The organism is Nostoc sp. (assembly GCF_036917815.1).
In the GTDB taxonomy this organism is placed as follows: domain Bacteria; phylum Cyanobacteriota; class Cyanobacteriia; order Cyanobacteriales; family Nostocaceae; genus Nostoc.
Window position 1 is genome coordinate 115344 of sequence record NZ_JBALEK010000015.1, and the last position, 57671, is coordinate 173014.

Annotated in this window: 48 protein-coding genes and 2 pseudogenes (2 of these 50 cut by a window edge); 23 read left to right on the top strand and 27 right to left on the bottom strand. The window is 43.1% G+C overall.

Annotated elements, in window-relative coordinates:
- On the bottom strand, positions 1-96 hold the 5' end (the start) of the coding sequence (locus tag V7K97_RS04950) for a hypothetical protein (protein ID WP_334799568.1). It extends 297 nt beyond the left edge of the window; 96 of the gene's 393 nt are visible here — the first part of the coding sequence; it begins with the start codon at positions 94-96; its stop codon lies off the left edge, out of view.
- Between the two features lie 320 nt (positions 97-416).
- Here V7K97_RS04950 and V7K97_RS04955 point away from each other — a divergent pair, with 320 nt between their 5' ends.
- A complete protein-coding gene (locus V7K97_RS04955; RefSeq protein WP_334799569.1) occupies positions 417-878 on the top strand; it encodes a hypothetical protein in 462 nt (153 codons plus the stop codon).
- A 257-nt stretch (positions 879-1135) separates the two neighbouring features.
- Here the strand turns inward: V7K97_RS04955 and thrC are convergent, their stop codons facing one another.
- Positions 1136-2227, bottom strand: a complete 1092-nt coding sequence (gene thrC / locus V7K97_RS04960) for a threonine synthase (protein WP_334799570.1) — start codon at positions 2225-2227, stop codon at positions 1136-1138.
- 454 nt (positions 2228-2681) lie between these two features.
- On the opposite strand from thrC, the gene V7K97_RS04965 reads away from it, so the two are divergent.
- The gene (locus V7K97_RS04965; protein ID WP_334799571.1) at positions 2682-2873 is read left to right on the top strand and encodes a hypothetical protein; all 192 of its coding nucleotides are present in this window, start codon (positions 2682-2684) and stop codon (positions 2871-2873) included.
- Between the two features lie 150 nt (positions 2874-3023).
- Here the strand turns inward: V7K97_RS04965 and V7K97_RS04970 are convergent, their stop codons facing one another.
- The gene (locus tag V7K97_RS04970) at positions 3024-5318 is read right to left on the bottom strand and encodes a hypothetical protein (RefSeq protein ID WP_334799572.1); all 2295 of its coding nucleotides are present in this window, start codon (positions 5316-5318) and stop codon (positions 3024-3026) included.
- A 384-nt stretch (positions 5319-5702) separates the two neighbouring features.
- On the opposite strand from V7K97_RS04970, the gene V7K97_RS04975 reads away from it, so the two are divergent.
- Positions 5703-7406 (top strand): iron uptake porin, encoded by a 1704-nt coding sequence (locus V7K97_RS04975; protein ID WP_334799691.1) that lies wholly within the window; start codon positions 5703-5705, stop codon positions 7404-7406.
- Between the two features lie 272 nt (positions 7407-7678).
- Here V7K97_RS04975 and V7K97_RS04980 read toward each other — a convergent pair whose 3' ends face one another.
- From V7K97_RS04980 to V7K97_RS05000, 5 genes are all read right to left on the bottom strand, one after another.
- Positions 7679-8077 (bottom strand): helix-turn-helix domain-containing protein, encoded by a 399-nt coding sequence (locus V7K97_RS04980; protein ID WP_334799573.1) that lies wholly within the window; start codon positions 8075-8077, stop codon positions 7679-7681.
- Positions 8061-8360 carry a type II toxin-antitoxin system HigB family toxin gene (locus tag V7K97_RS04985; protein WP_334799574.1) on the bottom strand — a complete coding sequence of 100 codons (300 nt, stop codon included), beginning with the start codon at positions 8358-8360 and terminating at the stop codon, positions 8061-8063. The genes V7K97_RS04980 and V7K97_RS04985 overlap by 17 nt, the downstream gene beginning before the upstream one ends.
- Before the next feature lie 107 nt (positions 8361-8467).
- Positions 8468-9376, bottom strand: a complete 909-nt coding sequence (locus V7K97_RS04990) for a HEAT repeat domain-containing protein (protein WP_334799575.1) — start codon at positions 9374-9376, stop codon at positions 8468-8470.
- 148 nt (positions 9377-9524) lie between these two features.
- The gene (locus V7K97_RS04995; protein ID WP_334799576.1) at positions 9525-9764 is read right to left on the bottom strand and encodes a hypothetical protein; all 240 of its coding nucleotides are present in this window, start codon (positions 9762-9764) and stop codon (positions 9525-9527) included.
- A 404-nt stretch (positions 9765-10168) separates the two neighbouring features.
- Positions 10169-10954 (bottom strand): DUF1838 family protein, encoded by a 786-nt coding sequence (locus V7K97_RS05000; protein WP_334799577.1) that lies wholly within the window; start codon positions 10952-10954, stop codon positions 10169-10171.
- 155 nt (positions 10955-11109) lie between these two features.
- Between V7K97_RS05000 and V7K97_RS05005 the strand changes: the two genes are divergently transcribed.
- Positions 11110-12375 carry a HEAT repeat domain-containing protein gene (locus V7K97_RS05005; RefSeq protein WP_334799578.1) on the top strand — a complete coding sequence of 422 codons (1266 nt, stop codon included), beginning with the start codon at positions 11110-11112 and terminating at the stop codon, positions 12373-12375.
- Positions 12376-12521: 146 nt separating this feature from the next.
- Here V7K97_RS05005 and glgA read toward each other — a convergent pair whose 3' ends face one another.
- The gene (glgA, locus tag V7K97_RS05010) at positions 12522-13964 is read right to left on the bottom strand and encodes a glycogen synthase GlgA (protein WP_334799579.1); all 1443 of its coding nucleotides are present in this window, start codon (positions 13962-13964) and stop codon (positions 12522-12524) included.
- 126 nt (positions 13965-14090) lie between these two features.
- Positions 14091-15062: a hydroxymethylbilane synthase gene (hemC, locus tag V7K97_RS05015; RefSeq protein WP_334799580.1), complete on the bottom strand. Its 972-nt coding sequence runs from the start codon at positions 15060-15062 to the stop codon at positions 14091-14093.
- A gap of 1107 nt (positions 15063-16169) precedes the next feature.
- Here hemC and crtR point away from each other — a divergent pair.
- A complete protein-coding gene (gene crtR, locus V7K97_RS05020) occupies positions 16170-17225 on the top strand; it encodes a beta-carotene hydroxylase (RefSeq protein WP_334799582.1) in 1056 nt (351 codons plus the stop codon).
- A gap of 117 nt (positions 17226-17342) precedes the next feature.
- Here the strand turns inward: crtR and V7K97_RS05025 are convergent, their stop codons facing one another.
- Positions 17343-17876 (bottom strand): sterol desaturase family protein, encoded by a 534-nt coding sequence (locus tag V7K97_RS05025; protein WP_334799584.1) that lies wholly within the window; start codon positions 17874-17876, stop codon positions 17343-17345.
- 574 nt (positions 17877-18450) lie between these two features.
- Here V7K97_RS05025 and V7K97_RS05030 point away from each other — a divergent pair.
- Both V7K97_RS05030 and V7K97_RS05035 read left to right on the top strand, forming a co-directional pair.
- Positions 18451-19422 (top strand): YegS/Rv2252/BmrU family lipid kinase, encoded by a 972-nt coding sequence (locus V7K97_RS05030; protein ID WP_334799585.1) that lies wholly within the window; start codon positions 18451-18453, stop codon positions 19420-19422.
- 96 nt (positions 19423-19518) lie between these two features.
- Positions 19519-21069, top strand: coding sequence for a metallophosphoesterase family protein (locus tag V7K97_RS05035; RefSeq protein WP_334799586.1), 1551 nt, complete (start codon positions 19519-19521; stop codon positions 21067-21069).
- A 223-nt stretch (positions 21070-21292) separates the two neighbouring features.
- Here the strand turns inward: V7K97_RS05035 and recA are convergent, their stop codons facing one another.
- Positions 21293-22372 (bottom strand): recombinase RecA, encoded by a 1080-nt coding sequence (gene recA, locus V7K97_RS05040; RefSeq protein WP_334799587.1) that lies wholly within the window; start codon positions 22370-22372, stop codon positions 21293-21295.
- A gap of 451 nt (positions 22373-22823) precedes the next feature.
- On the opposite strand from recA, the gene V7K97_RS05045 reads away from it, so the two are divergent.
- Positions 22824-23024, top strand: coding sequence for a hypothetical protein (locus tag V7K97_RS05045; protein WP_334799588.1), 201 nt, complete (start codon positions 22824-22826; stop codon positions 23022-23024).
- Positions 23025-23403: 379 nt separating this feature from the next.
- Here the strand turns inward: V7K97_RS05045 and V7K97_RS05050 are convergent, their stop codons facing one another.
- From V7K97_RS05050 to V7K97_RS05065, 4 genes are all read right to left on the bottom strand, one after another.
- Positions 23404-24012, bottom strand: coding sequence for a HEAT repeat domain-containing protein (locus tag V7K97_RS05050; RefSeq protein WP_334799590.1), 609 nt, complete (start codon positions 24010-24012; stop codon positions 23404-23406).
- A gap of 167 nt (positions 24013-24179) precedes the next feature.
- A complete protein-coding gene (locus tag V7K97_RS05055; RefSeq protein WP_334799591.1) occupies positions 24180-24674 on the bottom strand; it encodes a bleomycin hydrolase in 495 nt (164 codons plus the stop codon).
- An 85-nt stretch (positions 24675-24759) separates the two neighbouring features.
- Positions 24760-25317: a bleomycin hydrolase gene (locus V7K97_RS05060; protein ID WP_334799592.1), complete on the bottom strand. Its 558-nt coding sequence runs from the start codon at positions 25315-25317 to the stop codon at positions 24760-24762.
- Positions 25318-25939: 622 nt separating this feature from the next.
- Complete coding sequence (locus V7K97_RS05065) at positions 25940-26107, bottom strand: NblA/ycf18 family protein (protein ID WP_334799693.1); 168 nt, start codon at positions 26105-26107, stop codon at positions 25940-25942.
- Between the two features lie 317 nt (positions 26108-26424).
- Between V7K97_RS05065 and V7K97_RS05070 the strand changes: the two genes are divergently transcribed.
- From V7K97_RS05070 to V7K97_RS05080, 3 genes are all read left to right on the top strand, one after another.
- Complete coding sequence (locus V7K97_RS05070) at positions 26425-27042, top strand: phycobiliprotein lyase (protein WP_334799694.1); 618 nt, start codon at positions 26425-26427, stop codon at positions 27040-27042.
- Entirely contained in the window at positions 27039-27584 is a 546-nt protein-coding gene (locus V7K97_RS05075) for a hypothetical protein (RefSeq protein ID WP_334799594.1), read from the top strand. The genes V7K97_RS05070 and V7K97_RS05075 overlap by 4 nt, the downstream gene beginning before the upstream one ends.
- Before the next feature lie 391 nt (positions 27585-27975).
- Entirely contained in the window at positions 27976-28743 is a 768-nt protein-coding gene (locus tag V7K97_RS05080) for a phycobilisome rod-core linker polypeptide (protein WP_334799595.1), read from the top strand.
- Positions 28744-29104: 361 nt separating this feature from the next.
- Here V7K97_RS05080 and V7K97_RS05085 read toward each other — a convergent pair whose 3' ends face one another.
- From V7K97_RS05085 to V7K97_RS05110, 6 genes and pseudogenes are all read right to left on the bottom strand, one after another.
- Positions 29105-30064: an RluA family pseudouridine synthase gene (locus V7K97_RS05085; RefSeq protein ID WP_442936857.1), complete on the bottom strand. Its 960-nt coding sequence runs from the start codon at positions 30062-30064 to the stop codon at positions 29105-29107.
- A 304-nt stretch (positions 30065-30368) separates the two neighbouring features.
- The gene (locus V7K97_RS05090; RefSeq protein ID WP_334799598.1) at positions 30369-31028 is read right to left on the bottom strand and encodes a Uma2 family endonuclease; all 660 of its coding nucleotides are present in this window, start codon (positions 31026-31028) and stop codon (positions 30369-30371) included.
- Between the two features lie 129 nt (positions 31029-31157).
- On the bottom strand, positions 31158-31508 hold the full coding sequence (locus V7K97_RS05095; protein ID WP_334799600.1) for a DUF952 domain-containing protein: 351 nt from the start codon (positions 31506-31508) through the stop codon (positions 31158-31160).
- Positions 31505-31618 (bottom strand): annotated as a pseudogene (locus tag V7K97_RS05100) (KGK domain-containing protein); the annotation flags it as partial. The pseudogene V7K97_RS05100 and the gene V7K97_RS05095, both read right to left, overlap by 4 nt.
- A 92-nt stretch (positions 31619-31710) precedes the next feature.
- Positions 31711-32133, bottom strand: a complete 423-nt coding sequence (locus V7K97_RS05105; RefSeq protein WP_334799602.1) for a KGK domain-containing protein — start codon at positions 32131-32133, stop codon at positions 31711-31713.
- A gap of 285 nt (positions 32134-32418) precedes the next feature.
- On the bottom strand, positions 32419-33933 hold the full coding sequence (locus tag V7K97_RS05110; protein ID WP_334799604.1) for a thioredoxin-like domain-containing protein: 1515 nt from the start codon (positions 33931-33933) through the stop codon (positions 32419-32421).
- A gap of 451 nt (positions 33934-34384) precedes the next feature.
- Between V7K97_RS05110 and V7K97_RS05115 the strand changes: the two genes are divergently transcribed.
- The 3 genes from V7K97_RS05115 (at position 34385) to glsA (ending at position 35865) form a co-directional block, all read left to right on the top strand.
- A complete protein-coding gene (locus V7K97_RS05115) occupies positions 34385-34585 on the top strand; it encodes a hypothetical protein (protein ID WP_334799605.1) in 201 nt (66 codons plus the stop codon).
- Entirely contained in the window at positions 34582-34764 is a 183-nt protein-coding gene (locus V7K97_RS05120) for a hypothetical protein (protein WP_334799606.1), read from the top strand. Before V7K97_RS05115 ends, V7K97_RS05120 begins: the two co-directional genes overlap by 4 nt.
- A gap of 186 nt (positions 34765-34950) precedes the next feature.
- Entirely contained in the window at positions 34951-35865 is a 915-nt protein-coding gene (gene glsA, locus V7K97_RS05125; protein ID WP_334799608.1) for a glutaminase A, read from the top strand.
- On the opposite strand, the gene V7K97_RS05130 is transcribed toward glsA, so the two are convergent.
- Positions 35830-37497, bottom strand: coding sequence for a hypothetical protein (locus tag V7K97_RS05130; RefSeq protein WP_334799696.1), 1668 nt, complete (start codon positions 37495-37497; stop codon positions 35830-35832). The genes glsA and V7K97_RS05130 overlap by 36 nt on opposite strands.
- Positions 37498-38033: 536 nt before the next feature.
- Between V7K97_RS05130 and psaA the strand changes: the two genes are divergently transcribed.
- The 4 genes from psaA (at position 38034) to V7K97_RS05150 (ending at position 44438) form a co-directional block, all read left to right on the top strand.
- On the top strand, positions 38034-40292 hold the full coding sequence (gene psaA, locus V7K97_RS05135; protein ID WP_334799609.1) for a photosystem I core protein PsaA: 2259 nt from the start codon (positions 38034-38036) through the stop codon (positions 40290-40292).
- A 134-nt stretch (positions 40293-40426) separates the two neighbouring features.
- The gene (gene psaB, locus V7K97_RS05140; RefSeq protein WP_334799610.1) at positions 40427-42652 is read left to right on the top strand and encodes a photosystem I core protein PsaB; all 2226 of its coding nucleotides are present in this window, start codon (positions 40427-40429) and stop codon (positions 42650-42652) included.
- A gap of 131 nt (positions 42653-42783) precedes the next feature.
- The gene (locus V7K97_RS05145; protein ID WP_334799611.1) at positions 42784-43116 is read left to right on the top strand and encodes a hypothetical protein; all 333 of its coding nucleotides are present in this window, start codon (positions 42784-42786) and stop codon (positions 43114-43116) included.
- Between the two features lie 227 nt (positions 43117-43343).
- On the top strand, positions 43344-44438 hold the full coding sequence (locus tag V7K97_RS05150) for a TIGR03032 family protein (protein WP_334799613.1): 1095 nt from the start codon (positions 43344-43346) through the stop codon (positions 44436-44438).
- A gap of 631 nt (positions 44439-45069) precedes the next feature.
- Here V7K97_RS05150 and V7K97_RS05155 read toward each other — a convergent pair.
- Entirely contained in the window at positions 45070-46362 is a 1293-nt protein-coding gene (locus V7K97_RS05155; RefSeq protein ID WP_334799615.1) for a dicarboxylate/amino acid:cation symporter, read from the bottom strand.
- Positions 46363-46555: 193 nt separating this feature from the next.
- Here V7K97_RS05155 and V7K97_RS05160 point away from each other — a divergent pair, with 193 nt between their 5' ends.
- Both V7K97_RS05160 and V7K97_RS05165 read left to right on the top strand, forming a co-directional pair.
- The gene (locus V7K97_RS05160; RefSeq protein ID WP_334799616.1) at positions 46556-49186 is read left to right on the top strand and encodes a DNA polymerase III subunit alpha; all 2631 of its coding nucleotides are present in this window, start codon (positions 46556-46558) and stop codon (positions 49184-49186) included.
- A 93-nt stretch (positions 49187-49279) separates the two neighbouring features.
- Positions 49280-49591 (top strand): FMN-binding negative transcriptional regulator, encoded by a 312-nt coding sequence (locus V7K97_RS05165; RefSeq protein ID WP_334799617.1) that lies wholly within the window; start codon positions 49280-49282, stop codon positions 49589-49591.
- 194 nt (positions 49592-49785) lie between these two features.
- Here the strand turns inward: V7K97_RS05165 and V7K97_RS05170 are convergent, their stop codons facing one another.
- From V7K97_RS05170 to V7K97_RS05180, 3 genes are all read right to left on the bottom strand, one after another.
- Positions 49786-51513: an Rqc2 family fibronectin-binding protein gene (locus tag V7K97_RS05170; protein ID WP_334799618.1), complete on the bottom strand. Its 1728-nt coding sequence runs from the start codon at positions 51511-51513 to the stop codon at positions 49786-49788.
- Positions 51514-51683: 170 nt separating this feature from the next.
- Positions 51684-51872 (bottom strand): hypothetical protein, encoded by a 189-nt coding sequence (locus tag V7K97_RS05175; RefSeq protein ID WP_334799619.1) that lies wholly within the window; start codon positions 51870-51872, stop codon positions 51684-51686.
- Between the two features lie 231 nt (positions 51873-52103).
- Complete coding sequence (locus V7K97_RS05180) at positions 52104-53369, bottom strand: glycosyltransferase family 4 protein (RefSeq protein ID WP_334799621.1); 1266 nt, start codon at positions 53367-53369, stop codon at positions 52104-52106.
- 818 nt (positions 53370-54187) lie between these two features.
- Here V7K97_RS05180 and psaK point away from each other — a divergent pair.
- From psaK to V7K97_RS05195, 3 genes and pseudogenes are all read left to right on the top strand, one after another.
- Positions 54188-54448, top strand: coding sequence for a photosystem I reaction center subunit PsaK (gene psaK, locus V7K97_RS05185; protein ID WP_334799623.1), 261 nt, complete (start codon positions 54188-54190; stop codon positions 54446-54448).
- 492 nt (positions 54449-54940) lie between these two features.
- Positions 54941-56679 (top strand): annotated as a pseudogene (locus tag V7K97_RS05190) (PhoX family protein).
- 588 nt (positions 56680-57267) lie between these two features.
- Positions 57268-57671, top strand: the start of a protein-coding gene (locus V7K97_RS05195) for an argininosuccinate synthase (RefSeq protein ID WP_334799625.1). The gene runs 799 nt beyond the window's last position; 404 of the gene's 1203 nt are visible here — the first part of the coding sequence; it begins with the start codon at positions 57268-57270; the stop codon falls past the right edge of the window.

Here is a 57671-nt window from a genome sequence, read left to right on the forward strand (position 1 = left end):
ACTGTTGGTAGTAGCAGTTTGAGCGCCAGCGATTCCAGGTATAAGGGTAATAGAAGCAAAAATGAGTGCAGAATTTATTAAGGTGACAAATTTCATAGGTTTTTCTTAGGTAAAATGCAATCCGTGTCCTTTATTAATAGAGTCCTCTTTATTATTAATCTCAGCTTCCTTCAGTCAGGTCACCTGATCGGTTGATCTATGACTCATCCAAAAGGGTGAGCTAAATGCAAAACGATTTTACGTAATACCAAAATCTTTGTAGAGACTTAGCACTGCTACGTCTCTACAAGGGTTGTGGATAACGCATATTTAAATTTGGTCGAGTTTGTCAAACTTGCTGGAGCTAGATAGAGACATAAAGCAATCTGGGATAGCAGAATAATAACTATTGACTCTTGACTGATGACTATTAATTTATGAATCAAGATTTAACCCAGCAGTGGTTGACAGAAATTCAGACAATCAAAGAGCAGATGGCAGAACTTCAACGCGATCGCGATGCGGCTTGGGAAAGTGCCCAAAAGTGGCGTAAGCTTTATAATACAGAGGCAGAACAACGGCGCACAGATGCCCAACTCTCCCAACAGGCGATCGCATCCCTCAAGGCAGATTTGCACAAACTCCAAGGTATTGAGACAGGGATACTGGCTGCTACACCAGTCGCAGCGATCCAACAAGAAATAGAACAACTAAAATCTATGGAGGACTTGCAAGCTAAACTCATCGCCATGATTAAAGAACGCGATCGCCTTTTGCAAGCTTTGAAAACTGAGCAAGACAACCACGCCCAAACCCGCAATAATCTTACTACCGCCTTGGGTGATGCTATTGATAGCTTGACACGCGAGCGAGCAGAGGCAAAGGAGAAGGGGGAGTAGGGAGTGGGGGAGTGATATCATGTCCGCTTGATTACTTATTAGACCCAAAGAACCCCACCTCGCCAAAGCTACGCTTTGTCTCCCCTCCTCGCTTGCTCTTAGGGGTTGGGGGTGGGGTGCAATGACTGTGGGAATCATAACTATTTATACGGACATGATATGAGGGAGCAGGGAGCAGGGAGCAGGGAGAAGAGTTTTCCCCTCTGCCCCCCGCACCCCGCCCCTCTGCCTCTTTTCAATGCCCCATGCCCCATGCCCTAAAATCCCATCGCCTTGGCGACTGCGCCCAATTCTGCTGCAATACCCTGTTGAAATTGACTGTGATTGTGTTTAATGGCTGTATCTGGGTCTTTGAGACCATTGCCTGTGAGGACGCAAACCACGGTCGCTCCTGTGGGAATTTGGTCTTTCACCTGCAACAACCCAGCTACAGAAGCGGCGCTAGCAGGTTCGCAGAAGATGCCTTCTGATGCTGCCAAAAGTCGATAAGCATCGAGAATTTCGGCATCGGTAACGGCGTGGAAATTTCCCTGACTGGCGGTTTGGGCTGCGATCGCTAATTCCCAACTAGCAGGGTTGCCAATGCGAATTGCTGTGGCGAGGGTTTCGGGATGCGGTACTGGCTGACCATGTACTAAGGGGGCTGCACCTGCGGCTTGAAATCCCATCATTCGGGGTAAGCGATCGCACTTTCTGGCTTGATGATATTGACAAAATCCCATCCAATATGCTGTGATATTCCCCGCATTGCCTACGGGGATACACACCCAGTCTGGCGCATCACCCAGCACATCGACAATTTCAAAGGCTGCTGTTTTCTGCCCTTCTAAACGGTAGGGATTGACTGAATTCACCAAAGTAATCGGATAGCTTTTGGCCATCTCGCGGACAATTTCTAGGGCTTGGTCAAAATTACCTTTAATTGCCAATACTTCTGCCCCATATAGCAACGCTTGAGCTAACTTGCCCAGCGCTACATAGCCGTCGGGAATCAGTACGAAGGCATCCATACCGCCACGTCTGGCATAAGCGGCGGCGGCGGCGGAAGTATTGCCCGTGCTGGCACAAATTACTGCTTTTGCCCCTGCTTCCTTGGCCTTGGAAATTGCCATAGTCATCCCCCGGTCTTTGAAGCTGCCGGTGGGATTCAGACCGTCATATTTTACAAAAACACGTACTTGTCTGCCAATGCGTTCTGCGATCGCTGGCACTGGTATTAGAGGTGTGTTACCCTCCAACAGAGTGACAACCGGCGTTGTTTCGCTGACAGGCAAGTATTGGCGATAGGCTTCTATCAGTCCAGGCCAGGGTTGGCGATGAGATGTAGCAACAGACAGGCTCAAAGTCACGGGATTTAAAATTTTTGAATGTAAGGATTGGATATTTAGAGAGGGTGGGATCAGGAAGCGCAAAATGGGGAAGAGGAAGAAAGTGAATTTTTCGTTGCCAGTTCCCAGTTAAGAGTCCCTTTATTCCATTAAGAATATTATTTTTTGTGGTGCAGGCGTTTCACTTGCGATTTTTTATTTTATTTAGAACGTCAGTTTATCATAACCGCCACCGTGACTTCGGTTCAACAAATTAGCTTAGGGATGCTGCGTCTAGCTTTCTTGAGTGAACGGATATGCACACCTGGAGCGATGTTTTCTTTGGAACACAGACATTATGATCACCGTCTCTTATGATTGAAGCTGAAATCCATTAGAGTAATTGATTGAAAATACACAATAATTTAATAAAGCTTAAAAAAGCATTATTATAATATTTCTAATGGTGTGAGTTAAATTATGGATTTAATTAGCGATGCCTACTTGTTTATCTAGTGTTTCCGATCGCGAGTCCCAGACTAACTGGGTCAGTAAGTTAACCAAGTCTTATTATCAAGACGATCAGCAAGCTAAATTGATGCACTTGCAAGCAGAGGTAGACTCTCTGTTGCAGCAGTTGGAAAACCTGAAGCACCAACGTTTAGCCGAAACCAGCCAAAAAGAATAAGTCAGTTTTGTAGATAGCGATGTCTACGACGGTCACTGAGCGCAGCCGTACCACTTCGTGGAAGCAAGCTACGCGAAGCGTCTCGTAGAGAAGTGCGGGCTACGCCTACGCTTTTGCCCTCTCTAAATCTAAATTTGAGTAAAGGGCGTGCTACTCAAAGCGCTGATTTTTCTCTGACCAGCGCCTCAAACTGTAGTTATGAGCATTTTCTACTAATAAAGCTAAGGATTGCACGCCTGAAAGCTTGGCGATCGCAGACAATCTTTGTCGGTCATTTCCTGTAAAATCACTGTAAATGACTTGATTTCTATCAGACAAAATTATAGTCCGGTCAGGGTGTTGCTCTGTGTTTTCCCCCTGAATTCCAGGTGTAGACTGATTCAAGGATGCTATTGCTGCTAGTGAGATAGTCAGTATTATTTCTGGTTGACCGTTATTTGTTAAATCAATCACTTGAACAGGCCAATCACCCAATTTTTCCTGCATCTGCTCAAAGCTAGGAATACCACCAGATGCAAGTTCACCAGATTGCTGTAAAGATTGCCACACGCTCGATAGTATTACCTTCACCCGTTGAGGATTTTGTTGATACAGTTCTCGTAGAGTAATAGGAGATGGTTGTACCCATTCCAGTGCTGCATTTGTCAAGGCTAAAGGTTTGGGTTGGAGAACATCGTTTTGATTCTCTGGAATTTTTGGGCTAGCAACTAATAGGCGCAAAACTTTACCCCGAACTTGCACTGCTTTGATAGCGGCTATAGTAATTTGTTGTTCTCCATTTGACAACCAGACCACAATCTGAATTTCTGGGTCAGAAGTGATTCCCAAAGTTTTCCAGAAAAATTTGGCTGCATCAGTTTCGGGTGGGTTGAAATTCTCAAAGGGGGAATTTAACCAACGTTTCCCGTCATTAAATGCACTCACCTCCACCTGATACCAAACTTGGTTATCTGTGAGTTTCAAATCTGCGGTAGAATTTGGTTGCAGCCACTCGGTTTTGGTAACTTGAGTGATTGGTTGCACTGTACCAACAATTTGACTAGATATTTGCGACTTTGTATTCTCACCATTGAGTCTTGCTAACAAATCTTGAATATAGGCAAGATTCTCTTTTGTGATTTTTGGTTGCGCCTTTAACCAGGAAGTAGCGTGTCCTTCTCCCCTTTGAACTGCTAAAATCAAAGCGAACCAAGCTTGCACATCTAGTCTATTTGGGTTCACCCGCAAAGCCGCCGCAGTGCGATTCCACAAACGGTTTTTATCAGCCTTGAGTAGGGTAGCAATTTCTTGGGCATTACGTGGCGACGCTTCAAATACCTGTAAAGCCTTACTCCAGCGACCATCAATTAAATCTGCCAGTGCTTCTTGACTAGGACTTGCCCAAGTTTTCTGGGCTTGGGTTTTAGTGAATTGGGAATGCAAGCGAATCAAATCCATTTGCCCTTGCGCCGCCTCTGGTAAAACTCCTTTGCGCTGTTTCTTGATGAATTTCAGCCATTCAAAGGCTGGTGTCCATAGTCCGCTACGGGCAATTGATAGGGCATTTTGGTATGCATAATCCTTGAGGGCTGGTGATTTGAGGGCAATCGCCTCCAATTGAATTGGTTTGAGGAATAACTTCAAAGGCTTGACTTGATAAACCTGTAAGTGCGGTTCTAAACCAACTGTTTGATCAATAACTAACTCTTTGGTACTATCACCAGTTACCTGCTGCCATTTGGGTAATTGTCCATTAGGACTAGCCCAAGACAACATTTGTAGTAAATTTGTGCGTTCTGGATTGTAGTATATGATGTCACCGTAAGCGAACGCACCAGTTCCTTCTTGACGTTGACCCCGTAAATTAAACCAAACTCCTGATGATGGTGTCCCACCTTCAAAGCGTTGCACTTCAGTTAAAGGTAGGGAAATACTGTTTTCCTGGAGTTCTGATGTGCCATCAAGAACGAGAGAAATCACAGAGGATTCATCTGGACCAGTTACAGATAATTGAGTCGCTAAATAGTAGTAATTTTCTGACTGAGATTTAAACTCTAACTCTTCTGAACGCTGGTAAACCCTGAGTTCCACAAGTTCTTGACAATTAGGACGCTGTTGAAAAACTGGCAGTAAAAATGAGTTTTTCGCATCCTGATATAAAGGCAGAGTTTCTCCGACAATTTGGTTTTTTTTAGTCAAATCAAGTTGAATTTGTTTGAGAGTTTGGGGGCGTTCATGCTTGCCAAGGGGGATTTGTGCCCATGCAGGTAAAATTTTATTTAGCCAGCTTACCTGATCTGGATTGAAGATGAAGAGAACGCTAATCCAGGCAAAACCAATAATTAGACTAGCACTACTTAAGAGAATTGCGTAGGCGCAGCCAGTCGTAGACATCGCTAGCATTGACGACAACCAACTTCCCCGTTTTAGCCTTTTTTGGGGTTTTTTAACGACGCGTTTCATCATACCTGCATGAGGTTTATTTAATTTCAGTACCCACTACCTAATACCCTGTTATACTCGCCCTTTCAGAAGTTGCCCAGAAGCATTAACTTATATCTTGCACCAGGCGACTAGAAGTCGCGGCTACACGAGACTTTACCTGCCTCCGCAGGTTGAAAAGCCTTGATTTGCGTTAGTCCGCGTAGGCGGACGAGAGTTTGTATAGCCGTGATTTCTAATCGCTAGGGCTAGGTGCAAGATGTGAGTTAAGTCTAATTTTGGCCAAAATCGGTAAATTTCCCCATGTAAATGCTGGATGATCGCGAATACACTCTTCACTTAAGTATGTGAGCCGAGTGTAAAAAGTTGAAAGGTAGACTTATTAGCCGCAGCCATCACCAAACCTGGATGCTTTCATGGTTACTCATTGCGGGAGTAAACGGAGTTGTACAAAAAGCAATAGCACAAGAGTACACAAACACCATAACTACTCAGGAGTCAGGAGTCAGGAGACAGGAGTCAGGAGTTAAGAGCGATAATATTATTCCCTCATCCCCCTCATCTTCATCTCCCCCCCTCTCCCCAGAAGATCCGATGGCGCAAGTTACATCGGTATCTCAACTTAAGGACGTACAACCCAACGATTGGGCATTCCAAGCATTACAATCTTTGGTAGAACGCTATGGTTGTATAGCCGGTTATCCAGATAGCAACTATCGCGGTAATCGCGCCTTAACTCGATATGAATTTGCCGCCGGTGTGAATGCTTGTTTAGATAGAGTCAACGAATTAATCACTACAGCCACAAGTGATTTAGTCACCCGCGAAGATTTAGCAAAATTGCAAAAATTGCAGTCAGAATTTGCCCCTGAATTAGCAACTTTACGGGGTCGTGTCGATAATTTAGAAGCGAGAACTGCCGAAATCGAAGCCAACCGATTTTCAACAACAACCAAACTCAGTGGACTATTGATAGTTGGCATTCAAGGACGGACTAGCAATCGTGGTGATGTTAATCCTAGAGATGGGCAAAAAGATACAAATGATGCAGGGACAAACACTAATGTTATCTCCCTAGCACAACTATATTTAACTAGTCAAATCACTCCCCGTAGTTACTTGTTTACAGGTCTTGTAGACGGTAGAGGCAAAACTTCGCCTAGATTTACCAATAGTGTTTCTCGGAATGATGTTTTACTTGGCTACGAATTTCCTACAGATAGCTTGAATGTAAGTGACCTGAATTTTCATTGGCTGGTGACAGATAAATTAGCAGTAATGGTGGGAACAGAAGGCGTAAGTATGACAACTGCTTTCCGAGGCCCGAATCGGGTAGAAAGTGCTGCAACAGGTCCGTTGTCTTATTTTGCCCAAAGAAACCCAATTTTAAATATGGGATATGGTCACGGCGGTATAGCTATTGATTGGCAATTTGCTAATCGTGCTAGTTTGCAGGCAATTTATACTAGTTATCAACCAGGAAATCCCAGTAAAGGTAGCGGTTTATTTGATGGAACCACCACTACCGCTGTACAATTGCTGCTGACACCAACCAATACTCTAGATTTAAGTTTGTATTACGTTAACAATTATTCTTCAAATGGTTGTTTACTAACCTTTGTTGGCGATGAATGCTTAACTACAGTTAATACCACTACGGGAAAATCAGCACCACTACAAACCAACGCCGTAGGTGCGACAGTAACTTGGCAAATTTCTCCCCGGATTAGCGCAGGTGTATGGGGTGGTTATACTAAATCTTATATTCCTGGGCAACCGGGAAATGTAGAGACAACGAATTATATGCTGTTTATGAATTTCCCTGATTTATTTGCTAAAGGAAATTTAGGGGGAATTTATGTCGGTCAACCTCCTAAAATCACCAGTAGCAACCTACCTGTAGGGAATAATGTCCCTGATTTTATCAATACGGGTTTAGGACGTGCAGGTGGACAACCAGGTAGTACTACTCAAATTGAGGCATTTTATCGTTTTCGGCTAACAGATAACATCAGCATCACACCAGGAATAATTCATATATTGCAGCCGGGACAGACACCAGATAGTGACTCAGTTACCATCGGCATTCTGCGGAGTACTTTTACTTTTTAATTCTGCTTTCACGTAAATATTTAAGACTAGCCCTTTCAAGGTGACTCCTAAAATCTGTTTTTTCTCTCTGTGTTGCGCCAGTTGCTTCTCCCAGGGGGAGACGCTACGCGAACAAGTCTCTTAACCGCAAGGGCGCACTGGCAACTCTATTGCCTCTGCGGTTAAAAAGTAATTTATTTAACCTTATTAGGCGCAGAGAACACAGAGTAAAGAGATTAAAGAGGAATTTTTTGACCAAAATTTTTACCCACCTTGAAAGGGCTAGTCCTGAATTAGATGAACAAACTGGGTGTCACCTGAAAGTAATCTCCAAGTGCCTTAGCTTGTGCCTTACTAATCGATCGCTTACCGTTGACAACCTCAGACACCACGCCGCTTGAACCGATGATGCCCACCAAGTCAGCTTGACGGGTGTCACTGACTTCCATAATGTGTTGGAGAATTTCATGCGGTGCAGATTCATCCATTGGATAGTTCTGTGCCTCATACGCTTCAATCAACGTTACTATCAGCTTATGCAGAGCTTGCTCTTCTGGACTCCGGTTCTTGCAAAATGTTAGACGCTCTGCCACAGCTAGGACGCGATCGTACTCCTCTTCCGTCTCAATCACCTTGGGAGCAACTTCAGCTAGCAGACTACTATAAGCAGCTTGGTCAAAAGTAAGGGTCATTTTTCCATTTACCTTTGTCGTATTGGGCATGAGTTAGAAAATATTTGTAGTAAACCGTTTGGTTTTCGTAGTCAATACCGACAATCAGGCGATAGTCATTACCTTTGATGTTAAAGACTGTAAAATTTCCAACCGCTTCAGCATCCCGATAAATCTGACGAACGTCCTCCAAGTTCTGCCATTCCACTTTCTTGACGGTTGCGGACCAGTCATCAATTTGCTTTATGACATCGGGGTAGTGGGCAGCATCAATGCGGAGGTTACGAATCGCAATCAGATGCATTTGTCTCTACGCTTTTTGTCCATACTCATTAATCAACAAAAAACGGCGTTGCTAATTAAATACTCTCAAAAAGAGAGTAAAATGTCAAGTTGCAAATGTCCATCGCCCTATTCCCAAGCATCTTCCTCTAACTGTCTCTCAATTTGAGAAATCGCCAACTTGATCACCGCCTGAACCGCCGCTTCCTCTTCTTCGGTTAATGCGGCTTGTAGAGGTTCTAAGGCAGTGCGATCGCCAATCTTCATCAATGCCAGAGCTGCCGCTTTTCGAGTTTCCCAATCGGTATGATGCAGTAACTCAACCAGGTGAGGAATCGCTGGTTGATAGGTGAGGCTGCCCAAGGCTGCTGCTGCTTCACACCGCACAATTTCAGATGGATCGGTGAGGGCGTTAACTAAAATATTAAATGCTCCTTGTTCAGTGCCTTCTTGAGCAATTTTAGCGATCGCACCCACCACCGCCGCCCGAACTTCAGCCGAGTCTGAGTTAATTTCTCGATATAAATGCTCCTTCGCTTCTGCCCCAATAAATCCTAACGCCCATACAGCATGACCTTTGGCACTTTCTGGATACTCGGTTGACGCTAAGATTTTCAGCAATGCTGGCACAGCTGCCTCACCTATTTTGGCAAGCGCTCCCACCGACGACCCTTTGACCACTGTATCTTCATCATTTAACAGGGCGTTGACCAAGGTGGGAACTGCGATCGGGTCAGCGATGAGTGTCAGGGTTTTGGCGCTAGCTCTTCGCACAACTGGGTTTGGATGATTTGCCACAGCTTCCATCAACAAAGGGGTTGCTGGTTTGCCGATTTTACCCAATGCCTCCGCAAAACTCAACCTAACCATGCCCCGTGAGTCTCCCATACTCTCAATCATCCGCTTGAGTAGCTCTTGGTCATTGGGATTAAAGCTGTTTAAGCCTAATTGCTTACTCACCACTTGAAATAAAGCATCGGTTTCATCATGGGACAGATTTAACGAATCCGTCCCGGATTGAGTTTCGGAGTTGAGCATATAACTTCTAGCTAAATTATCAAGTTGAATGAAGTACTTTGTCAGGTTAGTTTTGAGGGTTTGTAGTAAGTACTTTAGTGCTTGGAAAATAAGGACTTCAGTCCTTATTACGAACTCGCTTACCCATCAATTAAAACTTGACAGACTACTAGTTGCTGACACTCAGGGCAGCCTGTTGCTCGCGGAGTTCCTGGAGAGCAGAATCAATCTTGGCAAGCTCAGGCTCCAGTTTTGCCATAACGCTTACTTTCATCAACTTAGCCCGTTTTGCTGTTTCTGTAGTTTCTTGGACTAGACGTTCCCGATATTGCTCAAGTTCGGCAATGACTTCTGCTACATCTTGAGCGGTGATGTTATTGGTTGTTGTGAGTTCTGAGGTTTGATCCATAACTTTTGTTTCCTAAATGTGTGTTTATATGAATGATGTGTGATTAGGGTTCGAGTATCGTTTGTATTTAGTTACTCGCACTTAGCTGTTACATATAACTGAACAATTGGCAAGAGGCAACTAACTAAATAGCTGACAAATACATATATTGTGATCTTCTCAGATTGCGTTACCACTGGTAAAGCTTTTTGGCGGAAATCTTCAAAAGTTGGCTCGAACTCTATTACAGCCTTCGAGCTAACTTTTGATAAGTCTTTTAGTTTTTTTTGATTGAAAGTGCTTAGGCGTAGCCCGCACTTCTCTACGAGACGCTTCGCGTAGCTTGCTTCCACGAAGTGGTACGGCTGCGCTCAGTGACCGTCGTAGACATCGCACAGCATGATTTAGCACGGTGCAAAAACAGTTCAAGAGGTTTCCTCAAGTGGGAAAATATCCCCTCGTAAGTAGGACTCAAAGTTTTTCTTAAAGTATTGAATGCTCGTCACATTCGGCTCATCGCTTTCTGTTGGCGTGAATTCATAAATTGGTACTTTTTCTCTCGCCAGCTTGACCAAGCTAGGATGAAGTTGCTCAAAAGAATCTACTCTAAATATTGTGGTTTCAAATCTTAATTTAGCTGGATGAGCATATCCTAACTTCATCCAGGGCAACCAAGGACAGTCCCTCGCCCATTTAGCAGGAGGGACTTCAGTTGCATCCGGTCGGCAAGTATTTGATATAAAGTACTCAACTCCCTTAAACTTTTCTCCAGGACAATAGTCTGAATATTTGCTATCTCCTGCTAAGGGATGCGGGTATTCTAAAGGAATTTCCATAACAGAGGTAATATATCCACTACCTTTGGGTATGACAAATTTCTTTGGTTGGACTGAGCCTTGGACAATGCGGTTAGCAATGTGTACTACTGGTACTGGTTGACTTGCTGTTGGTGACTTCCAAAAGTGGAGAATTTCTTGCGTGTTCGGGTCACAAAATAAACCCAACTCTCGATTGATGCGATACCCAACTTCCCCGTACTCAGGATCGGGCTTGAGAAATACTTTGGTAGCATTCATCCCAATAATAGAAAACAATTTTTCCTTTGGCAAGTCTGGTGTTTCTTGCCACCAAATTTCCCCAGACCCAGTTGTAATAAAGCTGTAAACCATGATTTTTTCTGTAAAAATCGAGGTTATTAAATTCGTAGTCATCTAAGTAATCACTCATATTTGTTCCTGCGTAGACGCTTTTGGTAGTTCAATCCCCAAATAGAATTTACCGCTATTTCCAAATCCCCAGTACCCAGTCCCTAGTACGATAGTAAACGTGACCTTTGAGCAATTATCCAAGAGCAATTTACAGATCAATGGATAAACGTTTTTTTAAAATGTTTGGGCTAACAGAAGAACAAGCGATCGCAATTATCGATACACCATTAGAACAACTCGAAGACGCTTCTGATAAGTATATTGCTGTTTCCCATCTAATTAACTTCCCAACAGAGCAATCGATCGCGGCTTTAGTGCGGGCGATTGAAACCAGTAACCCTGATGAGTTAGACCACCGCATTGTTCGACGCAAGGCTATAGAAAGTCTGGGGCGATTGCAGGCCGAATCAGCTTTACCTATAATTCGGCAGTGCCTTAAAGATGATGATATTTATACTGTTGAAAATACCGTGTGGGCGATCGGAGAAATCGGGACTAAAGATCCAGAAATTCTCGAAGAGGTGGCGCAACTGCTCGATAAACCAGGCCAAATCTATCGAGTAATTATTCACACCCTAGCTAACGCTGACTATCAGCCGTCCTTAGAGCGTGTAAATAAATTTACTCAAGTTGAGGATGAACCTACCCGTAGTGCAGCGATCGCTACAGTTTGCCGGTTCACAGGTGACTATTCTCAAATTACTGAGGTGATGGCGCTGCTGCAAAGTTCCAGCGTCAATGCACGGCGCGGTTGCATTCAAGACTTGATTGATTCACACTACTACAAAGCCATTCCAGAAATCGCCCGTTGTCCTGTATCTCTGGTATTTCGGTTGCGAGGATTGCGGATGCTTTTGGATGCAGGTGTCCCCAGTGGTGAAATTACCTTTACAGAAATTCAACCTTACTTAGAGCAAGTACTCTACGATCATCCCAACGAACTTGATCTAGTACATGAGTATGACGCTACCCCAGTACTAGATTTTCTCATTAATGAACTCTACGAAACCGATTTTGGACGCTGCTATTTAGCAACAAAAACCTTACTTGATATCTATCCAGAAGAAGCACCAGCAGCACTTTTAGCAACTTATGGAGATAAGGCATATAACGATTATGGCGCTCATTATCATGTGATGAAACTTTTCGGCTGGCTGAAATATGCTCCCGCTTATGATTTGTTGGTAGAAAATCTGCACAACCGCGAACCCCAGTTTCAAAAATCTCGTGCGGCGTGTGCGATCGCCCTTGGTGAATTGGGTGATTCACGAGCAATTCCTGAACTCAAAATTTGCCTAAATACGCCGATTTGGGATTTAAAATATGCTTGTTTATGGGCGCTAGATCGTTTAGGAGACTCATCCGGTGGGGAAATATGCGATCGCGATCGTGACTGGTTAATTAGGGCAAAAGCGACGAGTTAATGAATAGTTAGGAGTTATATCATGTCCGCTTGAATACTTACTAAACCCGAAGAACCCCACCCCGCCAAAGCTGCGCTTTGTCTCCCCTCCCGAAGAGCGGGGAGGGGTTGGGGGTGGGGTTCTTTATTCTTTACACCCCTAGCACTTCAGGACTTGCTACTCGTGACAGCCTCGTTTAAAACTAACTCTGGTTGTGGTGTCTCCTCTTCTTCTTCTGGCAAACCGTAAATTGACCTGTATAACTTCACGTACTGCTTGGCAGATTGATACCAACTAAAATCTTGACTCATGCCGCGTTTTTGTAGTTCTTGCCATTGGGGTTTGAAACGGAAACCTTCCCAAGCGCGGATCATACAGGTGAAAAGGTCTAGCGGTTCATACCGGTCAAAGCAATAACCAGTACCTGCGACATTTTCAGGGTCATAATGGGTTACTGTGTCAACTAATCCACCTGTACGGCGGACAATGGGCACGGAACCGTAACGCAAAGCCATCATTTGGCTAATACCGCATGGTTCAAAACGACTGGGCATTAAGAAAGCGTCAGTACCAGCGTAGATCCGGCGAGACAGGGCATCGTTATACAGTAGGTAAGTTGCCATGCGTCCGGGAAAGCGGGATGCTAATTGCCACATCTGAGTTTCATAGTAGCGATCGCCTGTCCCTAACAACACAAACTGGGCATCTGTATAAGAAAGGAAGCGATCGAGGATTTGTAATATCAAATCAATGCCTTTTTGTTCCACTAATCGTGTCACAATCCCGATTAAAAAGGCTTTGGAGTTGACTTCTAATCCTACTTCTTGTTGCAGAGCAATTTTGCTGGCTTTGCGTTTCTCTAAACTATCAGCAGTAAAGGTTTGAGCAATATATTTGTCATTTTCTGGGTTATAAACCTCAGTATCAATACCGTTGATAATCCCAGATAACTTACCGCTAATAAAGGACAGCAAACCTTCTAATGTTTCACCGTAAGTAGGTGTCTTGATTTGCTCGGCGTAGGTGGGCGAAACTGTATTTACCTTATTGGCAAATTGCACCGCCGCCGCCATTACATTGTGTCCTTGCATATACCAGGGACACCAAGTAATTTTCTCTAAATACCAACGCCACGGACCTTGATAAGCCAGGTTATGAATGGTAAATACCGTGGTGATATCAGGATCTTGGTGCATCCATACGGGAATCATCCCCGTATGCCAATCATGACAATGAATAATTTCTGGCTTCCAATAATTCCAGGCAAACTCGGCTGCACCATTAGAAAATAAGGTGAACCGCCAGTCTTCACCATCTCCAGAATAAATGTGGCGGGGTAGGAAGGCGGGATGTCCAAATAAGTACAAGGGAACATCAGTACCAGGCAGAATGCTTTCATAAACAGCAAATTCCTGGAACATGGCAGATCCTCGCCAGATGGGTTCTTTGGGAATTTCCATTTTGTCTGGCAGGAAGCCATAGTAAGGCAAGAATATCCGCACGTCATGCCCCATTTCTCTCAAGAATTTGGGTAATGCCCCGACAACATCACCCATTCCTCCTACTTTGGCAATGGGTGCTGCCTCTGCTGCAACAAATAGAATCCGCATGGTAATTTTTGCTTCCCTGAGTCTATATTGTCAAATTAACTCTTTGATCCCGACCAAGGCGATTTGTCGCGTCTTTGGTGCAACGGCGATCAATTCTTATCTAATCACATCGGCTTGCCCAATTGCTTAGGAACCGCGCTGAATCACCGCAAAAATTTCTGATAAAATTTCTTGCGCTCCCTGGTGCCGCAACAGTTCTGCTAGTTCTATGCCTAGTGCTTCAGCATTGTTAGCTTGACCAGTGACGGTATCTTTTACGAACTTTTGACCATCTATACTGGCGACTATTCCTGTTAGAGTCAAATTCTCACCAGATATTTCTGTATTTACACCGATAGGTACTTGACAGCCGCCCTCTAAAGAGCGCAGAAAAGAGCGTTCGGCGAGACAGCGATCGCGTGTTTGGGGATGTTCGATCGCTTTGAGTAGAGATAGCAATTCACTATCATCAGCACGACATTCAATCCCTAAAGCACCTTGTCCAACGGCGTGGAGGGAGATTTCATTGGGTATAACTTGATGAATGCGATCGCTCATTCCCAATCTTTCTAACCCTGCTGCTGCCAAAATTAGGGCATCATATTCGCCTGCATCCAGTTTTGCCAACCGTGTAATCAAGTTTCCCCGGACATCCTTAAATGTAAAGTGGGGGAAGTGATGACGTAACTGTGCTAACCGCCGCAGCGAAGATGTACCAATTAGCGCACCTTCTGGCAATGTATCGATTTGTTTATCTTTGTGTTTTTCATGCACCACTAATGCATCGGCTGGGTTTTCCCGTTCCGTAATTGCCGCCAGTGTTAACCCTTCTGGTAAATGAGTCGGCAGATCCTTGAGGGAATGAACGGCAAAGTCAATCTCCTGATTGAGCATTCCGACTTCAAGTTCTTTAGTAAAAAGTCCTTTATCACCAATCTTAGCTAATGCTACATCCAAGATTTTATCGCCTTGGGTAGACATGGTGTGGACTTCAAAAGTTATATCAGGGAATCTTTTCTCTAGTTGCTCTTGTACCCAATAGGTCTGAACCAGAGCAAGTTGGCTTTTGCGTGAGCCGATCCGAATAGTGCGTGGGGGACTAGAAACAACTGATGTCATAAAACAATATAATATCGCAGGCGATAAATTCACTCTCATCTAGACTACCGTAGTCAGGGACTCATAAGAATTTGGGATTTGGGATTTGGGATTTAGGATTACAATTCTTTACCAAAAGTTTGTTTGAGGAATCTCAAATATATAGAAGGGAGTAGGGAAGCTGGGGACCTCTCTGGGGATAAGGGGTAATGGGACTACAAACCTTGAATTATTCACGCCGCTCTACTTACTCAGGGTTAAGCTGTTGGGTATTTAATTTGTATATGCGATGCGCTCATGTTGCCCGCACTACAATAATTTTACGTTTTCGTGTTATACAATTTAGCTGCACATCAGCTTAGTATACTGGTTAAAAGTAGTAATAATTGACGCATAGTAAAATCCTTATTTTTAAGTATGGAAATTTGATATTTTAGGTAGCGTTGAACTCAGAATCACAGTCGGAAGTGGTATGCTCCACAAATAAGTGTGATGGTTCGCGCTAAGTTTTCTATATTCTGGCTACCAAGACACTCCCGCGATGGAGTTTTGGTTAAAAGAAAAAGACTGCAACCACACGGAATCGAAAGGGGGAAAGCGATCGCTAGTATATATACTTACTACATCAGTCAGAAAAAGGGATGAAGTTTTTTAAGCAAATAAAAACTATATTTTTGTTAGAAGTATGATACTTGCATCTAAAACATTGTCATTATACGTTAAATTACGACAAAACTCTTGCATTTATCATTAAAATAACTGTATTCTTTATAATGTCGAAAAATTTTTTTTCACAAAAGCAATAACAGAGCATAATTTCAGCACATCGGCAAAAGCATTGCCTTGGCAAATCGATAAATATCGGTATTAAACCAAAATATGTATGCCGTTGTCGCTGGGCATGATGAATGATAAATCAAATATTTTTTTTGATGTTTATAGTATACCAAGAAATTCAAAACTTTCCCTGTTTCCTATATCCTACAGGCCATACTAATCTTAACAGAGAAGAGTATCGGCTAAATTTTCTGGGTTCCATCTCTCTAATCGGGGCAAGAAATCTATTCTGTGCTGGCTGAGTTTGGGATTTCAAGACCATTTTATCAACGAATCACAACCAGGAAAATTATGACCTCTTTAGATCCTAATTTTTTTGACATCCCGGACAAAAGCCTAATCATCATCGGCCCAGCCGTTGATGACTATAAAAAGCTAAATGGCAATAACTTGGAAGTCATCTTTAAAGACGTAGTAAATACAGAAGTCAGAACGGTAACTTCAGAAGCACATAAGCTGCTGAAAGTTCCACCGAAGGAATTGTTAGTGCCTCCTGGTGATTTCAATCCGACGCTACTACTGTTTTTTGCATCTGTGACAGTGCTAGTTTTATCTAACTGTGGTTATTGGCTTTGGCAATGGCCAGATTGGCTGTGCTTTAGTTTTAATACTATTGCTTTGCATTGTGCTGGAACGGTAATTCATGATGCTTGTCATCAATCTGCCCACCGCAATCGAGTAATTAATGCCATGCTAGGGCATGGTAGCGCCCTGATGCTAGGGTTTGTTTTCCCAGTGTTTACGCGAGTACATTTGCAGCATCATGCTCATGTTAACCATCCCAAAGATGACCCAGATCATTTTGTTTCTACGGGTGGTCCTTTGTGGCTGATTGCATTTCGATTTTTGTCTCACGAGGTGTTTTTCTTTCAACGACGACTCTGGCGCAAATATGAACTATTGGAATGGTTCATCAGCCGCTCAATTGTGATTGCAATTGTTTATATATCAGTTCAATATCATTTTTTAATGTACGTTCTCAATTTTTGGGTTGTACCTTCTGGTATAGTGGGACTAATACTAGGCTTGTTTTTTGATTATTTGCCCCATCGTCCTTTTGTTGAACGCGACCGCTGGAAAAATGCTCGTGTATACCCTAGCCCAGTTCTTAATATCCTGATCTTAGGCCAGAACTACCATTTAATTCATCATTTATGGACTTCTATTCCCTGGTATAAATATCAGTCTACATACTATGTAATGAAGCCTTTATTAGATGAAAAAGGCTGCTATCAAACTTCAGGATTACTACAAAAGAAGGACTTATTAGAGTTTATTTACGATATTTTTGTAGGAGTTCGGTTGAATCATCAAAAAACTAAAAATGTTGAATCATCAAAAAACTAAAAATAAAGATGAATAATGAATTCGTGAATAAGCTGTTACCCATTTAAGTTCGATATTAACTTATGAGTTTGTCATTAGTCATTTGTAAATAACCAATGACTAATGACTCATCCAAAATTAATACTCCCTTGTCTGGGTTTCCTTTTCATAATTAGGGTCTTCAGTACCCAGCAGTTTGTCCCAGAACGTAAAATACAAACCGTAGTGTACTTTATACTTGCTATGATGCATGGAATGATGCATAGAACCGATAAGCCACCTGCCAATCCAGTAGCTCTTAGATGAGGAGGGAAGTACCTCAAATCCGAGATGGGTAAACACTGCCCACACTGTCATAGTTATCAGTGCAGCAACTAAGGTGATAAAATGCAACGGAACTATGAAGCTTACACCTACAAAGAAAAGTGCTTGGACGATGGCCTCTGGGAAGTCGAACGCAGAGGAACTCCAGGGCGTTGGCTGTCCTGAACGGTGGTGTCCATAATGCATCCATTTAAAAATCAGAGGCTGGTGAAACATCCGATGCATAAAATAAAAATAAGTATCCTGAAGAACTAGCACCGCAATAAAGCTAACTACTAAATACCATAGCCCGTATTTGTATATATCAGTGTATAAAAGCGTTGCTCCCAAACTATACTCTGAGATCATAAACGCTCCACAAATAGCAAAAACCACTGTTGAGAGTACCGATAATTCGATATCCTTTTTAATGGAAGAACTCATCAACGGTTTTAAATGCAAACTCCTGTTGGCGAGGGACTTTCCCAGAACTAAATAAAAGAGCAAGTATGCTCCCCCAGCGATTAGAAAGTATCGGGCAAGAGTGATCAGGAAGAGGAAAAAGCAATAATACCAAAATGAGTGGTTCGTCAATTAGACCCATCCGTAATATTAATTTGGTGAAATGAAAATGTTAATTATGTCCAATTGTTTTGGTCTTCATTGCCAAAAATGGTCAAATTACGATTTTATTTGTTAATCGACAAAATCCACTGCTTATTTTACAACATCAAGTAGTTAAGCTAATATATGTTAATTTTTAATAAAAATTTTTAATAACTTATCGCTGTTCCTAGAAAAGATTTTTGGTCAACTTTAATTTTAGGGTTGATGCTGCGATCGCACATCGCCCTGAACTTGCTCCCCTTTGTCCGGGATTTTCGGCATTTCCCTGATAATTTGGTATCTTCGATTAATCATCCAAGCTTAGTTGTAATTCCTTATGAATCGTTCCGCCTGTCTCATCTTCAATCCTGTTGCGGGTCAGGGCGACCCAGATATAGAACTGGCAGAAATCCGCGCAATATTAGAGCCAGATATTGACCTAGATATTTATCTCACAACTGAAGAAATCGACGCTGACCAACTGGCATATCAAGCGGTAGAGCGAGGGGTAGATGCAATCATTGCTTCGGGAGGAGATGGTACCCTTTCGGCGGCGGCGGCGGCGGTAGTGGGTACTGATATTCCATTTGGGATCATTTCTCGTGGCACAGCAAACGCTTTTGCCACAGCTTTAGGAATTCCTGACACGATCGCAGGTGCATGTGAGACAATTTTGCAAGGAGGAACCAGCCTTGTAGACGTAGCCTATTGCAACGATCGGCCAATGGTACTCTTGGCAGGTATTGGCTTTGAGGCTGAAACTGTAGAATTGGCAGACCGCGAAGCAAAAAACCGCTTTGGGATGATGGCTTACATCTTGGCAGGAATCCAGCAATTAAGAAGCTTAAAAAATTTTGATGTTGAAATTGAAACTGAAGACAAGATCATTAAAACTAAAGCCTGTGCAGTCACAGTAGCAAATGCTGCACCTCCCACTTCAGTCTTAGCTCAGGGACCAGCAGGTTTGATTTATGATGATGGGTTACTAGATTTAACGATTGTAGCTCCAGCAAACAAGGCAGGAGCGATCGCCGCGACATTTCATCTATTTCAAACCGCTTCTACAGGTAACGCCGCAGAGCGGAATGATATTGGTTTCCTGCGAGCCAAACAATTTAAAATTACCACTGAGCCACCACAAAAGGTTGTTCTAGATGGTGAAATCGTGGGCACAACACCAGTAGAAATTAAGTGTGTACCAGCAGGGTTGCGAATTTTTGTGCCATTAGTAGAAGAAGTTGAGCCTACAGAAAAACTAGAGGGACTCCCTAATCTGACTATTGAGATGAAAGATACAGTAGGAGAATGAGGGTATGGGGCATGGGGCATGGGGCACAAGAGGGGAAAGACTTACTGCAACTTCTCCCCTGCTCCCCTTCAATTAAAGATTCAGGAGTAGGTTGCATTGAAACTTGTATCTGATCCGGCGATCGCTAACAAAATTCGTAAAATGAATCAGCGAGTACGGTGGCAAGATCCGTTAATTGTGGAACGGAACATCGACCAAACTCGGCTGGTGTTAGAGGATGGTCAAACAGACAATTCTGAATTCTCATTTTTAGTTGTAGGTGATAGTGGCTCCGGTAAGCATCGGGGTCACAATCCTCAGCGACAGGTAGCTGAACTCATGCTGCCCCATCACAACGAATCCCGTTTTATGCTGCATACGGGGGATGTGATCTATTTAGTGGGGTCGAGTGAATACTACCAGCAGAACTTCATCGAACCTTACCGAGAGTTTATCTTGGGGGGAGAGCATCCGAAACAGATTGCTTATGACCAGATGGTTTTTAAGCTCCCCATTTTACCAGTACCGGGAAATCACGATTACTATAACTTGCCGATTTTATTGAGCTTGGCATCCTTAACAACATTACCCATTCGTCGGCTGTTGCGATCGCGCTTAGACTTAGATGTGGGCTTGCATGGCTCAGGAACCGGTGAAGCTTACGCACGGGCATTTCTCGACTATCTGAAAGCGTTTCCGCTTCCAGGAGAGTTAAACGATCATTTAGATCAGTACTACACAGCCAAGACAGATACAGGTCGTTGTATTTCATATCAACCTGGGCACTTTACCCGGCTTCCCAATCGCTATTACACTTTTCGCTATGGCGGTATTGATTTCTTTGCCTTGGATTCTAATACATTTAACGATCCACCACCGCTACCGAAAACAAGAGAAGGTGATGCTAATCGCAAACTCTTAGAAAAACGTCGTCAAGATTTCGAGCAAGAAAAGCTGCAAATCATTGAAAATTCATCAAAGCTTCGTCCCGAAAATCCCAACGAAGCCGACCAATTAGACGACTTCCACGCCAAGCTGTCACAAATTGAAGAACTTATTGTTGATATCGATAAGCAACTAGCCACTAATAAAACAACGCTGACTGATACCGAACAACTAGACTGGCTCAAACAAAGATTAATTGCATCTTGGAATAATTCTGAAGTTCGGGGAAGGGTGATTTATTTCCATCATCCTCCCTATGTAACTGAAGCGACGAAGTGGCAACAAGCCCAAACTCTAATTATTCGCGATCGCCTCCGTGGTGTGTTGGATGCGGTAGCTAAAGAAATCGGTTCCCTAACTCAGGGGCGTTCCTTGGTGGATTTGGTATTAAACGGTCACGCGCACTGTTTAGAACACCTTGAAACAATGGATACAGGACACGCTGATTCTGGTATTCACTGGATTGTTTGTGGTGGGAGCGGGTTTAGTTTGCGCCGCCAACGGATTGAGGGAGCAGATTTAATGGAGGATAATAAATTAGTGGCGCGATCGCATCTCTTCATTGGTCGCAACGGTCAAGGTTCTCAGAAGCGACGACCTTATTCAGGTTTACGCATTGACGTTAAAGGCGATGGACAACCTAAGTTTATTGTCCGTCCTTTGGTTGCCGAATGGTATCAGCGCCAATGGCATAATCGTGAACTTGAGCCATTGATTATCTAGTGATAATGTCTCATTAGTTACGAGCGCTGAAAAGTTCGTAGTCAGGACTTTAGTCCGAGATTTTTAAGCACGAAGTACTTACTACGAACTCAGCAAAACAAGAGAGGCTTTGAATGTTACTTCCCTTCCCAATATATAAGGGAAGGAGTTGAGGGTTAGGTATCTATTAGACTCAACTCAGAAACGCTATATTCGCAGCTCCAGATTAAGAAATCTACATTCCTTATTCTTCTGGCTCTAAATCGGTTTCTTCCTCTTCATCTTCTTCACTGGCTTTAGCTACGGAGTTAGCAGAAACAACAGCACCTTTATCTAGCTTTTCACGCACCAATTGCTTAATTTGTTCAGCAAATTCAGGTTTTTCTTCTAAATACTTAATGGCGTTGTCTCGTCCTTGGGAAACATTCTCACCGTTGTAACTATACCAAGCTCCTTTGCGGATAATAATGCCAGTTTCTTCTGCTAGATCAACAATACAACCCAGAGTAGAAATACCTTTACCAAAAATAATGTCAAATTCCGCTATTCTAAAAGGCGGCGCTACTTTATTTTTGGCGACTTTGACTTTAACGCGATTACCATATTCATCTGTACCTTTTTTCAAGGTTTGAATTCGGCGAATATCCAACCGCACCGAAGCGTAAAATTTCAATGCGTTACCGCCAGTAGTAGTTTCTGGGCTACCGTAAGTAACACCGATTTTTTGCCGCAACTGGTTGATGAAAATTACTGTACAACCAGATTTACCAATATTTCCAGTAATTTTACGCAAAGCTTGGCTCATTAACCGTGCTTGCAAACCAACGTGGGTGTCACCCATATCACCTTCAATTTCAGCACGGGGAACCAGTGCTGCTACTGAGTCAATGACTACAATATCAACCGCAGCAGAGCGAACCAGCTGATCGACAATTTCCAAAGCTGATTCGCCAGTGTCAGGTTGGGAAATCAGCAAATTGTCAATATCTACACCTAATGCAGCAGCATAAGTAGGATCAAGGGCGTGTTCAGCATCAACAAAGGCAGCAATACCACCATTTCTTTGCACTTCGGCGAGGGCGTGTAGCGCTACTGTAGTCTTACCGGAACTTTCAGGCCCATAAATTTCAATTACCCGCCCCTTGGGTAAACCACCACCCAATGCTAGATCCAAGGTGAGCGCCCCACTAGAAATCGTCTCCACTCGCATCCGGGTAGCATCGCCCAGGCGCATAATTGCTCCTTTACCAAAGCTTTTTTCAATCTGGTTAAGCACCATAGTCAGCGCTTTCTGCTTGCCAGAAGTATCGGTGTTGATAGCCATTTCTGCCTCTAATGCCTCTAAATATATGGTTTTAACGAGTGTTAGCTTCTGAGTCTGAGTAGAACAGATATACTATTTTAACCAGAAAATTCTGGAATAGGACTTCTTAAATCAAAAAAGGGGTGTGACAAGATCGTAACTCGATCGCTACCACATTAGGGTAGTTCTGCACAATTATACCAACTTGCATTCAGAGATAGCTAAACCGCCAACTACGCTAAATACACCAACAGAGGAGAAATAATTATTAAGTGCAAGCTCACAGAGAATTAGTATAAGTTCTCTGATTCCAGGTGTTTGAGCGTTTTGTCAACGAGAGTCCAGTTTCAGTGATGGTTCGTGGGCTTTTAGAGAAAGCCCTATGTCCTCAAATCCTAGATGAACTGTTTGAGCGTAGTGCAAAAAAACCCAATACACTCGTGAGTTATTATTCTCTACGTTCGTCAATTTAATGAGCCTTGTCGTCTGCGGAATTCACCCATCAGTACATGCAGCACATCAAGCATCAGTTGAGGAAATTGGTGTTTCAGTGACATCAGTCTACAACAAAATCAATGGTATCGAACCTAGTACCAGTGGAGAATTAGTCAGAGAGGTTATCGAGTCAAGATTATTGACGGTAACGCGATCGCTAGCAGCGAACATCGCCTAAAAGCATTACGTGAAATTAGTAGTGCCCCATTACCAGGTCAATCCTTGGTCGTACTTGACCCAAGCTTGATGCTGGCAGTGGTCATGCCCAAGAGGACTGATCTCAAGAATCGACCTCATGTCTCAACTTATAAGATTGTGAACCAGAAAAAACAGGAAAATAACACACCTTGAAAGGGCTAGTCCTATAATTATATTTGTCCTACTGGGATTAATAGTTGTATTTGAGAGCGATCGCTATACCTCTAATCGCTAATTCGCTGGACAAAGCTAAACAATAAGTACATATTCTGCTATAGTTTTCCTATCGCTAAATATGTAAGAACCTTTAGGATGCAGCTAACACTCTGGGAGTTTGTTTGCGAACCCTCAGACGATGGCTACCCTCTCTTATAATTAATCACCTGGTCTAATCGTGGCAAAGCACTCACTGCTGACTCTCGAATGTATGGATCAACAGATTCATCATTTGTCAATGCCGTCAGCACTTCCACCCCTCGGATATCACCCATCGAACCGAGTGCATTGACGATCGCTACAGCCACCGCCACATTATCGATTGTTTTTAGAGCTTCACTTAAAATCTCAAAGGCAGGAGAACCAATTTCACCCAGCGCCATCACTGATGAAATATAAACAACAGGATTTTGGTCATTGAGCGCTGTTTTCAATCCCTGTAAGCCCTCAGTCGGGAAGGGAACATCGGGATGGTTAGCAGCAACTTGTGCCAGAGCTTTAGCACAGCTACCCCGAATGGTCGCATTATCGCTATTTACTAATGACTCTACCAGTAGCGGTACAGCATCTATACCAATAGCACCCAGTGCCTTGACTGCTGCTCGACGGTAGGTAACATCTTCCTCATCCAAAATACCCATCAGCCGAGGAATGGTATTTTCATCACGGACATCAGCTAGTTCCCACATAGCTCGTTCCCGCAGATTCGGGTTGGGGTGTTTTAACTGTTCAAATAGAGAATCTATTGTCATAAAATAAAATTTCCCTGTCTAAATCCCCCAATTTCAATCATGAATTACGAATTAGTAACAACTGAGGGACTCTTGGCCAGTCACTCAACCAAATACAGGCAAAGCAACAAACTGAGAGTCCCTGAGTTTTAGAGTATGACGATCGCTCGTCTATTCAATCCTTGTTACTATGACAGGGAGTTGATTACATAGTCGAGAAGAGCGCGGAACTCACCCAAAGCTTGAGGAGACAAGTCACGAGGAGAGCAAGCGCGATCGCGAGTGTAAGTCAACGCGGTAACATAAGGAGCTGTGGGCAGACCCAAAGAGCGATAAACTTCACGAGCACCTGCAATACCCCACTCATCCAGAGGTCCAGTACCGCCCACAACTAAGCTGTAGTTAATCAAGCGTAGGTAGTGCTTGATGTCGCGGAGGCACTTGTCTTTCTTGACTTGGGTAGCGCCAGCTTCACCATCTTGGGTCAAGTAAGGATATTTCTTGAAGGCAGCATCATAAGCTTCCTTAGCGACGTTATCGATACCAGCAGCTAGCTTTTCAGCAGCTTCTAGACGAGCGCTAGCACGTTGAATGCTACCTTGAACTGATTCTAGATCAGAGGTAGTTGGGAAACGACCTGCTGCATCAGCAGCTCCAATAACCGTAGTGATAACTGATTTCATTGCTTTTTATACTCCAGATTAGATTTGATCGAGTTTTAATTTCAGTTGGCTTGACTAATAGGCTTTAGGCGTTAGCGATTAGCAATTAGCTCAGAGCAGAAATAACGCGATCGAAGTAGCTAGCAGCTTCAGCAGCTAGAGCAGAACAGTCGCCTTGAGGAGTGTCCAATTTGCGGAATCTTTTGCCAGCGTTAGCTTCGGTGTTGGTGTTGGTGATGTGAGCGACACTGATCGCCTTGAGAATCTGAACAGCACGTACAGAAGAGGCGGTAGGTACGCCCAAAGCTGCGTAGGTTTCTTTCAGACCGTTCAAAGCACGATCGTCTAATACAGAAGAATCACCAGCCAACAATGCGTAGGTTACGTAGCGCAGGATGATTTCAGCATCACGTAGACAAGCAGCAGTCCGACGAGTGGGGTACAAGTTGCCACCAGCTTGAAGCAAACCAGCGTTTTCACAGGCAATCCCAGCGATCGCATCAGAAACTGCACAGCTAGCATTGCTGGCGATCGCATTCACTGCATCAAGGCGCTTGTTGCCTTCAGCAATGAAAGACTTCAGGGCTGCTAAGTCAGCACCACCGATAGCGGCGGTCTTGGCATCTGCCGTAATTACAGCTCTGGAAAAAGCATCAAGAACCATGAGTTCTCCTTAATATTCACAAATGGCGGATATTATCTGGCGTGTTCTCGATCAGATTAACTGCGAGTAGCCAAAGAAAAACATAGGGGATCAATAGTACCCTAGTCTTTACTATGAGAGACAAAGTAATAATCTGTAATATTTAATTGGGGATTGGGGATTGGGGATTGGGCACAAGAGGCAGGGGGGAAAGACTTACTGCAACTTCCTTCCTAGTCCCTAGTCTCCAGTCCCTAGTGCCTAGTCCCCAGTCCCTAGTCCCTAGTCCCTAGTCCCTAGGGCGTGTTTTCAAAGTCTTAGATCCCCTCAACCCCCCGATAAATTGGGGGGCAAAGAGTCTCTTAAAGTCCCCCAATTTATCGGGGGATTTAGGGGGATCTAAAAAGTTAGGAGGCTAAACGAGCAGTTTGAAAACACGCCCTAGTCCCTAGTACAAGAAGGCAAAAGTAAAAAGAAAGAATGCTTATTTTGTAGGCTTTCTGGCTATTTAAAATGGTTGCTTTATTTCTGCCGTGTCGTACTAGTCCCCAGTACCCAGTCCCCAAAAAATTAAGACTTACGCATTTCAATGGAACTCTGCCACTGCGTAAGTCTTAAAGAAAAAATATTATTTTTTACTTGATCAAGCTTCTTTGAGCAGGTGTTTGACCAAATTATCTTTCACCATCATCTGCCGTAAAACTTCTAATAAAAAATCCTGAGCCTCTTCTTGACTCAAATTCTTTACCTGGTCTTTCAAGTTTTGTAAGCGAAACTGCTGTTCTAAAGTTAGTTCGATTGGGAAGTTCATCATTAACTCCTCGGATTTACTGGCTCGAAGGGTATTTTTTATTACCGCTAGTGAAGGCGTGGGCTGCCGTAGACATTTATTTATAATAGTTTAGCACTTGGATATTAAAACGTCTAGGTTGTCAAGTCATGATAAATAGACATAATGAAAGTTTACAATTACATAATAATTATGTTTGTCTCTCCCTTTCCAGGGAGTTTCTTGAACCAGACCACTAATAGCTGTAATGTTTAGAATGTTTAGATACCAATAACTTTAAAAAGAAATAACCCGTAAAACATCGTCCGCAGGAGTAATAAGTAGGAGTCAGAAGATTGATAGACGCAATGGAATTTTTTCAGCTAAGTGCTGGTAAGTGGCGATCGCAACGTGCAACACATCATCTGGCGTTCAAGCGCTCAGAGACGGGAGAATCGGATATACAGGTAGAAACTCTCGATGCCGATCATCCCGAAATCATTGAACTGTGCCAGTATCATGAGATTGACCCCAGCCTTTCAGTAGGAGGGTCGCGTGTGCGTTGGCTAGGCACAATGGCTTGGGATCGAGAGGGTGAAGAGAACCATGAGGGAAAAACTATATTTGCGATCGTGCCTGATGGCGATAACCCAAGAGTTGGTAAATTACTCCGCGAAAGAGGTTATGCCGAAATCATGCCTGTAGTCGGTCTTTTTCACATGGATGATGAAGATGGACTAGTGTTGACAACCGAATACGAAACAATGAGTTCCATAGAGCGATTCTGGTTTGCCAGCCCAAATATGCGAATGCGAACCAGTACAGTCAAACGGTTTGGCGGCTTTAGCACGGCATCATTTTGTACGGAAACCCGTATTGATGCTTCTGTTGAGGTTGTCAGCGCACAAGAAGTAACACTAAAACAAGGGTCTGATATTCTGGAAAAAAGAGAGTTTTATTCAGTTTTGGGGTGGTGAATTATCTCAAGCAGAGTGATGCTTTTACTCGTGGGCAAGATTACCTGCGTCTGGTACAGGGACTTGCCCTAGAGCCGGGTATGGTGGATGTGTTTGATAACTTGCGCGATCGCATCCCCATTTGCACTTGGATCGGCGAGAATATTAACACCGTCAACGCTCAGATCAACGCCTATCTAGAAGTTTGTCATGAGTGCTTTCATCCCCAAGAGCGTCGCCATATCCAAATTTTTGCAGTACCCATAGCTCAATCCTTTGGCATAGATGGGCTGTGCAATATTCTCACCAACCCAACTACTATTTTGGTAGATGTCGGTCGAGTTGCACCTAGAGACTGGTTTGGTGTAGTCGTCCATGAGTACGCCCATGCACATCTAGGAGACTTTGGACACAATCAGCAGTTTGCTAGCATCCTATCTCATCTATGTTTAGGACTGGGATTGGAACCACCCCACTGGGAGGCAGGGATGGAAGCAACTTTGCGTAGCTGGCCTCACTGTAAGTCAACCCTAGATCCCCTGAAATTTTGGATAGGTCACTGAAGAGAGGCAAGGGGTATAGATCAGGGAGAATAATTAATCTAATCCCTAATACTTCTCTATGAGAGGCTGCGCCAACGACAAAGCCCCATGCCCCATTAATTTCTTTTGCTAAATGTTAAAAATGATTGCTTCAGATCAAAAAGGTGAAACTGAATCTCCTAATCTATAAATATGTGAACAAAGTTTTTTAGTCATTAAGTTGGAAGCTCCAGTCCCTTGATTAATTAACTATGGGTTGAATCAGCAGGCTAATCGTTTTTCCTACGAATACTGAAATCACCCTTAGTTAAGTTTCGTGAAATTTTATCAGAATCTGAATTTCTGATCCAACTACTCCCTTAATATGTGATTAAAAGTTGTTAACTTTAATTAAGAACATGGAGGCTTTAGAGTGCCAATTCCTCTGTTAGAATATGAACCTTCAAGTCAAAACCAGCGTGTAGCTGGATATGAAGTACCGGGTGATGAACAGCCCAGGATTTTTAATACAGACAATATTCTGTCTCCGTCAGATTTAGGCGATCTGATCGAAGCAGCATATCGTCAAATTTTCTTTCATGCCTTTGCTGCCGATCGCGAAACATATTTAGAGTCTCAACTCCGTAATGGACAAATTACAGTGCGAGACTTTATTCGTGGGTTGCTGCTTTCCAATACCTTTAAGAGAAGCTTCTACGACCTCAACAATAATTATCGCTTTGTTGAGCAAGTAATCCAGCGTGTTCTAGGACGCGACCCATACAACGAGCGGGAAAAAATCGCTTGGTCAATTGTAGTTGCTACCAAGGGTATTGTCGGCTTTGTTGATGAAGTACTCAACACTGAAGAGTACCTGAGCAATTTTGGTTACTCCACAGTGCCTTATCACCGCCGTCGGATACTGCCATCCCAGTCTGAGGGTGAATTGCCATTCAACATCAAATCTCCGCGATACGAAGATTACCACCGTACCAAATTGGGTTTCCCCCAAATTATTTGGCAGGTAGAAGTACGCAGATTCCTACCACAAGAGCAAAAGCCCAAGGCTGGCGATCCAGCTTTATTCTTGGCAATGGCACAAAGTGTCAATGCTACTGGCAATGCGCCACAACGGATCTCGTCATTCAACATCGATATCGAAAAGTCTGTACCTTATCGGCAACTGGCAGGAATTAAATAACGATTTTTGGTCAGTGGTTGGCTAGTACATCCGTTTGATCGATCATTTTATAGCGTGCATAAGTCTTGGGTTATGTAGGAGTTTCATTTAGATATAGGACTACTATTTGATTTTCAAAAAGATACGTAGGGTGTGTTAGCACCAGCGTAACGCACTAAATCCTTAGGAATGGTGCGTTACGGATTTCATCCTAACGCACCCTACAGTACCTAATTTTGTTCAAAAATCAAATAGGAATCCTATATAACTAAGTGAAACAGACTCTATCCCATGTCTGATGCACGCTAGTTGTTAATGGGAATTGGGAATTGGGAATTGGGTATGGTTTTTTATATGGTTCTGCTTTCAGGTGTGGATAAGCTTAAAGTGTAGTTCGTCTTTTTAACATCTCCAAAAGTTTTGTAAAGTGGGCGGGAGGAGTGGCTGTCACCTCAATCAATTCCCCAGATATGGGATGCTGCAATTTTAGCCGCCAAGCGTGGAGTGCTTGACCGGGCAAATTTACCCCCACTGAATGACCAGAACTATAAACTCGGTCGCCGACAATTGGATGACCCATTTTGGCGCTGTGGACGCGAATTTGATGGGTACGTCCAGTTTCTAATTGAAAGTGAATTAAGGTGAAGTTACCAAGTCGTTCTAGTATTTGCCAATGAGTGACGGCGACTCGTCCCCCTTCTTCTACGGGTATAATCGCCATTTTCTTGCGGTCTTGGGGATGGCGACCAATGGGTAAGTCTATGGTGCCACTTTCAGTTTTTGGCGCACCGTAAACTATGCCCAAGTATTCTCGCCTTGCAGTTTTTGCTTTGAGTTGTGCTTGTAGGTGACGATGGGCAATATCTGTTTTAGCGATCGCGATCGCTCCCGTAGTATCCTTATCCAATCGATGGACGATTCCCGGACGTTGAACTCCGCCAATTCCTGGTAAATTGGGACAGTGTGCTAACAGAGCATTTACCAAAGTGCCATCTGGATGACCGGGCGCAGGATGGACAACTAAACCTGCGGGTTTGTTGAGAATAAGTAATTGGTCGTCCTCATAGAGGATATCTAAGGGGATATCTTCTGCAAGCAGTTCCAAGGGTTGGACTTCTGGTATTTCCAGAGTGATCCGATCGCCTAACTTGACATTGATCTTCTTAGATGTACAAACTTGATCGTTAAGTTGGACGTTACCCTGTTCGATTAACTGTTGGATGCGAGAACGGGATAAATCTGGTAATTCTTGGGAAAGATAACGGTCAAGGCGATCGCCTTTAGTGTTGACACAGTGTATCGTATTACTGGAGGGAAGTAGGCTAGGTGCTGCATCCTCCATAACAGAAGACAAGCCATCGCTATTTTCTTGGATTTGTAAATTAAATTCGGTCACAATTGCTCTAGATTAATTCCCCTTCTTTAAGTAAAGCGCGGAATCCTTTAAAAGGGCTGTTAGAAATCGCGTATACCCAGGCAAAACCTTGATTTTAACTTAGTCCACGGATGCGGACGAGAGTTTGTGTAGCTTGGCTAAAAGGGCGGTTAGAAACCGCGTCTACACGAGGCTTTACCCACCTTCGTGGGTTCAAACCGTTGATTTCTTAGTCCGCGGATGCGGACGAGAGTTTGTGTAGCCGCGAATTCTATTCGCCTTTGTTGTCTTGTATTTGTTCTCTTACCGATTGTCGAAACGCTCTCAGTGCTGAACTCATTCCTGTAGTTCGCGCCATTTCCACAAATCGGGGAATAAGATCAGTGATAGAAAAAGTAGGAAATGTGGGGCTGATGAGAGACTTCACATATTGATCACCTTGCAGCAAACTAATTTCTAGGTTGTTGCTTTCATATCGCCAGATTTCAGGTACTTTCAACGCCTGATAAGCACTAATTTGGGTTTTAGAGGTGATATCAATTTCAATCGCCAAATCAGGAGGAGGATCAATAGTTAGGTCGATCCTGTCTTTTCCAATCATTAGCTTATAGTTTTGAATATAAAAACAATCATCGGGTTCAATACCTGCACTTATATCTTTTCGCTTAAAGGTAGTTGAACCTAAAGACTCCCAATTCAGATCGAGTTCGTCTAGCAAAGTTTTCACCAAGTCTCCGATGATTACCTTAGCTCGTTCATGTTCTGGTAATGGAGCCATAATTTCTAACGTTCCTTGGCTGTATGCTACTCGACTCCTGCGATGCTCCCCTAACTCCTTGAGAATTGCTTCAAATACTGGCCAACTCACATCTTCCAGTATTATTCTTTGCCCTGGTGGAACTCGAATTTGTCTGAGTTGAAGAGTAACCATAGGATATTAGTTGTTAAATAACTTCATTTTTACTCAAATTTGAGATGAAGCGATCGCCCTAGGCAAAAAGCGATCGCTTAAATTCTCTCCATCTCTCCTCCTCCGTGTCCTCCGCGCCTCTGCGGTTCGTCATTCTAAATTTATAACTTCTTGCGGTAACTCAAATAAACCATCTTCCCCAGCTTCAAAATCAATTACCTGATACACAGCATCAATATTTAACTCTCCATAAATATGAGGAAATAATTCACCTATTTCAGCAGGTTCATAGCGAATTTCAGCTTGTACTTGATCAGAATCAATAAAAAGTATTACCAATTCTTTTTGATTATCAAAAAATTTCTTTGCAACTTTGAGTATTTGCGTTGACTTGGAACAGTGGATAAAGCCTTCACTTTCTAACGAATCAGCCCGATATGTACCGATATTTTTTGCTTGTTCCCATTGTTGGCGTTTGGTGATATGGAGGATAGTATTCATGTTGCTTGTATCATTTGACGAAGATTATCTAAAGGTGATTCGGATTCATTAGGATTATCAGGATAAAATTCTAACACTACAGTAATCTTCAGTTGGCGATTTTGCATATGATTTAATTTAGAATCGAGTCAATCAGTGCGATCGCAGCCCAATTTTTTTGCTTATTAGCATTATTCGCATTTCGTGATGCAGAGGATAATATTCATGTTACTTCTATCATTTTACGAATATCATCTGAAGGTGATTCAGGTTTAGCAGGTTCATCAGGATAAAATTCAAGATATAATCTATATTTATCTGTAGTGACATTTGAGATATATATTTTAATTTTTAGTTTGCCTTTTTGCCAGCCTCTACCACTAATTTTAAGTATCTGGCAATCTATAACCAAATTTAATTTAACTTCATCTATTTTCATAGTCTCTTGACTAATAGATAGCTGCTTGAAAAATTCAGAAATTTGAGTGTTAGCATTTTGAATTGAGTATAAATAGGAAGCACTATGACGTTCCCATTTGCTATAAATCTGTTCCTGAACTAATTCCTTTAATCTGCTGACTTTAAAAGTGTCTTTCTCCAAAAGTACAACGTCATCACAGTCTAGAGTAATGAATTTATTCTTCATACCAGTGTAGTCAATTCAGAGGGGACAATAATGGCTTGATAATTTAAGCCTACTCCAGCTTATTATGTAATTTTATTTACATCAAGATAGTGGAAATACTCAAATAACTTGCAAAAGAATAATTTGAGCATCTATCAAGCGATCGCTCAACAACATTCCTAAATAAATTATGAACAAAAAGATCCCCAACTTCTTGAAGAAGTCGGGAATCTGAGCCTCTCGGTGTTTACCAAATTACACCCAGACACGAGCTGTTCTTTTGCGCCTTTGCGTAAGATTATAATTTTATAAATTCGGTGGAATACAAACATCTGGCGCACACAAACCAGGAAATTCCAGCGTTGTAACCTCAAAGTTATCCAAATCTACGCAACGAATAGCATGGTTATTAGTATCAGCAATATATAAATATGAATCCATAACACTCAATCCCGAAGGTTCAAAAAAACGGCTATTCTTACCTTGATCATTTTGTAAGCCAGCAGAACCGTCTCCCAAAACTGTTTGACAATTCCCACTCAGACTAACTAATTTAATTTTATGATTATATGTATCTGCCACCCACAGAAAATTCTCAGTATATTCCACTCCTAAACAATGCTGTAAACGAACATCTTCACCTTGTCCATCTACATCACCAAAACCAAATAAACCGCCACTACCGCATACAGTTCGCACTTGGTACGGTTCTACAATTCCCACAGCGCGAATTGAACTAACTTCACTGTCAGCAATATATAATTCTTGCCCATTATTAGTAATACCACTAGGTTGAGCAAAGGCAGATTCAGTAAGTGAACCATCAATACACGCTTCTGCACCAGTACCAGCATAAGTTTTAATAATGCCAGTTTCCAAATCCATTTGCCAAATTTGATGCGGTCCAGCCATTGCAATAAATAGGGTATTTCCCACTTTCACTAAATCCCAAGGGGAATTCAGCGCGGTTTCTAAACCAGCACCCCCATGAGGATGGATATTGCGGCTTTGTTCACCAGTTCCTGCGATCGCTTCTACTACTTGACGCTTTAAATCAACTCGCCGCAGGGTATGATTTTCTGTATCAGCAACATAAAGAATCTGATTTTCGGCATCATAAGCCATTCCCTGCGGTGCAAAAAATTGCGCCTCGTTAAAAGCACCATCGGTTAAGCCAGATTTTCCAGTACCAATTAAGTGCAAAATTTCTCCATCATAGCTACTCACAACCAGGCGATGATGTCCAGAATCAGCGATGAACAAACCCATTGGAGTAGCTAGAACTTTACCAGGAAAAGCTAGAGGTGTGATTAATGGTTGGCGTTGTTTTTCTGAAGTCAAGCTGATTTCTTGGAAATTAATTGTACCTTTGTTTTCATGTTGCTGAATTAACTTTTGAATCAACTCGTCTAAAGTGTCACGGTTTCCTTCACCAGATATCTGTCCTATCACGTAACCTTCTGGATCAATAATTATTAACGTCGGCCAAGCACGCACAGCATATTCTTCCCAAATCCGAAAACCGATGTCAACTACAACTGGATGTTCGATGTCGTAGCGCAGAATAGCTTGGCGAATATTTTCTGTTTCTTTTTCGTTGTCAAATTTCGCGGAGTGAACGCCGATAATGGTAAGACTATCTTTATATTTTTGTTCTAAATATTTCAGGTTTGGCAGAATATGCAGACAATTGATGCAACAGTATGTCCAAAAATCTAAAATGACGACTCTACCCTTGAATTGTTTAAGAGACAAGGGTTTATCGGTATTGAGCCAAGAGTAACTTTTTGGTAATTCTGGCGCTCTGACACGGGGAATCATAAAGTATTCTTTGCTCTTAAAGGATGTTTATACCAATTTTTTGAAATAGACCGGTGAAAAATAATGATATATTACCGTGTGTTACGCGGTGTACAACTTTCTCTCAAACCTAACCCCCAGCCCCTTCCCTACAAGGGAACTGACTTTTCACGGCATCTGGAAAACCTCTCTCTAAATCTCTCTCCTAAAAGGAGAGAGACTTTGAATTTTCCCCCTTCCCTCCTAGGGAAGGGGGTTAGGGGGTTAGGTTTTTGGTGGACTTTTCCACATAACGTGAAAAGTCACACAAGGGAAGGGGAGCAAGACTTAAAGCCTCTCGCCGAAGCGCACAGAGGAATGGAAGCGGGGTTTCAAGAATAACTTGCACATCGCGTGTGTGTCGCTACTAGAGACTTAGACAAAACCAAACCGAAGTTTAATTCCAGGAGAGCTAAATGTTTAACCAGTAAATATGAAGTCAGAAACACGAAATGTATTATTACAAGCTTACGCACAATTACAAGAAATCATTGATGATTTGTATGAAGCTCATGACAGAGCAATAGCAAACAATGATTTTGATGATGCTAGCTTGCTGGCTAGTAGAGCAGATAGACTTTATGAAGAAGCAGAAAATTTAGAAATTGTGATTTCAGAACAGGAGCAAAGATGAAAACAATTGAAGAATTAAAGACTCGTATTAAGGAACTCAGTAAACAAGCTGTTGAACTCAGGCAAAAAGCATCTGAAGTGTTTTTAACTAACCAAGAGCAAGCCAAACAGTTTAGGCAACAGGCAAGAGAAGCTAGCAAGCGCTGCCAAGTATTGATACAAGAGTTAAAACGCCAATAAGTATAAACTATAGGAATCCGGTTTGATTTCTGAAAAAAAATTAAGTATTTGTAGGGTGCGTTATGACTTGAGTCTAACGCACCAAAGCCTTGAAAATGGTGCCGTACTCTCGGCGATAACACACCCTACGTGTTGTTCAAAAATCAAATAGTAATCCTATAGAATCAATTTGAGCGTGTATTACTTTTGAAAAGACTAGACAAACTAACTACTGAAAATTTATCAGCTTGGGTACAACAAGCGAAAACTAAAGCTGAACACGGCAAAGTTATCGATCGCATTCCGCAATTAGCTAAAGCTGATCCTAGTTGGTTTGCAGTTCACATCTGCTGTAAATCAGGTAAAACCATCAGTTTTGGGGATACAGCTTGTGTTTTCCCGCTAATGAGCGTGATTAAGATATTTTCCCTACTTTATCTGCTAGAACATCTGGGAGCAGAAACAGTTTTTCGGTGGGTTGGGGTGGAACCATCGGATGCACCCTTCAATTCTTTAGAACAATTAGTTAGCGATCGCGGACACCCCCGCAACCCGATGATTAATAGTGGGGCAATTACCCTCGCCGATAAATTACCAGGAAAAAACCCTAGCGATCGCACTCTTTCATTTTGTCAATGGCTCAACCAATTAGCCGGTTGCCAACTATATTTAGATGAGGTAATGCTGGCTTCAGTGCGATTAACACCTTCAACAGCTAATGAAGCGATCGCTAATTATCTCGCCCAAGCCGGACATCTAGAAAATCTGGAAACAGCACTTGACACTTATGAGCAAATATGCTGTCTATCTGGGCGAGTTGAAGATTTAGCCCTGTTAGGAAAACTCCTAGCTTGTGAAAATAGCTGTTTATTAGCACAGAAACGTCGAATTGTCAATGCTGTGATGTTAACTTGTGGATTGTACGAAGCTTCTGCCGAGTTTGCAGTCAGAGTTGGTTTACCGATGAAATCAGGGATTGGTGGTGGACTTGTAGCAATAGTACCAGGTGAGGGAGCGATCGCTTGTTACAGTCCCGCCTTGGATAATATCGGAAATCCTGTCGGTGCGATCGCATTTGTTGAAACTTTAGCGCAAGAGTTGCAGTTGAGTGCCTTTGGTTGATTCTGTTGTAGGTAACGGCGTTGATTCAGGAGTTGGTGTTACCTCTGCCTGTGGTTCTGGTGTCGGAGACTCAATAATCTCTGGCAGCGTGGGTGGCAAACTGGGAGATGGCGCAACTGTTACTTGTGGAGTAGGGACTTTACCAGTCCCACGGTTGAAATATCCACCAAATCTAGATTTTGTTGGTTTAGGCGCAACTTTTTCAGGTAACGGCGTTGATTCAGGAGTTGGTGTTACCTCTGCCTGTTGTTCTGGTGTCGGAGTAATTATTTCTGGTGCTGGAGACTCAATAATCTCTGGCGGCGTGGGTGGCAAACTAGGAGATGGTGTAACTGGTGCTTGTGGGGTAGTGACTTTACCAGCCCCACGGTTGAAAAATCCGCCCAATCTAGGTTTTGTTGGTTTAGGCGCAACTTTTTCAGGTAATGGCGTAGATTCAGGGGTTGGCGTTGCCGTTGGCTGTGGTTCTGGAGACTCAATAATTTCTGCTGGTGTCGGGGAAAAGCTAGGAGATGGTGCAGCCGTTGGAACTTCTAATTTTGGTTGTTCTGGCTGTGTTTTAGATTCTTTTGGAACTTCAGTTTCAGGAACGGGCTGTTTTTCTACCTTCGGTTGTATTTGGGGTGTTTTTTCAACAGAAAGTGTAGGTGTGGGTTTAGGTGCAGGTCTATAACTGGGGTCAACAATACCGCGTACCTCAGCTGCTGTGAGTTCTCCTCTACTAATTTTTGACAGACTATCTTTACCCTTTGGCTGGTAGTCAATCAATCTAACTGTGGTATTAAAGGCATTTTTCAGAGGATTTCCCTGGTTATCGAGAAATTCCAGTTTTACCCAATTTTTTCCTGGATGGAAGCCCTTAAGGTAAACTGCCTGCCAGCGATCGAAAATAAAGCTTTCACCATTAATTGTGACGCGAATACGCCAATCACTGAATTCGTCGTTAGCGTTTTCCTTGCCAACGAGGTGCAGGGGCGCGTTAGTTAGGTAAAAGTCCAGTAAGATTGGTTCTGTTCCGTAGTTACCTTGAGGATTGCTGTAAGTTAGCAGGGGTAATTTGGGATCTGGGTTGTTGTCGTCGGTTTTTGTAAAAACGTGAAATGTTGCCTGGGCATAAGCGCCTTCATTTTTGAAGCTTTCATCCCAAGGACGGGAGGCGAAGACGCGTAGGGTATGAGTACCTGGGGATAAGTCTGGCAAAACCAAGGGCTGATTCAGGTCGTAAACAGATATATGAGGTTGGTTATCTAGAATTACGTGTAGATGAGGCCCCAGTTGTAATTGTGGGTCTTTAAATATTGGTAAATCCTTAACCTGAAAACTGGCTGTAACTTTGTTATCTTGGAAAACTTGATCAGGTTGTGGAGTCACAATTGTCACTTGTGGCTGATAAACTTCCAAAATTGGACTCAGTTCTTGGATCGCAGATGGTGGAGAAACTTCGGAAAATTGCTTTGAAATTTGAGAAATCTGTGGAGAGTTTTCTCTATAACCAGTAGATACTTCCTGGCTAGCGACTTTCTCGCCACAACTGGTCAAGCTTAATACCAGTAACAATGTCATTACCCACTTGAGAATCGATAACCTCTCAGGGAGGAACTTCTCTAATACCCTTTTCTGCCACGAGTTCATAGGTTGCACCCAGTGATAGTCTTCGACAATTGACAGATTATTTTGGCTCAAACTGTCCATCTGGAACTATAGCCCAAAAGGTGAAATCTACCTCACACCCCATAAGTTTTCTTGTGGATCTCAGGAAGTTTTAAAATAAGTCATATTCAATACAGCTTTTTACTTATAAAAATTGGAATATGACACAAATATTTATGGGTAATAGCAGTAAAAGCTGGAACATCGGCTACATAAAGTCAAACCATAAATTTTACGAATTGTTATCCTTTGTAAATAAAATAGATAATCTATTGACTTTTGGACAAAAACTTTGACGTTAAAAGCCAGCAAAGGCAGGAATTTCAGCAATATTCGAGCAAGTTTGAATTATTGTTAAAATATCTCTAACAAAGTGCAGGTGAAGACTCTATAATTCAACGAGAAACAACTCTCCACATCGGGTCTTCATCGCGGCTTCAGTAAAATTCTGAGTATGCGGTAATGGTTCACTTTGTGGTATTCATGATTCCTCATTCCTTATCAAGAGAGGAGGTCAAATGACAATAAGTCCTCCGGAGCGAGAGGAAAAAAAGGCAAGAGTAATCGTCGATAACGACCCAGTTCCAACCTCATTCGAGGCATGGGCCAAACCTGGTCACTTTGACAGATCCTTAGCCAGAGGTCCCAAAACCACCACATGGATTTGGAACCTGCACGCACTCGCCCATGATTTTGATACACATACAAGCGATTTAGAAGACATCTCCCGCAAGATATTCTCAGCCCACTTCGGCCACCTGGCTGTAGTGACAATCTGGTTGAGCGGGATGATTTTCCACGGCGCGAAGTTTTCCAACTACGAAGCTTGGTTAAGCGACCCCTTGAACGTTAAACCTAGCGCTCAAGTCGTTTGGCCCATTGTCGGGCAAGACATTTTAAACGGTGATGTTGGCGGTGGTTTCCACGGTATTCAAATCACCTCTGGTTTGTTCCAAGTCTGGCGTGGCTGGGGTATTACACACTCCTTCCAGCTTTATGCAACTGCGATCGGTGGCTTGGTATTAGCAGGCTTATTCCTATTTGCCGGCTGGTTCCATTACCACAAACGCGCTCCCAAACTGGAATGGTTCCAGAATGTGGAGTCCATGCTGAATCACCACTTGCAAGTACTGCTAGGTTGTGGTTCCTTAGGATGGGCAGGTCACTTAATCCACGTTTCCGCACCGACCAACAAGCTTTTGGATGCAGGCGTTGCTCTCAAAGACATACCCTTGCCCCACGAGTTCATCTTGAACAAAGACTTGTTGACCGAGCTGTATCCCAGCTTTGCTGCTGGTTTAGCACCTTTCTTCACCTTGAATTGGGGTCAGTATGCTGACTTCCTTACCTTCAAGGGCGGTCTGAACCCAGTCACAGGCGGTTTGTGGATGAGTGACATCGCTCATCACCATTTAGCGATCGCAGTTCTCTTTATCGTTGCTGGTCATCAGTACCGCACTAACTGGGGTATTGGTCACAGCATTAAAGAGATCCTAGAAAACCACAAAGGTCCTTTCACCGGTGAAGGTCACAAAGGTCTCTACGAAAACCTGACCACATCTTGGCACGCTCAGTTGGCTACTAACCTGGCCTTCTTGGGTTCGCTGACCATCATCATCGCGCATCACATGTACGCGATGCCCCCTTATCCATACTTGGCAACTGATTACGCTACGCAGTTGTGCATATTCACACACCACATGTGGATCGGTGGCTTCTTGATTGTTGGTGGAGCGGCTCACGCTGCGATCTTCATGGTGCGTGATTACGATCCAGTTGTGAATCAAAACAACGTCCTGGATCGAGTAATTCGTCACCGTGACGCGATTATTTCTCACCTGAACTGGGTATGTATTTTCCTCGGCTTCCATAGCTTTGGACTTTACATCCACAACGACACAATGCGCGCATTGGGTCGTCCTCAAGACTTGTTCTCTGATACAGGGATTCAATTGCAGCCAGTATTTGCCCAGTGGATACAAAATATCCACGCCTTGGCTCCTGGTACAACTGCACCTAATGCCCTAGAACCAGTTAGCTATGTCTTTGGCGGCGGTGTCTTGGCTGTTGGCGGTAAAGTGGCGGCTGCACCCATTGTTTTGGGCACAGCGGACTTCCTAATTCACCACATTCACGCTTTCACCATTCACGTCACCGTCCTAATTCTGCTCAAAGGTGTACTATACGCCCGTAGCTCTCGTCTGATTCCAGACAAGGCAAACTTGGGCTTCCGCTTCCCTTGCGACGGTCCAGGTCGTGGCGGTACCTGTCAAGTCTCCGGTTGGGATCACGTATTCCTCGGACTTTTCTGGATGTACAACTCCATATCGATTGTAATTTTCCACTTTAGTTGGAAGATGCAATCAGATGTTTGGGGAACCGTAGATGCAGATGGGACTGTAACTCATATCACTGGTGGTAACTTTGCCCAAAGTGCTATTACCATCAACGGTTGGTTACGGGACTTCTTGTGGGCGCAAGCTACACAAGTCATCAATTCATACGGCAGTGCGCTATCTGCCTATGGTCTACTCTTCTTAGGCGCTCACTTTGTCTGGGCATTCAGCTTGATGTTCCTGTTCAGTGGTCGCGGCTACTGGCAAGAACTGATTGAGTCCATTGTTTGGGCGCATAACAAACTGAAGGTAGCACCAGCAATTCAGCCTCGCGCTCTGAGTATTATTCAGGGTCGGGCTGTAGGGGTAGCTCATTACCTCTTGGGAGGAATTGCCACAACTTGGGCATTCTTCCATGCACACATCCTTTCAGTAGGGTAGCAATCAGTTGTGGAGTGCTGAGTGCTGAGTGCTGAGTGCTGGGAAAATACTCAAAACTTGGTACTCAGGACTCAAAACTCAGGACTCTAGACGCTGGTATTTGATGGCTAAAGGTCAGAGGATTTATTAAACCTATGGCGACAAAATTTCCGAAATTTAGCCAGGATCTCGCACAGGACCCGACGACTCGTCGGATATGGTATGCGATCGCTACAGGCAACGATTTTGAAACCCATGATGGCATGACGGAAGAAAATCTTTACCAAAAGATTTTCGCAACTCACTTCGGTCACTTGGCAATCATCTTCCTGTGGGCATCCAGCCTCCTGTTTCACGTGGCCTGGCAAGGTAACTTTGAACAGTGGATTAAAGATCCCCTTCACATCCGTCCCATCGCCCACGCGATTTGGGACCCCCACTTTGGTAAACCAGCAATCGAAGCTTTTACCCAAGCTGGCGCTAGTAATCCGGTAAACATTACCTACTCTGGTCTCTACCATTGGTGGTATACCATCGGTATGCGGAATAACGGCGAACTGTACAACGGTTCAGTGTTCTTGCTGTTATTCGCTGCTGTATTACTGTTTGCTGGTTGGCTGCACTTGCAACCCAAGTACCGTCCTAGCTTGGCATGGTTTAAGAGTGCTGAACACCGCCTAAACCACCACTTGGCAGGTTTGTTTGGTGTTAGTTCATTGGCTTGGGCTGGTCACTTAATTCACGTTGCTGTCCCCGAAGCTCGCGGTCAGCACGTAGGTTGGGATAACTTCTTGAATACCCCACCCCACCCAGCCGGTTTGACACCATTCTTTACAGGCAACTGGGGTGTTTACTCTCAAAACCCTGACACTCCTGGACACATATTTGGGACATCGCAAGGTGCAGGAACTGCAATTCTGAGTTTCTTGGGTGGTTTCCATCCTCAGACAGAAGCTCTGTGGTTGACTGACATTGCTCATCACCATTTAGCGATCGCAGTTCTATTCATCGTTGCCGGTCACATGTACCGGACAAACTTTGGGATTGGTCACAGTCTCAAAGAAGCATTAAATGCCAAGAGTTTCTTCGGCATTCCTGTTGAAGGTCCGTTTAACCTACCTCACCAAGGTATCTACGACACCTACAACAACTCCCTGCACTTCCAATTGGGTTGGCACTTAGCAGCGCTAGGTGTAATCACCTCCTTGGTAGCACAGCACATGTACTCCATGCCTTCCTACGCATTTATTGCGAAGGACTACACAACTCAGGCAGCGTTGTACACCCATCACCAGTATATTGCTGGATTCCTGATGCTTGGTGCTTTTGCCCACGGTGCAATCTTCTGGGTACGTGATTACGATCCAGAGCAAAATAAAGGCAACGTACTTGACCGCGTGCTGAAGCACAAAGAAGCGATTATTTCCCACCTTAGCTGGGTATCCCTTTTCTTGGGCTTCCACACCCTTGGTTTGTACGTACACAACGACGTAGTAGTTGCTTTCGGCACACCTGAAAAGCAAATCTTGATTGAGCCAGTATTTGCTCAATTCGTCCAAGCTGCAAACGGTAAGGTACTGTACGGTTTAGATACATTGCTATCTAACTCCGATAGTATTGCTTACACAGCATGGCCTAACTACGCTAACGTTTGGCTTCCAGGCTGGTTAGATGCCATCAATGCTGGTACTAACTCCCTGTTCTTGACAATTGGCCCTGGCGACTTCTTGGTACACCATGCGATCGCTTTGGGTCTGCACACCACCACCTTGATCTTAGTCAAAGGTGCTTTGGATGCCCGTGGTTCCAAGCTGATGCCCGATAAAAAGGACTTCGGTTATGCCTTCCCTTGCGACGGCCCCGGTCGTGGCGGTACTTGCGACATCTCAGCATGGGATTCCTTCTACCTCGCTACATTCTGGATGCTGAACACCCTGGGTTGGGTTACGTTCTACTGGCATTGGAAGCATCTCGGTATTTGGCAAGGCAACGTAGCTCAGTTCAATGAGAACTCTACATATCTCATGGGCTGGTTCCGCGATTACCTCTGGGCTAACTCTGCTCAGTTGATTAACGGTTACAACCCTTATGGCGTGAATAACCTGTCTGTCTGGGCTTGGATGTTCCTGTTTGGACACCTAGTTTGGGCTACTGGCTTCATGTTCTTAATCTCCTGGAGAGGTTATTGGCAAGAGTTGATTGAAACCCTTGTTTGGGCACACGAACGCACTCCTCTAGCTAACCTAGTTCGCTGGAAAGACAAGCCCGTGGCTCTGTCAATTGTTCAAGCTCGTGTAGTTGGTCTAGCTCACTTCACTGTTGGCTACATCGTAACTTACGCCGCTTTCTTGATTGCTTCTACTGCTGGTAAGTTCGGTTAATTCGGCTCCTAGTTTTGTAGATAAGTAATTTAAATCCCCTGCCGCAAGGTGGGGGATTTTTTGTGGAATTAGTTGAGTTTAAAATTACAGTAATAGAAGTTTAAGATACTATAAAAATAAATGGAAATAAAATGCAATTCCAACAAAAATCTATTATCAAAGATAATTGGTGGCTGATGTCCTGTAGTTTTCCTAACTTAAATTGGGCAAGGTTAAGAACTTACGATGATTTATCCTCTGAAATATTAGATTGTGATGGTTCTAAATACACATTTTCTAATGAAGAAGAAGCACGTTACTTCTTAATGGAGGATGAATTCACCCAATTTGAATTACTTGATCAAGAAGATGAACAAGAACACAGTATCTCATTGTGTCTCATACAGATACCAAAAGGAAAAAACGAAAAGGAATTGATAGAAAAAATGTATGTAAAACAAACCGAAATAGAAAATGAACACTAAACTTGTTGATTCACTTCTCTCTCTGATGAAGAGCGATCGCTATTAAAAATTAATTTTAAATTCATCGAAATGTTGAACCTCATACCATTTCACACAAATCCTGATACATATAGATTTCTCACAGGGGTTTACATCCAACAGTAGCAGCATAGACTCAAAGGTTGTTTCTGCCCTGCGGCGAAATTTTCATCGCCTAAACACCAGAATTATCAAGGAGTCTCAGCCAAGTGAATTCCAGTGACAGCAACATTGACAAACCATCTCTAGAAATCAACGCTTCTCGCCAGTTTACCGCTTGGCTTTATGAGCAAAACCTCAGTCTATCCTTCACTACCTATCAGGTGGGGAAATTATTCTTCATCGGCTTGCAACCAAACGGCAAATTATCTATATTTGAACGTAGCTTTGAGCGGTGTATGGGGTTGTATGCCAATGACAACAGCCTCTACATGAGTTCCCTGTATCAGATGTGGCGATTTGAAAACATTATCCAACCTGGAGAAAACCACCAAGGCTACGATGCTCTCTATTTGCCCCAGATGAGTTATGTCACAGGAGATTTGGATATTCACGATATCGCTTTGAGTAAAGTAGAAGATAAAAATTTAAATTCACAAAAATTAGTATTTGTCAATACTTTATTTAGTTGTTTGGCAACAGTCAGCGAAACCCATAGTTTCGTTCCCCTGTGGCAACCAACCTTTATCAGCAAGCTGGCGGCGGAAGATAGATGTCACCTGAATGGGTTGGCAATGCAGTCAGGAAAACCCAAATACGTTACGGCTGTCAGCCAATCGGACGTAAACGAAGGCTGGCGGGAGCATCGGGCAAATGGGGGCTGTGTTATTGACGTAGAAAGCAATGAAATCGTCTTGCGGGGGCTGTCTATGCCCCATTCCCCCCGGTGGCATCAGGAAAAACTCTGGCTCCTCAACTCAGGTACGGGAGAGTTTGGTTTTGCCGACTTAAAGCAGGGAGTGTTTGAACCAGTCGCCTTCTGTCCGGGATATCTGCGCGGTTGTGTATTTTTTGGCAACTTTGCAGTGGTGGGAATTTCCCAACCCAGACATAACAAGACCTTTAGCGGGTTGGCTTTGGATGACAAATTACAGCAGAAAAACGTTGAACCTCGCTGTGGGTTACTAGTGATTGACTTAAGAAGCGGTGATATTGTCCATTCCCTGCGAATAGAAGGGGTAGTGCTGGAATTGTACGACGTGGTAGCACTTTTGGGAGTACGTCGTCCAATGGCCATCGGGTTTCGCAGCGACGAAATTAGGCGGGTGGTAACGGTGGGATCAGAAGAAACTCAAAATCCATAATAGGCTAGTACGACACGGCGTAAATAAAGCAAGCATTTTAAATAGCCAGAAAGCCTACAAAATAAGCATTCTTTCTTTTTACTTTTGCCTTTTTACTTTTGCCTTCTTGTACTAGCGAGTTAAGATTTTGGATGGCAATGCGATCGCTGACAAAAATCTTTACAACAGATGCACGCCCTTACAATCGTATCTGTTACAGGAATTTCGTGAAATACCATGACTTTTCACAGAATGTAGAATCAGAAAAGTGGTGTCTGCAATTTCAGTATTAAAGCGGAAACAACATACATTCACTTGCTGAAAATCCGCAATTGCCACCAGGACAACTGCAAAAACGCAGTGTAGCCTTTAACTAGAAAAACACTATCAGGCAGTTGCTAGACAAAACTTTTATATTATTTTATTGTTTTTATGACTCCAAAACACAGCAAAATTAAATTTCCCCTTTGGCAGTATCTGAACCAGCCCTTATTTAGTCGTGATACTAAATTGGTATTGAATCCCCAACGCTTTTCATTAATCTGGCATCTTCAACTTCTAGAACGCTGCTGGACTAAAGAATGTGACGCCAAGGGACCCCAACAGCATTAGATATCTGAAAAGCTGCTGCACTCAACTAAAAACTGGCAAACTAAGCCTCGTCTAGAGAACGTTGCTTTTTGCCATCAAGTAAAGTACTGACAGTCATATCTCCCATGACATTAATTGCGGTGCGGCAGCGATCCAGAAACCAGTCTACAGTAACTAGCAAAGCAATGTACTGGGTAGGTAAGCCGACAGAAGTGAACACCAGTGTCATTGTTACCAGTCCAGCATTAGGAATATTTGCCGCACCGACAGATGCAAAAATCGAGGTAAGAATAACAATTAACTGCTGTGGCAGACTCAGATGTTGCCCAATCAGTTGAGAAATATACAACGCAGACATTGCTTCGTAGAGGGCAGTGCCATCATTATTGAAATTTGCCCCGACTAATGCCCCCAAAGCAGCAGAAGATTCCCTTAAACCGACTTTTGTTTGCAAAACCTCAAAGGTTACAGGCATTGCCGCCGCAGAAGAAGAAGTTGAGAAAGCCGTCAAAAAGGCATCAGAACCGCCAGCTAAGAATTTTAACGGGTGTACCCAAGAACCGAATTTTACTCTGGTGAGGTAGTAGCACGCTTGCAATACCAATGCTAACAGTACCGCCACGATGAATGCACCCAAAGATTTAAAGGGTGCAAAGCCTTGCATAGCAATGGTTTTAGATACAATTCCAAAGACTGCGAACGGCACTAAGGCAATTACCCAGTTGAGGATGCGGGCTACCGCTTCAAATAAAATCCCGATGACATCCTCAATTGGCTGGTATCCGTTCTTACCTTGGGCGATTTGTTCAGATTTTAATCCCCGTAGGACAATGCCAAAACTTAGGGCAATAACAATCAATTGGATGACATTATTATCAACCAGTGGCTTAAGAACAGCTTCCGGTACAGCATCTTTGATTATTCCCCAAGGATCAATACTCTGAGTAGGTATTGCCGTACTTGTTGGGGTGGTTACATTGCCCCAAGTCCCTGGACGTAGCACATTGGCTACCAAAAGTCCTATTAAGATAGCCACGGTAGTGTTAGTTAAAAGTAGCACTGCTAGCCGCCGTCCGGCTGTACCAGGGATGTTAGTAGTCATCAAGGTATGCAACACTGCTGCAAAAATCAGGGGTGTAGCCAAGGCGCGGAGAGCCTTTAGCACCAATTCAGCCGGAATTGCTAAATTGTTGATTAAGACTGCGTTGCTGGGATTGGGATTCCCCGCACCAAGAGCAATTCCGACGCTGATTGCGGCGACTAAGGCGATCAAAATTTGTAACGTGAGAGGGATACGCTGCCACCAAGGGCTAGCTTTGGTTGCAGATGAAGTGGTACTCTCTGTTTGACTCATTAGTTAGATGCTGATGAACTGCTGTAACTATTAAAACAACACTGATGACAGTGACAATTTCGGAAAAAGAACAGCTTTAATTGTAGTTAAAAACTGTTAATCTAAGATTCCGTTGCTTTGCAAAATCCGGCTCGAAAGGGTATACCACAAGGTAGTCCCCTAGAGATATCTTGGCTTGTGGTTGGAGATGCTTATGTCCTTTGTGCCTTTACATATTCACAGTGACTACAGTCTACTTGATGGGGCAAGTCAGCTACCAGAGTTGGTGGATCGAGCGATCGCACTGGGGATGAAAGCGATCGCTCTTACCGATCATGGTGTCATGTATGGAGCGGTTGAACTGATTAAAATCTGCCGTAGTCAAAATATTAAGCCGATAATCGGCAATGAAATGTATGTAATTAACGGCGATATTGAGAAACAAGAACGCCGCCCCAAATATCATCAAGTTGTTTTAGCTAAAAATACTAAAGGTTACAAAAATTTAGTCAAATTAACCACAATTTCTCACCTTCAAGGTGTTCAAGGTAAAGGAATTTTTTCTCGTCCTTGTATTAATAAAGATTTACTAAAACAATACCATGAAGGCTTGATTGTCACCAGCGCTTGCTTAGGTGGAGAAGTCCCCCAAGCGATTCTTAGTAATAGACCAGATGCAGCCCGGAAAGTTGCTCAGTGGTATAAAGATGTATTTGGGGATGATTATTATTTAGAAATTCAAGACCACGGCTCCCAAGAAGACCGAATTGTGAATGTTGAAATAGTCAAAATTGCTAGAGAGCTAGGCATTAAAATTATTGCTACTAATGATTCGCATTTTATTTCTTGTTTTGACGTTGAAGCCCACGACGCTTTGCTCTGTATTCAAACGGGTAAATTAATTGTTGAAGATAAGCGGATGCGCTATAGCGGCACAGAGTATCTCAAATCTGGTGAGGAGATGCAGCAGCTATTTCGTGACCATTTGCCGGATGATGTGATTGTCGAAGCGATCGCCACTACTGAAGAAGTCGCCGATAAAGTCGAGCCTTACCATATCATGGGTGAGCCTCAGATTCCTACACCCCCCATTCCCTCCGGTCATACTGCTGACACTTACGCCGAAGATGTTGCATGGCAAGGACTTTTAGAACGATTAAATCGCAAATCTCGCCAAGAAGTAGATTCCGTCTATAAAGAAAGATTGGAATACGAACTAAAAATGATTCAGCAGATGGGTTTTTCCAAATACTTTTTAGTTGTATGGGACTACATCAAATTTGCTAGAGATAATAATATTCCTGTAGGTCCTGGTCGGGGTTCGGCGGCTGGTTCATTAGTTGCTTATGCAATGCGAATTACTAATATTGACCCTGTACATCATGGGTTACTATTCGAGCGTTTCTTGAACCCAGAACGTAAATCAATGCCTGATATTGATACAGATTTCTGTATTGAACAACGGGATAAAGTTATTGATTATGTAACAGAGAAATACGGTGCAGATAGAGTTGCCCAAATTATTACTTTTAACCGTCTAACTTCTAAAGCAGTTTTAAAAGATGTCGCCAGAGTATTAAATATTCCCTACGGGGAAGCTGACAAAATGGCGAAATTAATTCCTGTAGTGCGGGGGAAACCAACCAAACTCAAGGTGATGATTTCCGATCAAACCCCAGAACCAGAGTTTAAAGAGAAATATGATAAAGAACCCCATGTCCGCCATTGGCTTGATATGGCAATGCGAATTGAAGGAACTAACAAAACATTTGGTGTTCATGCGGCGGGTGTGGTAATTTCTGCCGATCCCCTTGATGAAATTGTCCCACTACAAAAAAATAATGACGGTTCTGTAATTACCCAATATTTCATGGAAGACTTGGAATCAATGGGTTTGTTGAAAATGGATTTTCTCGGTTTACGGAACCTAACGCTAATTCAAAAGACTGTTGATTTAATTCACGAAACGAAAGGATATCGGATTGATCCTGATGAAATTCCCCGCCAGGAAAGAAAAGCCCAGAGGATATTAGCTAAAGGTGAACATAGCAGTCTGCCAAAAGATGTCCAAAAAACTTATGAATTATTAGAAGCAGGTGAGTTAGAAGGGATATTTCAATTAGAATCTTCTGGGATGCGTCAAATTGTGCGAGATTTGAAGCCTTCTAATATAGAAGATATATCTTCAATTTTGGCACTTTACCGACCGGGACCATTAGATGCGGGTCTGATTCCAAAATTTATTAACCGCAAACATGGTCGAGAAAAGATTGATTATCAGCACCAAATTCTGGAACCAATTTTAGACGAAACCTATGGAATTATGGTCTATCAAGAGCAAATCATGAAAATTGCTCAGGATATGGCTGGATATTCTCTAGGACAAGCTGACTTGCTGCGTCGGGCGATGGGTAAAAAGAAAGTTTCTGAAATGCAAAAGCAGCGAGAAAAATTCGTTGATGGCGCAGCTAAAAATGGTGTTCAGAAAAAAGTTGCGGATGAATTATTTGAGCAAATGTTGAAGTTTGCTGAATATTGTTTAAGCTATGACACAGAAATATTGACAGTAGAATATGGATTAATACCCATTGGAGAAATTGTAGAAAAAGGCATTGAATGTACTGTCTACAGCGTTGATATTCATGGGAATATTTACACCCAACCTGTGGCACAGTGGCACGATCGCGGAGAACAAGAGGTGTTTGAATATTGTTTGGAAGATGGTTCAATAATTCGGGCAACAAAAGACCATAAATTTATGACTGTTGATGGTCAAATGTTGTCAATTGATGAAATATTTGAACGCGAATTAGATTTAATGCGGGTTGAGGGTTTGCCGAATTGAGAGCAGGGGTAGTGATAATTGAGCATTCTCCGCTTGCTATATGAATGAGAGTTAACGGGACTTTTATTAAGTTGATAGTGAGGTTAAATTGCCATGTATAGACCAACCGCTTTTCAAGAAGATAATGTTGATAAATTGATCGCCTTTATGAGAGCCAATAGTTTCGCTACGTTGGTATCGATTATAGACGGTGTACCTTATGCTTCACACGTTCCTCTTGTCATTGCAATGCAAGGGGATGCTGTTAAATTAATTGGTCATCTGGCAAAGCAAAATCCTCAATCGCAAGCCCTTAGCACTGAGTTACTTATTATCTTCACTGGGGCACACGCTTACATTTCCCCTACCTTGTATGAAAAGCATGAGAGTGTACCGACGTGGAACTATATTGCTGTTCACGCCTAAAGGTTCACCGAGGGCAAACTCCTCATTTTCCTCAAGCGGCTCGATATGGAAATCAGCTTACATCTTCGCCCTCGTCATGCGCCGGGACAATCTGTTGAAACTGTGATATCGCTATAGGTCAGGATGGGAGGCATGTTGGATCTTGACAAAGTAGTAGTGAGGAGTGGGCAGATGAGGGGGATGATGGAAAATGACTAATGACTAATGACTAATTGTGGTTTTCCCCAAAGTATGGTCTCCTGTTTGTAAATGGCAATTCCCGGTTTTGCTCCTTTGGGTTTGTAGACGTGTTTTAGCTGAGTGTAAACTACTGGCACTTGCTCACTATGACGGGCGCGACTGTAGTATGCAGCAAGATTAGCTACAAATTGCAAATCAGCTTCTTCTGCAACAGCACCCGGTTCTAAACGTAGTAACACATGACTCCCTGGAATTTCTTGAGCGTGGAACCAGATGTCATAATCCCCTGCTACACGAAAGGTTAATTGGTCATTTTGGCGATTGTTACGACCGATTAATACTTCAAAGCCACTTGGGGTAAGGTAACGATGAAAGTTAGTGCTAGGGACTTCGTTGGCGTTGCTCTTGCGGTATCCTGGATCTTCTAGATACTTTTGCCCAATCAACTCTTCGCGGATTTCTTCTAAAGCTCGTAAATCTTCTGCTGTTTGGTAAGTATCTATCTGAACGATCGCAGCTTCTACTTGTTCTAAATACTCAATTTCTGTCTGCACTTCTAATAGTAGCGGTTCCACAGCAGCACGAGCGCGTTTCAGCTTTTGGTGCTGTTTGTAAAGACTTTGGGCATTTTGGACAGCATTTTTATCTGGCTGGAGGGCGATCGCAACTGGCAAATTTGTCTCAAAATCAGCAAGGATAATTTCTTTCATCCCCGGTTCCCAGTTTTGCAGATGAGCCATCAATAAATCAGCTTTTTGCCGATACTCATCGGCTTGATCTGATTGCTGCAAGCGCGTCTTAAAGGTTTGAGCCTTATTCCGTAATTTCGCCAGAATATTATTTAATTTCTGACTCAACTGATGGCGCAATTGCGAAAATAACTGTTGATCAATCTGGTTACTGTAGTAATGGTTGAGCAACTCCTGAATATTTTTGACCTTTTCAACTACACCCCAACCCATTACTGTGTAACCATCTTTTGTCCAAGCGGGTTGAAATTCTCTGGAATCCAAAGCTTGCAGCCATTCTTGCCAACGCTCAAACAGCCGTCGCCAGTCGTCGGGGTTGAGGGTATCGGTGGATGTTTCTGCTGCGATATTTGCTTCTAACAGCATTAATTCCAGTAGTGCGGCACTCAAGCCACTATAACTTTTGAGTAATTGCCGCTTGATTGCTCCTGGGACTAAACTTACCCGTTCTTGCCAACGTTCTTGGGATTCGCTTAAACTGGGCACAGTTCCAGTTAGTTTCGGTGGTGTTTCATAAGGTTGTCCGGTTTGGATGGGACGGACACTAGATTGTTGCTGACTGACTTGATGGGCTGCGGTGATAATTATATTGTTAGCATCGGTGAGAATTACATTGCTATACTTGCCCATGATTTCTGCATAGACATGATAGAGGGCGCTTTCTCCGGGACGACGGGCAAATTGCAAATCAATAACACGCTCCCAAGGTGCGATCGCTTCAATTCCTACCAGTGCCAAACCACCCAATTGGTGTATTAATTGTTGGCTAAAGGTAAAGGTATCTGGCGATCGCGGTGGTGGATCGCCAATACAAATATGTGCAGCTTGGGGATGCCAAGAAATTTGTAGCCAATCGCGCTGTTTCAAAGTGCGTAATGCGATCGCAATAGTGTAGCGATCGCGTTGATAAACCTGTTCTGTCCGCGAGGGCAGCCAGTTAGCGCGGATTTCGCTACAAGTAGCTGTAAGAGTGGTGAAGTCAACTGGTTGCATAGCCATTCGCGTTCAAAGGTCGATGCTCAGTATAGTTCCAAATCACATAGTCCGGTTGTGAAATTGGATTTAAGCAGCCCTACTTTCAGCATGAACACGCTAGTTCGCAGGAATTTTTGGGTATTTCCCTATTCAATCTGTTGCCTAAGGGATGGTGTTAGAATCATTATTCATCTAACAAGTTCTTCAGGAGTGGCTGTACCATCGATTATCTTTGGTGCGATGGCCATCACTTCCAAAGCCAGGTTTGTGGGAATTCCCCTTGCTTCTAACCGCTTCAATTCCAAAACGTCAATACCTGCTGTTAATCCATCCAAATACTCTTCTACAGTCACTCCCAAATTTTCAATTTCCGCCATGAGTATAATTTCCTGTTTTTTTATTCTACGTTTCAGGCGATACCTTTAGTTAACTCCAAGCGATCGCTATTTCTCTCATGATTTACGATGGCTGAAACCCTTATTATAAAAGGTATGTGTAGAGACGCAAAGTTTGCGTCTCTACAGAAGTTATTGGTATATAGTTGACACTTTCAGGTCTGAAGACTCGCTCGTTTCCCGCTTACCGAGTTATCTTACATGAGCGGAAAATTATTTAGTGAGCAATACGGTTTCTTTGACTGGTTGTAGCAATTGGGTATAAAGTTCACTCAACTGAATTGCGACACCATGCCAACTAAACTTGCTTTCCACACGCTTTCTGCCGACTTTACCCAATTCGTCTCGCCACTCTGGATTCAAGAGAATTCGGTCAATGGCAGACGCAAAGGCATTTACATCTTGTGCTGGTGCCAATAAACCAGTTTCTTCATGAACCACAGTAAACTGAAGTCCGCCGACATCGCTAGCTACAACAGGTGTACCGCTTGCCATCGCTTCGATCGCCACGAGTCCAAAGGGTTCGTAGTGACTGGGAACAACGCAAACATCCGCAGCTGCGTAATAAGTTGGCAAAATATCTTGACCGAGACGACCAGCAAAGGTGGTAAAGTCGCTCATCCCCAATTCGTTAACGATTTGCTCAATGCGATCGCGCTCAATCCCGTCGCTGTTACCTGGAGTACTACCACCACCAATAATTAGCTGAAGATTGTTAGAGTCGCGTAGCCCAGACTCGTTGACTGCACGCACCAAGGTTTCTATACCTTTACGTTGGTCAAAACGTCCTACATACAATACAACTTTGGCTTCTTTGTCAATACCCAAGTCATGTCTGGCTGCTTCTCGTGCAATGGAACCAAAACGCTGAATATCTGTACCGCAGGGAATAATATCGATATTACCTTCAGTGGAAACTAGCGATCGCATGTGTTGTTGTTCTTGCGGACTTGTCGCCACAATTCGCTCTGCTCTTTCCAACACATCTTTTTCCACTGCTAATCGCACACTTGCAATCAGAGGAATATTTTCTATAGTGTTGTACTTGACCGCTCCTAATGAGTGATACGTGTGAACCTGTTTACTCTCTTGGATTTTCTTTAACTCCATCCCCACCCAACTAGAGAGCCAGTAGTTAGTGTGAACTAACTGATATGTAATGCCATTTTCTACTTGAAATTTGAGGAAATTATCCACAAATTCTGGCAGATATTCAAAAATATCATCTCGCGGCACAAACTCAACTTGACCAGCTTTTAAACGAATAGTTCGACAATTGTGGGTGTGTTGCACAATCGAGTCTTGCTCCAGACTCACCTTGCGGGTAAACATATCAACTTGCCATCCTAGCTTTGCTAGTGCTTCACCCACATTGCGTACATAAACATTTTGTCCTCCAGCTTCTTCTTTCCCTATTTCAACCGCCGGATCTCCGTGGACGGAAATCAAGGCGATACGTTTTTCGGTCGTAGAGTTCATAGTTTGTGTGTTGCTGATTTTAACAAAGTTTTAGGCGATTCCAAGCTCGTGTGTTAATAGCACACTTACCTGAATTGTTTAAGAACTTTAATTAATATTTATTTTAATTTAATATGTCTAATATGTTTTTTACATCTTCTGACAGAAGTATACTTTGAGATTAAGTATTTGTATCTAATTTCTTTACATAGAGAAAATTGCTAAATTTATATCTCATACTTTTGATAGATGAAAATTAGGCTTTCTCATCTATCTTGTGCAGATATAATTCCATAGATATAAGGGACTGACAAGAAATAAATTATCCAAATAAACGAACCACAGAGACAATAGAGTTGCCAGTGCGTTGGGCGGGTTCCCCGACTTGTTCGCGTAGCGTCTCCCCCTGGGAGAAGCAACTGGCGCGACACAGAGAAAGGAGAAATATAGAGGGTTTTTGGGTCAGTTTTGGGACATTTTTTTATTTGGAAGTCCCTAACAATCCTATTTGATTTGCTTGCCACGAAGAGGCTCAGATCCCCGACTTCTTCAAGAAGTGGGGGATCTTTTCTTTTTGTTCGTAACTCCTGCAAGGATTGCTACAAGTGTATTAATGTGAGTTCACCCAAGAAAGTATAATTTAATACTAAAAGCTGTTTGGTTCGGACATTGAAGTTCAAATCAGTTACCACAGTCAACTCACCACTTTGAACTAATATTGTATTAAGTAGTAAGAATAACTGTTAAATATTGATGCAAAATAGGGTATTTCCTTGAATTTGCTTCGGAAAGTTTCAGATTATATTTTCAATGATTAATAAATTTCAGGAGCAAATCAGGTGTTTACTTCAACCTTACTCGCTGCTGCAACCACACCCCTGGAATGGAGTCCTACGGTTGGGCTGATTATAATTCTCGCTAATATCGTTGCCATTGTCTTTGGCAAATCTACCATCAAGTACCCCAGCGCCGAACCAGCGCTACCCTCAGCCAACTTATTTGGTGGTTTTGGTTTACCAGCCCTTTTAGCGACTACCGCCTTTGGTCATATCTTAGGAGTGGGAGTTGTCTTAGGGCTGCATAACCTGGGAAGAATTTAGCTTCTTACCCAAGTTGACCTTTATTTGATGATTCTTTTGTCTCCAGCTTGGAGCCAGAGATTTAGTTCTCTGGCTCTTTTTTGTGCAAATGGCTAATCTCCAGAACTAGCCCTTTCAAGGTGGGTAAAAATTTTGGTCAAAGAATCCCTCTTGACTCTGTGTTCTCTGCGCCTAATAAGGTTAGATAAATTACTTTGAAAACCGCAGAGGCAATAGAGTTGCCATGTAGTGAAGTACTCAATATACATTGATAAATCTACATTAATCAATATATAACCTGGCGTTAATTTTTCGCCATTAGATTATATGAAAAACTGAAAAGTTTTGTCTAGTTAGGTGATCTAAATAGCAAGTAACCTTTTAAAAAAAGGTTACTTGCTATTCAAAATGTATGGCATTTCATGTAAATAATTGATGTTTTTTTCTGTCAATAATGAAGAAATGAAGATTTGCCTTTACTAGATTTTTTATGTCACTAGAGAGGAGAGTTTGATGTCTACATTAAGTCGCAGACAAATTTTAGTATTTTTTGCTGGCAGTGCTGGTGCTGCTGTATTGGGAGACACAATCGTAGATGGTGTTTCTAACATTGCAGCAGCAAACAACAGGCGGCGACTGAGCTTTACACCAGTGCGCTTACCCCATCCCCTACCGGTTTATCAACAGCAGAAAAGTTTCTTACCAACGGGAATTGGTCAAGGACAGGTACTCAATGCATCTGCAAATGGGAAGTTAACTAGCTACAACGTAGTTGATGATGTGGTAGTGCCACCAGAGTATGAACGTTATGTAATTATCAGCTGGGGCGATCGCGTCTTTCCAAACACCGATGATTATTTCGGCTACAACAACGATTATACGGGTTTTATTCCTTTAGATAGAACCAACCAAGTTGGCTATTTGTGGGTCAATCACGAATATGTGAGCTTTCCTTTTTCTCAACTAGCACCAGAAGCTCCTGCTGATGTCCAAGGATTGCCTACCACCTATCAATCAGTGATTGGCTACTCTTTACCTTCCACTAGAAGTATTGAATTTGACGGCGAAGTTCTATACAACTTAGGCGGTTCAATCGTCCGCATCTCCCGCCGTAACCGTAGTAACCGTTTTGCTGTGGTTAAAGGTGATGAGAAAAATCGCCGCATTCATGGTCTTTCTGGGTTGGGAATTAATAGCCAAAGGAGTGATGAATATAAAAATGTTACTTCTTGGGGAAGTCGTAGCTACCAAAAAGGCGATCAAAACTATCTCATCGCAACTGGCCCAGCTGCAACCCAAGTATTTAACCTCTCCTCCGATGGACTAGGTAACAAAATCATTGGTACTGGCTATAACTGTTCTGGCGGTACAACTCCTTGGGGAACTATTTTAAGCGCTGAAGAAAACTTTCAAGGAAGTTCAGGATTTTTTGTTGGTGTCACGGAATCAGTCAATCCTAACGGTACTCAAACAGCTTATACCGATGGTACGACTGGCAAGACCTTCGGTTTAGTTGGGGAAAAATATGGTTGGCGCCAGGAAGTGACGGTTATCCAGATTCGCGGATTTTCCAGGTTGCCAAGTTAAGTAAAGATGTCAAAGCGACGCAGCAATCAGGGGGATTGTACAAAATTATTGAAGATAGTGCCGATGGTACAGGTCTAACCTTCCGTTGGGAGAGATTTGCTCAGGGTGGAGAAGCCGGATCAATTTCTGGTGCTGGTTTTGCAAATGTAGATAACCTAGTGTTCGACAATAAAGCAAATATTTGGGGTGTCACAGATATGTCTACCACCACTCATAATGGCTTTAATGTCGGTGCTGCCGGCACTGTGACTACCATCGATTACACAGCCAGTGGTAATGTTTCCAACTTCACAGGAGTTTTCGGTAATAACTGGCTATTCTACATTCCTACTACTGGTGGTCATGCGGGAGAGCTAATACCGTTTGCTCATGGACCAGTGCGTTGTGAGATGACCGGGCCAACTTTTGTGGGAGATACTCTGATTATTTCGGTACAGCATCCTGGCGAAGATAGCCCAATCAACGATGGCACGCTCTTGAGTCGTGAGATTGAATTACTGGATTTGAATGGTATTACATTCAATCAGACTCGGACTGTACCTCGTGGCAGTAGTTGGCCAAGTAACATCCCAACTGCTGATGGTGGCAAGGGTCAACCTAAAAGTCTTCCCAAACCATCTGTAATTGGCATCAGACGTAAGAATCCTACTGGTAATTTTACTTAGGGACTGACAAGAAATAAATTATCCACTTCCCCCCTTCCCCCCTTTCTAGCTACGGTGTACACACAAGTCTTTTAGAACTGCTCTACAGCTTTAGATCCCCCCTAACCCCCCTTAAAAAGGGGGGAACCAGATTCAAAGTGCCCCAATTTATCGGGGAGCCACTGCGCCCTTGCGGTGACCCGACTTGTTCGCGCAGCGTCTCCCCTTGGGAGAAGCACGTGGCGTGGATTTAGGGGGATCTACGACGATTTTGGTTTTGTATAGAGATGTGTGTACACCGTAGCTTTATAAGGGGGGTAATTTGACTTCTGTGTACAGCGTAGCCTTGTAAATGCGAGGGTTGGGGAAGGCTGTACTTCATTGACTTACAAAGTGCTGTGTGTTCAAAACCAGATCAGAAATATTTATATCCAAGCGATCGCTCTTTTTGCAAACTTCGATTAGAGTTAACCACAAATTAGGTTATATAGATTGTGCTGTCTAAATTTGCTGACAATCTGCCTATAGGTTATTGCATGAATAAAATATACATGGATCACTTTAGATATAATAATGACTCATTCTTTGTTGTCCTAACTGGAGAAATTAATGGGTCGCGCCAAAAAGGTTGTCCTGGCATATTCTGGCGGAGTAGATACCTCAGTTTGCATCCCTTACCTCAAGCAGGAGTGGGGTGTGGAAGAGGTAATTACCCTAGCAGCAGATTTAGGTCAGGGAGATGAATTAGAGCCAATCAGAGAAAAAGCTCTGAAATCGGGTGCAAGTGAATCACTAGTGGCGGATGTCAAAGACAGTTTCGTTAAAGATTATGCCTTTGGAGGGATTCAAGCCAACGCCCTTTATGAAAATCGTTATCCTCTAGGAACTGCTCTTGCTCGTCCACTGATTGCCAAGGTATTAGTAGAAACAGCCGAAAAATATGGTGCTGATGCGATCGCTCACGGTTGTACCGGCAAAGGTAACGATCAGGTTCGCTTTGATGTCTCTGTCAC

Bases quoted from the DNA above. Each gene is read 5' to 3' on its own strand.
- V7K97_RS04955 (WP_334799569.1), top strand. From the start codon at position 417: ATGAATCAAGATTTAACCCAGCAGTGGTTGACAGAAATTCAGACAATC.
- V7K97_RS04965 (WP_334799571.1), top strand. From the start codon at position 2,682: ATGCCTACTTGTTTATCTAGTGTTTCCGATCGCGAGTCCCAGACTAAC.
- V7K97_RS04970 (WP_334799572.1), bottom strand. From the start codon at position 5,318: ATGATGAAACGCGTCGTTAAAAAACCCCAAAAAAGGCTAAAACGGGGA.
- V7K97_RS04975 (WP_334799691.1), top strand. From the start codon at position 5,703: ATGCTTTCATGGTTACTCATTGCGGGAGTAAACGGAGTTGTACAAAAA.
- V7K97_RS04980 (WP_334799573.1), bottom strand. From the start codon at position 8,077: ATGACCCTTACTTTTGACCAAGCTGCTTATAGTAGTCTGCTAGCTGAA.
- V7K97_RS04985 (WP_334799574.1), bottom strand. From the start codon at position 8,360: ATGCATCTGATTGCGATTCGTAACCTCCGCATTGATGCTGCCCACTAC.
- V7K97_RS04990 (WP_334799575.1), bottom strand. From the start codon at position 9,376: ATGCTCAACTCCGAAACTCAATCCGGGACGGATTCGTTAAATCTGTCC.
- V7K97_RS04995 (WP_334799576.1), bottom strand. From the start codon at position 9,764: ATGGATCAAACCTCAGAACTCACAACAACCAATAACATCACCGCTCAA.
- V7K97_RS05000 (WP_334799577.1), bottom strand. From the start codon at position 10,954: ATGACTACGAATTTAATAACCTCGATTTTTACAGAAAAAATCATGGTT.
- V7K97_RS05005 (WP_334799578.1), top strand. From the start codon at position 11,110: ATGGATAAACGTTTTTTTAAAATGTTTGGGCTAACAGAAGAACAAGCG.
- glgA (WP_334799579.1), bottom strand. From the start codon at position 13,964: ATGCGGATTCTATTTGTTGCAGCAGAGGCAGCACCCATTGCCAAAGTA.
- hemC (WP_334799580.1), bottom strand. From the start codon at position 15,062: ATGACATCAGTTGTTTCTAGTCCCCCACGCACTATTCGGATCGGCTCA.
- crtR (WP_334799582.1), top strand. From the start codon at position 16,170: ATGACCTCTTTAGATCCTAATTTTTTTGACATCCCGGACAAAAGCCTA.
- V7K97_RS05025 (WP_334799584.1), bottom strand. From the start codon at position 17,876: ATGATCTCAGAGTATAGTTTGGGAGCAACGCTTTTATACACTGATATA.
- V7K97_RS05030 (WP_334799585.1), top strand. From the start codon at position 18,451: ATGAATCGTTCCGCCTGTCTCATCTTCAATCCTGTTGCGGGTCAGGGC.
- recA (WP_334799587.1), bottom strand. From the start codon at position 22,372: ATGGCTATCAACACCGATACTTCTGGCAAGCAGAAAGCGCTGACTATG.
- V7K97_RS05045 (WP_334799588.1), top strand. From the start codon at position 22,824: ATGAGCCTTGTCGTCTGCGGAATTCACCCATCAGTACATGCAGCACAT.
- V7K97_RS05050 (WP_334799590.1), bottom strand. From the start codon at position 24,012: ATGACAATAGATTCTCTATTTGAACAGTTAAAACACCCCAACCCGAAT.
- V7K97_RS05055 (WP_334799591.1), bottom strand. From the start codon at position 24,674: ATGAAATCAGTTATCACTACGGTTATTGGAGCTGCTGATGCAGCAGGT.
- V7K97_RS05060 (WP_334799592.1), bottom strand. From the start codon at position 25,317: ATGGTTCTTGATGCTTTTTCCAGAGCTGTAATTACGGCAGATGCCAAG.
- V7K97_RS05065 (WP_334799693.1), bottom strand. From the start codon at position 26,107: ATGAACTTCCCAATCGAACTAACTTTAGAACAGCAGTTTCGCTTACAA.
- V7K97_RS05085 (WP_442936857.1), bottom strand. From the start codon at position 30,064: ATGGAGGATGCAGCACCTAGCCTACTTCCCTCCAGTAATACGATACAC.
- V7K97_RS05090 (WP_334799598.1), bottom strand. From the start codon at position 31,028: ATGGTTACTCTTCAACTCAGACAAATTCGAGTTCCACCAGGGCAAAGA.
- V7K97_RS05095 (WP_334799600.1), bottom strand. From the start codon at position 31,508: ATGAATACTATCCTCCATATCACCAAACGCCAACAATGGGAACAAGCA.
- V7K97_RS05105 (WP_334799602.1), bottom strand. From the start codon at position 32,133: ATGAAGAATAAATTCATTACTCTAGACTGTGATGACGTTGTACTTTTG.
- V7K97_RS05110 (WP_334799604.1), bottom strand. From the start codon at position 33,933: ATGATTCCCCGTGTCAGAGCGCCAGAATTACCAAAAAGTTACTCTTGG.
- V7K97_RS05115 (WP_334799605.1), top strand. From the start codon at position 34,385: ATGAAGTCAGAAACACGAAATGTATTATTACAAGCTTACGCACAATTA.
- V7K97_RS05120 (WP_334799606.1), top strand. From the start codon at position 34,582: ATGAAAACAATTGAAGAATTAAAGACTCGTATTAAGGAACTCAGTAAA.
- V7K97_RS05130 (WP_334799696.1), bottom strand. From the start codon at position 37,497: ATGAACTCGTGGCAGAAAAGGGTATTAGAGAAGTTCCTCCCTGAGAGG.
- psaA (WP_334799609.1), top strand. From the start codon at position 38,034: ATGACAATAAGTCCTCCGGAGCGAGAGGAAAAAAAGGCAAGAGTAATC.
- psaB (WP_334799610.1), top strand. From the start codon at position 40,427: ATGGCGACAAAATTTCCGAAATTTAGCCAGGATCTCGCACAGGACCCG.
- V7K97_RS05145 (WP_334799611.1), top strand. From the start codon at position 42,784: ATGCAATTCCAACAAAAATCTATTATCAAAGATAATTGGTGGCTGATG.
- V7K97_RS05155 (WP_334799615.1), bottom strand. From the start codon at position 46,362: ATGAGTCAAACAGAGAGTACCACTTCATCTGCAACCAAAGCTAGCCCT.
- V7K97_RS05160 (WP_334799616.1), top strand. From the start codon at position 46,556: ATGTCCTTTGTGCCTTTACATATTCACAGTGACTACAGTCTACTTGAT.
- V7K97_RS05165 (WP_334799617.1), top strand. From the start codon at position 49,280: ATGTATAGACCAACCGCTTTTCAAGAAGATAATGTTGATAAATTGATC.
- V7K97_RS05170 (WP_334799618.1), bottom strand. From the start codon at position 51,513: ATGCAACCAGTTGACTTCACCACTCTTACAGCTACTTGTAGCGAAATC.
- V7K97_RS05175 (WP_334799619.1), bottom strand. From the start codon at position 51,872: ATGGCGGAAATTGAAAATTTGGGAGTGACTGTAGAAGAGTATTTGGAT.
- V7K97_RS05180 (WP_334799621.1), bottom strand. From the start codon at position 53,369: ATGAACTCTACGACCGAAAAACGTATCGCCTTGATTTCCGTCCACGGA.